This is a genomic window from Pseudoalteromonas sp. D15MCD-2, assembly GCF_038562745.1.
Taxonomy (GTDB): Bacteria; Pseudomonadota; Gammaproteobacteria; order Enterobacterales; family Alteromonadaceae; genus Pseudoalteromonas.
The window spans coordinates 346029-403699 of the sequence record NZ_JBCFQE010000002.1 but is presented as its reverse complement, the minus strand read 5'-3'; the positions used below and the strand labels follow the sequence as shown (position 1 = coordinate 403699).

Below are 57671 nucleotides of genomic sequence, written 5' to 3'. Positions count from 1 at the left end.
GCAGGGGGCTTCTCCAGGGCTTTGATCTAATTTTGTGTTAGGGCAATTTTTAGTAAAAAATAACGCTTCTTCTAGAGAGTTCATTTGGCTGCAATATTGACGGCCATCACATTCATACTCTGGCTTTTCATAATCAGATATTGTGATATCTCGATTATGGCTATAATTTGATTTTATGGGATCAATAATTTTTGTTTGAAGCGTTTGTGTTGGTGAGATACCCCCATAATTTACTGCATAATAATCCCATGCGAAGTAGCCAATTATGATGATTAGAAAAAACTTCCTCATGATGAATCCTTGTTATTATTGTTTAGACTAATGTGAATCGTGAGCGGTATTGAGGCCTAAGCCTTATGGCCCAACCCGAAAGTCTTACTATAATAAGGTGAAGAAATAATATTAAGTAAAATTAGTGGCTTATGAATGAAATACGAAATTTCTGATAGCGAAGATAAATCAAAAGTTTGAAATGAACAGAAGTTTTAAGTATTAAATTATTAGAGGTGTAGTGTAGATTAGAAAACTAGCTAATTTAATAGTCTATACTTAAAGATTAAAATATAACAACTACCCATAAATTACGTTATGTTAAATTAGTTAAAATAATTAAAAGTGGGAGTTAGGTTGCTAACTAGCCCACTTTTAGAAGGGTTTTAAATAGCTTAATTTAGCTCAGAATCTACCCAAAACTTAGTGCCTTTCAGTACCGCTTGTAACGCAAGGCCATTTTCGGTTAAAGAGTAAACAGTTACTTGGTCTGCAATTGCTTCGGCAACTAAAGCGCCACCTTTATCTTCATATTTTGCTGCTGCATCTGCATTTCCACCGAATGCCCAACCATGTTCAATAAAGCGATTTACTGCTGCTTGGTTATGAAAAACCATCACAACATTAAAGTCTTTAACACCTAAACCTAGACCTAAACCCGCTTCACCCATATTCATGTAAGTTGATTTACCGGTTAGGTTGTTTTTAACAACACCATAACCACCGCCAAAACTGGCTAAAACAACATTTACATTGGCATTATCAAAAACCGCATAACCAGCAGAGTTAGCAATTTGTTGTTTAACATCAGGTTTTTGAGTGTAAAGCTCACTTAATGTATTGTTTTTCATGCTTTGTACTAAAGCACGTTTTTCATCGGGAGATGCACTGCCTGTTGTAGCACAACCGGTTAAAATTGTAGTGATTAAAACTAAACTAATAGCGATAAACTTTTTCATACATATTCCTTGAATATTAGTATGGCAATCTAGTTAATGTTGCAAATACTAAAGATATATTAAGTCCAATACTAGACAGTATCGGACTTTATGGTAACCTTATAACTAGTTATTTTACAAGATATTACATCATTATGCTCGTTGCTCTCGTTGATACACTTAAACAACTGCGTTACCAAATTGCCCATCTTGAAGATGATACTCTCGCAACAGAATATCCAGAACTTGATAACTTTATACATCATGTTGGATTGACTGTTGCTGAATCAAAAAATGACTTAGGTTTTCTTTATCAGTTTTTATATGTGTATGGCCGAAAATCAGAATCTACATTTAATCGATTTCGAAATGAGCTTGAGCGGTTCTGTTTATGGTCATGGTTAGTTGCTGAAAAATCAGTTTTTGATCTAAAACGTGAAGATATTGAAGCCTATGTTGATTTTATGGTTGAACCAGATTCGGCCTGGTTATCAAGTTCAGTGCAATGGCGTTATAAAGATGAACAAGGCATAAGACGGCTTAATACAAATTGGCGCCCTTTCATCAATAAAGAAAATATAGCTAGCCAACAAACACTCGCCGCTATGTTTACGGCGCTCAATGTTTTTTATAAGTTTGCAATTTTAGAAGAAAAAACCTTTGCTAACTTTGTACCGGTTGTTAAAAAGAATAGCCCTTACTTAGTTGTGCAATCGCAAATTAAAATCCCCGATACACTCAGTGATATTCAATGGGAGTATGTATTTGGCGTTACTCGAGATTTATGTGAGCAACAACCTGATTTAGAAAGAAATTTATTCACTCTCGCTTGCTTAAAAGGATTGTATCTACGAATTTCTGAGTTATCCGAGCGCCCTCAGTGGTCGCCGGTTATGTCACACTTTTGGCAAGATAATGATGGTTTTTGGTTTTTAAGAATTATGGGTAAAGGTAACAAATTACGTGATGTTACCTTAAGTGAAGATTTTATATCTTATCTAAAACGTTATAGGCTTTACCGAGGTTTACCTGCCCTGCCCCGTGTTGATGAAGCTGAGCCGCTAGTTCACAAAATTCGTGGCAAAGGGGGAATGACTGTTCGTCAAATTCGTCGTTTGGTACAACAAAGTTTTGACTTAGCAAAACAATCTCTTTTACAAGACGGCTTTAAAGATGATGCAGAACAACTTGAAGCAGCTACTGCTCACTGGTTAAGGCATACTGGTGCAACACACGATGCTCAAACAAGACCGCTAAAACATTTATCTGAAGATTTAGGTCATGCAAAAATTGCTACGACAGATCAAATTTATATTCAAACAAATATCAAAGAACGTGCAAAGTCTGGAATAAAAAGGAAAGTTTAATGGAATATACAATACTGGCGTTAGTCGGTTTAGCTTTATTATTTTACTCACTGACGATTCGGCAATTAGAGCGAACAGAAATTACCGGGCCAATGTTTTTTGTGTTGGTCGGAATTGCAATGTCTTACTTTTTGCCGAGTGAGTTTAAGTTAGGCGAAGCCGGACTCAGTGACATTTTACCTTTGGTTGAATTAACCTTAAGTATTTTTTTATTTACCGATGCCGCCAAATCAAAACTTCCCGTATTAAAACATAGTTATCAGTACCCTAGCCTGTTACTTTTTGTGGCTTTGCCGATGACATTAGTGTTAGGTGTAGCTGGTGGGTTGTTTTTCTTTTCTGAGTTATCACTTTTTCAATCTGCCTTGATCGCGATTATTTTAACACCAACGGATGCTGCGCTTAGCAAAGGAATTTTAGAATGCACATCGGTTCCAGAGAAAGTTCGCGAAGGAATAAATACGGAAAGCGGGTTGAACGATGGCCTTTGCGTACCCATCTTTTTAATTTTACTTTTATTAGCTCAAAATCCAGAAAGTGCTGTAACGACAATTGATACTTTACTTGTTTTTGCAAGAGAGTTAGGTGTTGCACTTGTTATTGCAGGCGTGTCGATGGCCGTGTTTATTCCACTTTTAAAAATAGCATTAGCACGTCATTACTTTGCAAATAATAGCAGTCCATTTTTATTGATTGGATTAGTCATGGCTATTTTCTCTTTAACACAAAATTTTCATGGCAGTGGTTTTATTGCTGTTTTTGTTGCGGGACTTTTATTTGATTATTTAGCACCTAAAAAAATACGTTCAACATTAGTTAAAGACTCTGAGCATATCGCCGAATTTGTTGCGCTACTAATTTGGTGTTTATTTGGTTTTGTATGTGGTCACTTGATTGTGAATGATATCACTTGGCCAATTGTTTTTTATGCGTTATTAAGTGTGACGATTTTTAGAATTGTGCCAGTACTACTTTCACTTATGTTTACTAATCTAAATTTCAAAGACAAATTTACATTTGCCTGGTTTGGTCCAAGAGGTTTGGCGTCTATTGTTTTCACTTTAATGGTGATGGATACAGCAATTGCAAACAAAGAACAAATTGCCACGGTAACATTAACAACCATTTTATTTAGTGTTTTCATTCATGGCATGAGTACCAAACCCATCGCAAAAAGTTACCAAAAATAAAGGCGCGTTAAGCGCCTTTATAATTTTCAAAAAAATTAAAGTAACTCTGCAATTAATTGCAGTGGGTGCTTTGGTTTAAATTTTTCATAGCGTTTCACTTGGCTACGACAAGAAAAGCCAGTTGCTAAAACAGTTTCAGGTTCATTATCAGAAATAATTGGTTGCCAACTCATTTCATAAAGAGCCCGTGAATTTTCTTGGTTTTGCTTTTCGTGGCCGTACGTTCCTGCCATACCACAACAACCCGTACTGGTAGTTTCAAGCTGTAAATTTAGATCAGCAAAAATGGTTTGCCAAACTTTAGAAGCATTCGGCATGGCTGTTGTTTCAGTACAATGACTTAACAATTTAAATGGCGAACTCGTTTTAGTGGTAAGAGTAACTTGTTTAAAGTTTTGCGTTTGAAGCCATTCATGAGCTAATTCAACTTTAAAGTCACCACGCTCATCTTTTAATATTGAGACATACTCATCTCTGTAACACATAACCAAAGATGCATCGAGCCCAACTAAAGGAGCGTTAATTTCACTCAGTGAATTTAAAAACTCAGCTGCATTTTTTGCTGTTGTTTTAAATTCATTTAAAAAACCTTTTACATGCTGAGCTTTACCATTTGGTTTGAACGGTAATAGCATTGGTTTTTTGCCTAGCGCTTTAATCACTTTAATAAAGCTTTCTACTAATTCAGCTTCGTAAAAACTAGTGAATGGATCTTGAACTATTAGTACATACTCGGCTTGTTGTTCTTTTGAAAGCGAATTAAGTAATTCAAAATTAAATTGCTGATCTTTAGAAATACGTTTAGAAAGTTGGGGGACGCTTAAGCTTGGCGTATCCACATAACCAATGGTATTTTTAATTAGACCTGAAACAAGCTTTGTATTTACAATTGGATTTACCACTTTAGCAAACTTTGCCATCACCGGCGCAGTTTGTTCGATGCCTGCAACTAAGTAATCTTTAGCGGGACGAGCATAATAACTGTGGTAGAAATTTAAAAAGCGTGAACGGAATGTTGGTACATCAACTTTAATTGGGCATGCAGTTGTACATGCTTTACAAGCTAAACATTCATCCATTGATTCTTTCACTTCGTGAGAGAAGTCATAAACACCTTTTTTCTTATCGCGACTATGTTGATAGCGCTCCCACCAAGTGATTACTTCACCATTAACTAATTCTTTTTCGACATTAAGTAAATCAATATTTTCAGACTCTTGAAGTCGCAACCATTCACGCATTAAACTTGCGCGACCTTTAGGTGAATAACGGCGGTCACCTGTTACTTTATAAGATGGGCACATTGGTGATTTTTCATCGTAGTTAAAACACAGACCATTACCATTACAGGTCATCGCGTTATTAAATTCTGTTTTAACATCGATAGAAATTTGTTTGTCGAACCAGGCACGCTTTTGATCGTCCACAGAAACGAGAGAGTCTTTACTTTCAATTGGCGTACAGATTTTACCTGGGTTTACTCTGTTATTTGGATCAAATGCTGCTTTGATTTTTCGAAGTTGTGTAAATAAATGCTCGCCGAAAAACTCAGGGCCATATTCACTTCGATAACCTTTGCCATGCTCTCCCCACATCAATCCGCCATATTTTGCAGTCAGTTTAACGACTTCATCTGAAATATGGCGAAGCAATTTTTCTTGTTCAGGGTCACACATATCTAGTGCAGGTCGTACGTGTAAAACACCAGCATCAACATGGCCAAACATACCATATTGAAGGTTGTGGTTATCGAGAAGTTCACGAAACTCGACTATAAAATCTGCTAAGTTTTCTGGTGGCACTGCAGTATCTTCAGCAAAAGCTAAGGGTTTTTGACTGCCTTTTACATTACCTAAAAGGCCTACTGACTTTTTACGCATTGCATAAATTTTTAAAATATCTGCTTTGTCATTCGTTAACTGATAACCGATCACCCCATTAGTTTGTTTTTCAACACATTCATCGAGTAGCTTACAAAGAGTGTCTACTTTATCTTTAATGTCTTCAGGTGAAACCGCATTAAACTCAACCATGTTGAGCCCTTGCATATCTTTATTCTCAACATCGGTTATTAAGTCCGATACTGAATGCCAAATGATATCTTCTCGAGCAAGGTTAAGTACTTTGCTATCGACTGTTTCTACAGAAGTTGCATTTGCTGCAACTAGAAATGGTGAATGACGAAGTGCAGAATCAAAGCTATCGTATTTAATATTTATTAATGTTTTAAATTCAGCAATGGGCGTAATATTTAGTTTTGCTTCAGTTACAATACCTAATGAACCTTCAGAACCAGTAATTAATCGGCTCATATCAAAGGTTTGTAAATCATCAGAAAGAATATGTTCTAAATCGTAGCCGGTCAGAAAACGGTTTAAACGTGGGAATTTTTCTAAAATAGCGTCTCGATTCTCAAGGCCAATATCAAGAACTGTTTTATATAACTTTCCTACTGTTGTGTTTTGTTCAGCAATTACTTTTGCTTTTTCAACAGGCATAGGGGTTGTTGACATTTCAGTGCCATCAACAAGATAAGTTGTTAGGCCTAAAACGTGATCACTTGTTTTGCCATAAACCAAAGAGCCTTGACCTGATGCATCTGTATTTATCATTCCACCGATTGTTGCACGGTTACTTGTTGATAAATCTGGCGCAAAGAAAAAACCGTAAGGACGCAAAAAGTCGTTTAATTGGTCTTTTATTACACCCGTTTGTACGCGCACCCAGTTTTCTTCGACATTGATTTCTAAGATTTCACGCATGTAGCGAGATAAATCAACAACTATACCCGGGGTTAGCGATTGTCCATTAGTACCTGTACCGCCTCCGCGTGGACCAAAAGTCAGTGATAAAAACGGATCACGAGAAGCAATTTGCATAGCAAGTTGTATGTCTTTTGCTGACTTTGGAAAGATGACACCTTGAGGTACCTGTTGGTAAACGCTGTTATCGGTCGATAAACTTAAACGTGTAGAAAAGCTTGCATCGGTATCACCACTAAAACCTTGTTTTTGTATTGTATCTAAGTAATTAGAAACGAGTTCTGTGGTGGCTTGTTGTTGGCTTATTGTTGCTATCATGACGGTGATAAATTAAGGCATTTTGCAAATTATATCATGCTAATAGCTAAGATAAATTGAAGATTTTACAGTTTGTAACACTCTTTTTATCGATTTCGGGGGCAATACTTTTATACTGTGTATTAAAGCAGCAAATGAGATAGTCAGATGAAAAAAATTGCATTAATCAGTTTAGGTGCCTTGTGCATGTTATTGGGTTTAGTTTTTGTCATTATTCCCGGACCGTCGCTGATCTTCTTTATTGCAGGACTTTTCTGTTTATCTTTTTACTATCCTAAAGCGCGTGATTATTTAAGCTTGTGCCAAAAGGCTCTGACTAAGTCATGTGCTTATATCGATAAAAAACTTGCTCGCTGATTTCTAATTGAGTTACAAAAATGCCAGCTAAGTGCTGGCATTTTTTATATCAGAATCTTTATTTTAATTAAATAAAGTACTTAGTCGGCTAATTTCTTAGCAAGATATAACCAAGTTTCTAATACTGTATCAGGGTTTAGAGAAACAGAATCAATGCCCTGCTCAACTAACCAAGCTGCAAAGTCTTCATGATCTGAAGGACCTTGACCACAAATACCTACATATTTGCCTTTTGCTTTAGCAGTTTGAATAGCCATTGATAATAGTTTCTTGATTGCAGGGTTACGCTCATCAAATAGATGCGCAATTAAACCTGAGTCACGGTCAAGACCTAATGTTAACTGAGTTAAGTCGTTTGAACCGATAGAGAAACCATCAAAATATTCTAAGAACTCATCTGCAAGTAACGCGTTTGATGGTAATTCACACATCATGATTACTTTCAGACCATTTTCGCCACGTTTAAGGCCATGTTCTTCAAGTAATTCAATAACGCGCTTACCTTCTTCAAGCGTACGAACAAATGGGATCATGATTTCAATATTAGTCATACCCATTTCGTTGCGAACACGTTTAATCGCTTCACACTCTAACGCGAAACAGTCACGGAAATCTTCAGAGATATAACGTGCTGCACCACGGAAACCAATCATTGGGTTTTCTTCTTCCGGCTCATATTGCTGGCCGCCAACAAGGTTTGCATATTCGTTTGACTTAAAGTCAGACATACGAACAATTACACGCTCAGGTGCAAACGCACAACCTAGTGTTGCAATACCTTCAACAAGCTTAGAAATATAGAATTCTACAGGTGATTCATAACCTGCCATCATTTCAGAGATTTCAGCTTTTAGCTCGTCAGATTGAGCATCAAAGTTAAGAAGTGCTTTAGGGTGAACACCAATCATACGGTTGATTACGAATTCAACACGCGCGAGGCCAACACCAGCATGAGGTAAGCGTGCAAAGTCAAATGCACGATCAGGGTTACCTACGTTCATCATAACTTTCATTGGTAACTCTGGCATTTCATCAACACGTGAAGTAAGTACTTCGTAATCTAAAATACCTTCGTAGATATAACCTGTGTCACCTTCGGCACACGATACAGTTACATCTTGGCCTGCTTTAATTAAATCAGTTGCATTACCACAACCAACAACTGCAGGAATACCTAATTCACGAGCAATGATTGCCGCGTGACATGTACGACCACCACGGTTTGTAACAATCGCAGCGGCACGTTTCATGATTGGCTCCCAGTCAGGGTCAGTCATGTCAGTAACTAGAATGTCGCCTTGTTGTACTTTGTCCATTTCATCAATTGAATCTAGTACGCGTACAGTACCTGAACCAATCTTGTGACCAATTGCACGGCCTTCAGCAACAACTGTGCTTGTACCATTTAATTGGAAACGCTCCATAACGTTAGCATCTTCGTTTGAACGAACTGTTTCTGGACGTGCTTGAACGATGTAAAGTTTACCGTCGTTGCCGTCTTTTGCCCACTCGATGTCCATTGGACGACCGTAGTGCTTTTCAATAATAACAGCTTGCTTTGCAAGTTCTTGAACTTCAGCATCTGTGATTGAGAATTTGTTTGAAAGTGACGAATCTACGTCAACAATTTCAACTTGCTTACCATGTGATTCATCCGCTGAGTAAATCATTTGGATTGCTTTTGAACCAATGTTACGGCGAACTACCGCTGGTTTACCGTTAGCAAGAGTTGGTTTATGAACATAAAATTCATCTGGGTTTACAGCACCCTGTACAACCATTTCACCAAGACCATAGCTTGAAGTGACAAATACAACATCTTCAAAGCCAGATTCAGTATCAATACTGAACATAACACCTGAAGCTGCTTTATCTGAACGAACCATGCGTTGGATACCAGCTGAAAGTGCAACACCACGGTGGTCATAACCTTGGTGAACACGGTAAGAAATAGCGCGGTCATTAAATAGTGAGGCAAACACGTGTTTGATTGCAGTCATTACTGAATCAATACCACGTACGTTTAAAAACGTTTCTTGTTGTCCTGCGAATGAAGCGTCTGGCATGTCTTCTGCTGTAGCAGATGAGCGAACTGCAAATGAAACATCTTGTGATGCGTCGCCGTGTAGTTGGCTATATGCGTCGCGGATGGCTTGCTCTAGGTTTGGTTGGAATGGTGTATCGATAATCCATTGGCGGATTTCAGCACCGACTTTAGCGAGTGTATTTACATCATCCACATCCAATGTGTCTAAAATATCGTGGATTTTTGAGTTTAAACCAGATTGCTCTAGAAACTCATTGAATGCATCAGCGGTTGTAGCGAAACCACCTGGCACTTGAACACCAGCGTTAGCTAGGTTTGAGATCATTTCACCTAGTGAAGCGTTTTTACCGCCAACACGAGGAACATCTTGCATACCAAGCTCTTGATACCAGAGAACGTATTCTTGCACGGATCTTTCTCCATAAACAAATTGTAGTACTAACTGTGAGAGTTAAGAAAGAAAACCTTCTAAAAAGGTCATAGTCATTCTACACTGGCAACAGACCTCACGTAAACCGTGAAGCCCCTATTTTGCAGATAAAGGTAATAAAAAGGTTAAATATGAGAACTGCATTTTATATTTCTGATGGAACAGCAATCACCTCTGAAGTCTTTGGTCATGCGACCTTATCTATGTTTCCTGTTGATTTTAATCACAAAACAATTCCTTTTGTTGAAACAGAAAAAAAAGCAACTGAAGTTAAAAACTTGATTAATTCAACAGCTCAACGTGATGGTGAACAGCCACTCGTGTTCTTCACTTTTGTTAACCATGAGCTAAGTGAAATTATTAAATCGTCTTGCGCGGTGTGTTATGACTTTTTATCTCAATACAGTGATAAAATTTCTCAAGAGTTAAAAGTTGCGCCGGTACCTAAGGTTCATAGAACGCATTCAATGCACGAGAAAAGTTATGATTTTCGTATTGATGCGGTTAACTATGCGTTGACCAATGATGATGGCGCTAACATTAAAAACTACTCTGAAGCCGACATTATTTTAGTGGGTGTTAGCCGAAGCGGTAAAACACCGACTAGTTTATACCTAGCATTACAATATGGTATTAAAGCGGCGAATTACCCGCTAACAGAAGATGATTTAGAAAGAGGCTCCCTGCCTGAGTGTTTAAAAGCTTACAAACATAAACTATTTGGTCTAACGATCGACCCTGTTCGCCTTGCCGATATTCGTCAGCGTCGAATGGCAAATTCAAAATATGCGTCTTTAAAACAGTGTCGTATTGAAGTGCGTGAAGTAGAAATGCTTTATAAAAAGCAGAAGATTCAATTTTTAAATTCAACTCATCATTCAGTAGAAGAAATTTCTGCAAAGATTATATCTGATACTGGACTTGAAAGACGTAAGTACTAACTTATTTTAGTATCGGACATTAAAAAAGGCTGCAATGTGCAGCCTTTTTTTGGATAACTTACTGTTACTTACGAGCGTCTTTTAATAAGTCAGCAACTAAGAAACCTAGTTCTAATACTTGATCCGCATTTAAGCGTGGGTCGCACTGTGTGCGGTAGCGTTGTGCTAAATCTTCATCAGACAAGCCATACGCACCACCAGTACATTCAGTAACGTGCTGGCCAGTCATTTCAAGGTGAACACCACCTGGGTATGAACCTTCAGCTTTGTGTACTGCGAAGAACTGGCTAATTTCACGAAGAATATTATTAAAGCTACGTGTTTTATAACCTGAGCTCGCTTTCTCAGTATTACCATGCATTGGATCTGAGCTCCAAATAACTTTACGGCCTTCTTGTTGTACTTTACGTACAAGTGCCGGTAATTTCTCTGGAAGAACATCAGCGCCCATTCGTGTAATTAACGTTAAGCGTCCTGGAATGTTATCTGGGTTAACTGCATCAATAAGTTTGATTAGCTCATCTGGGTCCATACCTGGGCCAACTTTCACACCAATTGGATTTTTAATGCCTTTAAAGAATTCGATGTGTGCATGATCAAGTTGACGTGTACGTTCACCAATCCAGACAAAGTGTGCAGAACAATCGTACCAATCACCTGATAAGTGGTCACGGCGTGTTAGAGCTTCTTCATAGCCTAATAACAACGCTTCGTGTGATGTAAATAAGTCTGTTTCTTTTAAGCTCGGCGCAACGGTTGAGTCGATACCACACACTTCCATAAATTCAAGAGCATCTTGAATTCTGTCAGCTAGCTGTTGGTATTTCTCTTTAAGTGGATTTGCAGCAACGAAGCCCATGTTCCAGCGATTTACTTGATGTAAATCGGCTAAACCACCTTGCGCGAATGCGCGTAATAAATTTAGCGTTGCAGCACTATGATGATATGCAGTCATTAATCGCTGTGGATCAGGTACACGGCTTGCTCTGTGAATTCAAAATTATTGATGATATCGCCACGGTACGAAGGTAATGAAACACCATCGATTGTTTCGTAATCTGATGAGCGAGGCTTAGCGTACTGACCTGCCATACGCGCAATTTTAACTACAGGGCATTTACCACCATAAGTTAAAACAACGGCCATTTGTAAAAGTGTTTTAAATGTATCGCGGATATTTGCGGCATTAAAGTCACTAAATGACTCTGCACAATCACCACCCTGTAATAAGAAGGCTCTACCTTCACATACAGCTTCTAGTTGTTTGTATAAGCTACGCGTCTCTTCGGCAAATACCAAAGGTGGTGCGCTTTTTAATTGCCCTTCAACAGATTTAAGGGCTTCTTGATCTGGGTACTCTGGCTGCTGATGTATCGGCAGTTTTCTCCAGCTGTCTGGGTTCCACGATTGCATGTTCTTTCCTCATTCCTAACATAGACCGTTAACGAAAACTAACTTATTGCACGTACTAAGTTCAAGGGCAATATTCAGCTATTTACGATTATTTCGTTATTTGATAAATAGTTTCGATATTAACAATTAGGGTTTCAACATTTTATTGTTCAAAACCAGTCAGTTACACTTTTTGGTTACGTTATTCTTTACCGCACAACATAAGAACACATCTTACTTATCTGAAGTGTTACTGTAACCTCAGCTTTACATGCTTAAAATATACTTTTTAAGTCCTACATTGATCAAATTAAAAACTTATACTATTGGAATCTAAGGAACACATCATACTTTATATGATATAAATGTAAGGTCAACATAATAAAAAAATTGGACTATAAAAGCTCAAGAGATAAGGTTACAATTGAACTAACAGTAAGTAAGATGTGTTCCTATGAGTACAAAGTTAGAAATACGCAGTCAGTTTGATTTAGTAAGTGAGTTAACTCATTTGTTTTGTGAAGAATTAAAGGAAGTGGGTTTTCGTAAGGCATCATATTATCAATTGCCAGATATCGATATAAACGACGAAAAGAAAGTCCCTTCTTCAATTAGTGTACAAAAAATTGAAGGTGATGATGCTCATAAGTTAATTCTAAATTCATTTGGTGATTTTTATAAAAAGACAGGATTAAGTAGTCGAGTATTAAAAAGACATCCAGGTTTATTAGTTTTAAAAGATGTCGATAAGCAACATTTCATTGCAAGGATAAATCAGTTAAATAAAGCAAAAGCTGATTTTAAAAATAGTGTAATAGCTATCGATAATAATGATGCGCGATTTGAAGCGGTTCATAATGCTGTGCCTAATCTCATTACACTTGCTGCATATCGTAAGATCCATTTTGAAACTGAATCGCCCTACTCTGTTCGTTTTACTTGGATGCACAAACACGCAACTAAAACGCTAACTAAAAAAATGGCCTTAGCAATGCTCGATAAATCGGCTAGTTATTCTAATCCAAGAATGATAGACCAACACTCTTGGCAAGCACTAGTTGCACAAGAGCAAAGTCGTGTTGCAAGTTTAGGTGATAAAGAAAAATTACGAATTCGTAGACCAACAAGAGTTAGTCCACAAGTTAATGTAAGGTATACAGCTCAAAACCGATATCATGTTAGTGCTGCTTTACCTTTTATTTTGATAAACCCAGAACCAGATGTAAAACTTGGTACATTATCTGATTATCAAAAACCAGAAAGTCATCCTCGAAAAAGGGAATATGATTTTTTAGTTGATAGACTTTACTTAGAACAAGTAACAGATTGATTATGTTAAAAAGGCCACATATGTGGCCTTTTCTTTATAGTTAGCAGTATTTAAAAATTTAGTCTTCTACTATTTCTTCAATTTTATCTTCATCGATTAAAACAGCATTTTCAACAATGCGCTTACCACCTTGAATTTCGATTCGTTTGTTATGCTTATTAAGCGTAAGAATCTCATCACAAAATTGATCAGATGGATGCATCTCATATGTGTAATCAATAATATTACCCGTTTTGTCATCTTTGACATTGGTAATGTTATATTCAGAGATTGCACCTTTCTCAATTAAGTCTTTCATTGTCGTTGTCATATCACGACGCAAAGCTTTTAATTTATTCTCGGTAATTTCGTCTGTTGAATAAATAGAGCCATATTTTTCCATAATCGATAATAGTCGGAAATGGTAGGTCTTACCCGGTGCCGCATAACGCCATAAGTGATATAAACGAAGCATCATCCAACGAGATAAACCACGTTTTAATTCTTGAGCACTATTAAAGTAGTAACCTTTGTATTCAAGATTATCGATCATGTTATGAACGAAGGCATTTAAACAAGCTACACATTTTACGTTACCACCCTGACCTTTTTTGCCACTAAAATGAAGTGACGATAAAAAGTTCATGTTCGATTCGTAAAATGAGTCATCAATATCAGAGTTACGAGTATCTGTTGCTGAATATTTAAAAGAAAGCTTAGAACCTTGTAATGCTTCTAATGATTCTTTGATTTGCGGATAAGGCATCGACTGGCCAACAGCTTTCAGCTCTTGTGCTAATTCATTCATTGAAAAAACAACTGCGTATTGAATACCAGACTTAAAATTGATTTTTACAATTTTCCCTTTAGAGGCTAAACGAATTAAGGCACGTTCGACCTTTTCTTCACGATCTGATGGCCAAACAAGATATTCAACATCTTCACCATCTTTTCTTGTGCTTACTACCGCAGGTGTAATTTTGATTTCACCATCATATAGAATGCCGTCTACTTTTTCAGAGATTTTTCGTGTAACGATGGTTTTCTTTGGTGCTTCTTCAACCGGAAGCTTCTTATGACCAGAACGGACAAATCGTCCCCATAGATCATAATGATTAAATGTATTTGAGTAAGCTCTCAAACCATGTGCAGCATTTTCAATTGAAACACGCACATCTTTGTTGTCTGTAAATAGTGCAAGACTTTCATTATCTATTGCACTTTCCACCCCGTGGATCTGCCCGCGTAATGTATCGGGTAAGTTATCTACCGAGATGTTGACCTTTCGGCTCATTGTTCTTATTTCCAATTTTTCTTCGACAGTTAATAACAACACATAAAACTTCAAAAGTTAAATGTTTAAGTTAGTATAAACTTGATCCGATCATAATTTATTTCTTCGGATCAGTTTTATACTAACTGTTTCGTAATTGCTGATTTTCAGATCAGATTTTTACTAAGTTATAGTTGATAGGTCGCGATTTTACTAACTCAGTTCAAATTATGTCCTGTGAATCACCTTTTTAAAGCTAATTAACACGACATAAATCTCTTTTTTAAAACTCCATGTGGATAAACAGCTCTTAAGTTAGCATAGATCTGATCTGTACCAACTATAGATCAGATCCATACCAACTTATTGTGCATTTTAGTCATGCTCTCGGTGCATAACTTTATAATTTAGTTAGTAAAAAGTTGATCTACACCACTATTTTTGTGAGTAAATCAGTGGTTAAACTGTGCATAAGTCGAAAGCTCATTTTTTGCTTAGTAATTAGCTGATCTGCGAGTCATTAAAGATCTGATCTTTACCAAGTAAAAACACGATCTGGCTTTTTACTAAATATTCAACGAAATCAGACATATATTTCACTATTTTAGCATCTTAACCTTATATACCTATATACTTAACCGATATTAAACTTACTTATTTATACTTAGCATCAGTAAAGTTACAAATTTTTATTAAATGTCTTATAAATAAAAGGTATGTCGCCTTAAATACTTGTTTACAGCAATTTGAATGGACATTATACTTAAAGCATAACTTTGAGGAAGAAAGTATGTCTATCAATAATAATGCGCTAGCCACTTATAGGTTACTAAAAGCGACAGCAGAAGTTGCTGAAAAATCGCTAGAAGGACGTATTCAACATTATCGTGCCCATTTAAAGTCTGAAGAAAAAGAACTTCGTACTTATACGCAAAAAGCAGCCGCTGACTTATTAGGCTGTAATAATCGTACCTTAAAACGACGTCATGATAATGGTGACTTTGATGCACTTGATATCAAACGTGGTGCAAATGGCCACTACGCTTATACCTTGGTAAATATCTTTGCTATGGCTGATATCATGGATATTAAGCCTGATCACCGTACAGTTCATGATAAATTACAAGTTATCGTTATTAACTCGTTAAAAGGTGGTTGTGGTAAAACTACCAGCATGGTAAACATTGCCGCTGCACTTGCTACTACCAATATTAAACGATACAGAATTGGTATTATTGACCTTGATCCACAAGGTTCTTCATCAAGCTTTTTCCCACCTAGTGAGCCAGACCCAATTACTGTGGGTGACTTAATGCGTGACTGTATCGAACTCGATGAAAACGAAACCTGGGATGAGTTAGTATCGAACTCTTTCTTACCTACCCATATACCTAATATTCGTATTTTGCCTTCAGGTATGGATGATTTTTACTTCGAGCATGAAACTGCAACTTTATTAAAAGATAGCTCTAGTTATGATAAAACACGTCATTATCATAAATTGCTCGAAAAAGTTATTGAACCGGTAAAAGATCAATTTGATATTATTCTAATTGATACAGCTCCTTCTCTTAACTTTATGTTTTATAATGCATTAATGGCTTCTACGTCGATGCTTATTCCAGTTCATCCTGAAGCTGTAGACTTTGATGCAAACAATAAATACTTAAAGCGATTAGGCGAGATTTACCATACAGTTGCTGCCCTTGGCCACCAAGGTTGGGACTTCATGCAATTCTTAGTAACTAACTATGTTAAAGGGAATCATTCACAGCGCGACATCGTTAAAGACGTTCGTAGTGCATTTGGTCGTCAAGTAATGAGTTACCCAATCAATCATAGCTCGGCAATTACCGCCAGCTCATCTTCTTTTAATACCATTTTTGATCAAAAAACGTCAGATAGCTTAGCTAGTCGTGAGTCACTACTTCGTGCGCAAGAAAATATCAAAGATGTTGTTGATGAACTTGAAATGCTGATCCGTTCTAATTGGCAGTCAACTCAATCGTCTCTAAATACAGCTAAGTAAGGTAATTAATAAAAATGGCTAAAAAACGTAAAAATGATACCAGCTTAGACCCTTTTTCAACGTCTATCGAAAGTAGCAGTTTAGATGCTTTGCTAGAGCAAGCTTCAGCTGGTGATGTTATCAGTATGCCTGCTCCAAGCGATCCTACACGTCAAATTACTTTGGTGTGTAAGGTTATTCCAAGCTCAGAAATTGAAGCTAAAACAAAGGTCTATGGTAAAAACCGCCGTGTACAATCATTACTAAATGAAAAGTCAGTTGCCGATATCCTTCCTGCAATTGCCGAAGACGGCCGTAACCAGCACCCTGCCCTATGTTGGGATAAAGGTGATGAAATGCTTGTATTAGCAGGTTCTCGTCGTCGAAAAGCATGTATCTTAAGTAACTCTGATTACTTAGTTTTAAGCTCTGAAGATTTCACAGATCAAGATGCTAAAATTCTTGCTGTATCATCTGATCAATACATTGCCCCAAGTCTATGGGAGCTAGGTCAAGCATATCAACAGACCCGTGATGAGCTTATTGCTGATGGTAAAAAAGGCTCTTATCGTGAGATTGCGGCAATTGAAGGTGTATCACACACTGCGATTGCTGACGCTATCAAAGCTTATGAGAATCTACCTTCTGAGGTTTTAAGTCTTTACCCTACTGCGAATCATGTTGGCCGTGAAGTAGCTAAAAAGCTTATCAGTGCCAAAGAGCGTGACGAGCAGCTGTTTACCAAGCTTGTAAATGACGTAAGTAGTGATAGCGAAATAGCGCAAATCAGCAGCGATGATAAACGTGCTCTTGCAATTACCAAGCTATTAACTGCTGAGCCAGCAGCGCCAAGCCGTCGTGAAGCCCTTATTGATAGTGAATTTGTGAGCGTACAACGTAACATCAAAAGCGGTGATTTATCTGTGAAAATCGATAATAAAGTGATGACAGACAAACGCTTAGAGCAGCTAACTAAGCTATTAAATAGCTTTAATTAGTTAGTAAAAGAATGATCTCTCACGCTTTTACTGTTAGTAAAAGCGTGATCTCCCCTTCCCTTTCGTTAGTAAAATAGTGATCTATTACCAGTAAAATTGGTACTTATTACACTCTCAGATCAGTTTTTTACCAACTAATAACCCCTTTACAGGGTTTTTCGTTTCATAATTAGATTGCTTAGTAAAAAATTGATCTGTAAAGCCCCTACCTTGTTATTAACCTGTTTATATCTTGTGCGATTGTTGTTTGTTAAATGCTCAGTATGTCAGTTTTCAGCTTTGATTTTATTTTAAAGCAGATTTTTACCAAGTTATCAGCTCCAACCAGTCCAATATTGCTCAATAGTGCTTTAGCTCTGGGCCGATAGATCATATACTGGCAGAATTATTTTTTGTTTTTACTGCCAAAAGCGTTATGTCTGCTAACTTATCCAAAAATGACTTATTAGCTATCTTTGAAGAAATCAAACAAGAGCAAGAAACTCAGTTTCCTCTGTCTGAGCGCTTCATCAAACAGCTATTTAAGCCGCATGTGTTAAGTAAAGCAAAAGAGTATCACCAGAACGGCCAAATCAACTGGTTAGAACATAACAGTGATTTTAGCGTTATTGATGCATCTATGTTTGGTAACGAAGGAAATACCTTTACTCAGCATATTGAGATCAGTAAATTACCAAGTGGTTTTTCGGTCGATTCGCATTGTACTTGTGGTTCTAAAACTAAATGCCGCCATATTGCAGCTGTGCTCCTAAAACTCAAAATTGAACATTCAGGTGACTACGGCGAAGACTACATCATTAACGATTGGTTTAGTGAGCTAAAAACCCTTAAGCAAGTTACTAATGACAATGCCAAACAGGTTCTATTATTTGTTCTTGATGTAGAGAAATCTGTTGTAACCCTTACCCCTAAAATAGCTAATTATGACGCTGAGCATAACTATACTCTTGGTCGTAACCTTACCGAGCAGCAATTAAATAGTTTTGTAACCCCTACTGATTTATTAGAATCTGACTTTCGGTTATATAGCTGGATCCGTTCTCAGAATGCCCTTGGTAAACTAGAGCTTAAAGGTCAATGGGGCTTTGCAGCACTACAGCAATTAATTGCCACCCAGCGTTTGTTTTTAGGCCGTTCGCGCCAAGCAATTAAAGCTGACAGTATGCAAGCGTTAGAGTTTGATTGGAAACAAAACAAAGACTTAACGTCATTGAGCATGACGCTTGCTGGGCAAGATAATTGGTTATTGTTAAAAACAACACCCCCTACTTACCTTGACCCTGAGAAGCTAAAAGTAGGCCGAATTCGTACTCCGTTAACGGCTGATGAAATAGCGTTACTTACCAATATGCCTGCTATTCACACAGAGAACTTTGACCGCGTTTATCAACAGCTGAATGATAATTTTGGTGAAGGTGTGATCCCTCATGCATTTAAGGAAAGCAAAAAAAGCCTAGCTCGAACTGTATTCCCTGTCATCAGTATCAATAATGACGAGGGCACAATCCGCTTAGGATTGCAGTTTAATTATCAAAACTCTTTGTATGATTTAAGCCAGGCGCCAGCTGAAATACTAAACCAATCATTAGAAAATACCGTTGTAAATGAATTAACTAACCTTGGCTTTGAATTATGTAAAGGGGCTTTACAAACAGAGTTTATCTTTAATAAACAATCAGTTATTCATGAACATTGGTTAAAGTTTGAAATAATTCCAAACTTATTAAAACGTGGTTGGAAAATTAATGATGAGTTAGCTGTCGGCAAAGTCCTTAAACAACTTTCACTGCAAATTGAGCGTGGTAAAGGTCATCAGATAGTTAGTAAAATCGTGATCTCTGGTGTTAAAACTCAACAATTGTTTGTTACTGATAACAATACTTATCAATCGCTTAATCGACAAAGTGAGCGCTTTTATTACTTTACTGTAGGAAAACGCTTTGCTGTGGTTGAAAAGGCCGCGATGATGCAGCTTAATGATTATCGTGAACGTTTTGAGCATATTAAAACCCGTGACGAAATCTTAATGCCTTTGTCGTTTTTGCCTAAGCTCATCGAGCAAAAAGCAATTAAGGTTAATATTGTTGACGATGCTCTAGATGCTTATCTATCGGAATTAAATAGCTCACAACAGCTTATTAAAAAGTCCGATATTCAAGGCTTAAACCAGGGTGTGCAATTGCGTGAGTATCAACAACACGGTGTTGATTGGCTTAACTTTTTAAAACGTCACCAGCTTGGTGGTATTTTGGCTGATGACATGGGGCTAGGTAAAACCCTACAAGTTATTGCCTTTTTAGCTAATGCCAAGCAATCACCACAAGCAGGCCCAACGTTAATTGTTTGCCCAACCAGCTTGGTTGGTAACTGGCAAAGTGAAATTAATAAATTTGCGAGTAACTTAAAAATTACCACCGTCTTCGGTGCTGCGCGCAGCGACCAATTACAACAGTTGTCGCAAGCAGATTGTATTTTAACAACTTATCCTCTATTGAAGCGTGATATTGCCTTTTATTCGCCGCTGTATTTTGAAAACATCATTCTTGATGAAGCGCAATATATTAAAAACGACGCTGCGCAGGTTTCACGCTTGGTTAAGCGCCTTAATGCAGACTTTAAGCTCTGCTTAAGCGGCACGCCTATAGAAAATAACTTATTTGAGCTTAAATCTTTGCTCGACTTTGCAATGCCTTCTTTACTTGGTTCGCAAGCACATTTTAAGAGCTATTTTCAAACGCCTATTGAGCGTGATAACGACGTTGCCCGAGCTGATGAACTTAAGTCGTTGATCATGCCATTTATCTTGCGTCGTACTAAAGCACAGGTAACGCAAGAGCTCCCAGAGAAGACTGAGCTAGTTAAAGAGTTTGAATTTGAGAGCAAACAAAAGGAAATTTACACCGGTATAACTGAATCTTTAGAACAGAAATTAGTCGACCTATTTGCACAGCAAGGTGTACAAAAAAGTAAGCTAGCCTTTTTAGATGCATTATTAAAGCTCAGACAAATCTGTTGTCATCCAAAATTGATCGACCCTAGTTCACAGGCTGGCAGCGCCAAACTTGAATGGTTATCTAAGCATTTGCCTATCATGCTTAGCGAAGGTCGTAAGGTGATTATATTCAGTCAATTCACCATGGCACTTGATGTCATAGCAGAGCGATTAAATGAATTAGGTATCAGTTTTAGTATGCTTACCGGGCAAACAAGACACCGCGACCGTGTTATCGAAGAGTTTACTCAAGGTGATACATCCGTATTCTTAATTAGCCTTAAAGCCGGTGGTACAGGGCTAAACCTAACTCAAGCCGATACTGTGATTCATTTTGATCCTTGGTGGAACCCTGCTGTTGAGAAACAAGCGACAGATCGTGCCTACCGTATTGGCCAAACTAACCCTGTGTTTGTTTATAAATTGATTATGGCTAACTCAATTGAACAAAAAGTATTTAAAATGCAGCAGCATAAGCAAGCTCTTGTTGATGCATTATTTACAGAAAAATCAATGAGTTTTACTCAATTTGATGAAGAGCAAATGCTTGCTCTGATAAAAAATTAAATTTTTTTAAAGTTTTTTTGAACTAATCAAATTTTGGGGCGTCTATTATTATGCTTGTTGTTAAATTGCAGTTTACATAAGCATTATGTTGATTTCCCATTTGGTTACTAAATTTTAGTAATGTTAGAGCCAGCTCACTTTGAGCTGGCTTTTTTTATGCCTAAACCCCCTACTCTGCTGAGCACTAATTCGTTATGATGATGTGTCTTTAAGTTATTGAGTTTTCGTTATGATTACAGAGCTGATTGCACAGATTAATTGGCAAAGTGGCGTGCTTGGTGCTGCTGTAGGTGCTGTTGCAAGTGGTGTTATTTTTGCCTTACAAAAAAGTCGCTTAAAAAATCAGTTAACCGAACTGCAAAATAGTCAGCAAATCCAGCAAAATCATTTAGAACAAAAGCAGCTGCAACTTGAACAAAGCCAACTTACGCTTGCGCAGTTACAGCAAGATTACGCTGAGCAACGTGATGAGTCTCAACACTTTAAAACCCGCTTTGTAGAACAAGAAAAGCAAGCACAACAATACAACCAGTTTTGGCGTCAAGTTGAAGCTGAGCTTGCTGATACTAAAGCTGCACTTAATCAGCGCGATGTTGATTTAAGTACCTTACGAAGCACTATAGAGCAAAAAGAACTGCATTTTAAAGAGCAGCTTAGTCATATCAAAGAAAGCAAAGAGCAACTCAAAAAAGAGTTTGAAAACCTCGCTAATCAAATCCTTGAAGAAAAATCACAACGTTTCAAAACCTTAAACCAAGAGAGTATTGAGCAACTTTTAAAACCGGTTCAGGGTGAGCTAAAAGGCTTTCGCGATAAGATGGAATTGATCCACGTGGAAGATCTAAAGCAGCGTGCAGCACTAAAAACTGAGTTATTGCATTTACAGGCTAAAAGCCAAGCCATCACCGAACAAGCTGATAGGCTGAGCACCGCATTACAAGGGCAAAAGAAAACCCAAGGTAATTGGGGGGAGTTAATGCTTGAAAATGTACTAGACAGCGCAGGGCTGCGTGCTGGAGTGGATTATCAACGTGAAGTGTCGTTTAACACCGAAGATGGCCGTTTACGCCCAGATGTTATGGTGTATTTACCTCAGCAACGTCATTTAGTTATCGATGCTAAAACTTCTTTAAACGCGTATACGCGCTATGTAAATGCCGATACAGAGCTTGAGGCGGAGCAAGCGCTTAAAGAGCATGTCACTGCGGTGCAATCACGTATAAACGAGTTAGCAAGCAAAGCCTACGACAGACTACCAGGTATTAACTCACCTGAAGTGGTGATCATGTTTGTACCAATAGAGTCAGCATTTGTTGAAGCGCTTAAGTACCAGAGTGATATCTATCAGCAAGCAATCGAAAAAAATATCTTAGTTGCAACTCCAACGACCTTATTGACTAGCTTGAACATCGTAAAACAATTGTGGCGTTTTGAAGAGCAAACTAAATACTCAAAAGAGCTTGCCGCCCGTGCTGAGCGTTTTTACAACAAGCTCAATGGTTTCCTAACCAGTATGGAAGGGGTTGGTAAGCAATTAGACCGCGCCAAAGAAAGCTATGATAAAGCGTTTTCTCAGCTGTACCGCGGTAAAGGAAACTTGATTAAGCAGGCCTCTGAGTTCAAAGAGTTGGGGGTTTCTGTTCAAAAAGAGTTACCCGCGGAAACTGTTGAAAAGGCCCAATTAGAGTTAGATTAATATGCAGGTTTTAAAGCGCATCGGGTTTGTTGTCCTTGCATATGTATGTTTTGCAAGTACTGTCAAAGCTGCAAATTATGATTACGGCAGCCAACTTAATAAAGCGTTACACGCTAATAAACTCGTTGCAATTGGTGATGTTCATGGCAGCGAGCATGTTGTTACTAGGCTTATTAAATACTTAGATGAGCCTAGTAACTGGCAGCAGCTTGATGATCTTGTCGTTGAGTTTGGTAATGCGCGGTATCAAGATTTAGCTGATCAATATTTGTTGAGCAAACAGAATATAAGCATTGATGACGTAAGGCACATTTGGCGCGACACCTTGTATTTTATGGCATGGCAATATGATGTTTATGAGCAATTAGTTTTAAAGTTAAAACAGCTTAATAGTACCCGTGAACATAAAGTTCGTCTTGTCCTTGCTGAGCCTGCAATGAACTGGCAAACCCTCTCTAAAGAGGATTGGCAAAAGCTAGAAAGTAGCCGTGAAACTGGCTATTTAGAGGCAATAAATCAGCATGTTGTCGCTAAGCATCGCCGTGCAATCTTACTCTTTGGTGCATTTCACACGTTTAAAAAGCCGGTAGTTATAAACAATCAAACTTCGCCTTTTAGTTCTGTAATTGCATTACTTGAGCAGCAAAAACCGGGCTCCACATACACTGTTTGGCCAGCGATGAAAAACGATGGTATTGCATCATCATACCCTGCGGACAGCTTGATCCCTTTATCGGCTAATAGTTCGTTGAATATGCCCTTAGCGTCAATGTCTAAGCGCTTTGCGGTAAATAACAATGTAAGCCTTGCGGATGTTGCAGATGCTTATTATGTGCTAAAAAACACAGATAGAAATGCACCATTAAGTGATGCGGCTTTAAATGATCTGACGTGGCATAAAGAATTAAAACGTCGTGCTGAAATAGTGTCACCAAGAAGTGCTAAACAAATCCACTCTTGGCTTAGCCAACATAACTAATAAAAAGCCAACGTCATGTGGGCTTTTTATTAGTTAATAAGTTCTGCTGAAACAATATCGTTGAGCATCAAAAAGTGGTTAAGTACAGACTCTTCAAGTTCGAAAACCTGCGCTAGTTTTTCGCCACTTGCTGACATCCCTGTTTGCGCACCAGCAAACTCAATATGCAACCCTAAACGCTTCAGGGTTTGAGCGTCGTAACTATAAATAGCAGAATCACGTTTCTCTGTAATACCAGGCATCATACCTATGATAGTAACCGCCTGTTCAACATTAATGATATCGAAGAATTGTCGCTCTGCTGCTTGCCATTTTGCTATATAGCTAGCGACCTCAGGCGGTTGCTCCATGGGCACGTATAATGGCTGTAATGAGCCCCCATGCCAGCCGATAACGGCTTGCTCTTCAACGAGGACATGTGGGCTTGCGGTAAGTACATAGTTGGCACAAGACGATGCACAAAGCTCGTGTACCACAACATCGAGTTGATATTCATGAACTAAGCCACCTAAATGTAAACCCGCCATCACATCACCACCTTGGCTATTAATAACTAAGGTGTTGATTTGTTGATCGCTACTTACTAATAACTGTTCGAACTTTTCAACATTTTGCTTTGATGTTTCGCCCTGAAAATAAATAGTGCCCGGCGATACTTCACTAATTTCAGCAACGCTTTGCTGTGTTGTTTTACAACCAACCAGCAGCACGCTCAATAAGAATAAAAAACGCATTAACAATGCCTTGAAGTTTTGTTTGTATACAGTGCGCAATTTAATAATATGTCATTAACGAACTGCAAAAATGGCATAGTACGTTTTTTTACTTGAGAAATAAATCCACATAATAGGAACAATTGTATGAATATTGGAATTTACATCTATGATGATGCCGAAGTACTCGATTTCTCAGGTCCGTTTGAGGTGTTTAGTACTGCTAAGCGCCTAGCGAATAATGATTGGCAAGTGAGTTTAATTGCCGAAAGTGATAGTCCTGTACTTGCCCGCGGCGGTTATAGTGTAAACCCCCATTACAGCTTTGCTGACTGCCCTTCGCTTGATCTCCTTGTTGTGGTTGGTGGCGACCATACACGAGAGCTGGAAAAAGCAGAGGTTATTACTTGGTTAAAACACACAGCCACTAACACCAAGCGTGTTGCCTCTGTTTGTACGGGGGCATTTTTGATTGCTAAAACAGGGCTTTTGAACGGTAAAAATGTCACGACTCATTGGCAAGATCAACCAGAGTTGGCTGCTTTGTTTTCTGAGCTCAATGTGATTTCAGATACTCGTTGGATCACCGATGGTAAGTTTACCAGCTCTGGGGGAATTTCTGCTGGCATTGATATGAGCCTAGCGTTAGTCGCTGAGTTTATTAGTTACGAACACGCCCTACTGACTGCCAAACAGATGGAATATCAATGGCAGACTTTATAATTGTTCAGCAATATAGTCGGTTATAAACTGTTTTAAACAGGCAGCCTTTTTACTCAGTAAACGTGCGCTTGGCCAGATTGCATAAATGTCGCGGTTTTCTCCTCGCCAGTGTGGCAGTACTTGAACTAGCTGCTGAGATTTTAATTCATCTATAACCTCAAACCGAGGTAACAAGGCGATACCTTGCTCATCACAAACTAAGTATTTTACAAATCCAGTATCGTTAAAAGTACTAGCAAATCGGCACATGTGAGTATAAGTTGCATTCGTTTGTGTATTGGTTAGCTGCCACTTATTTCGCAACGTGGTACCAATTAACCTATGTTGTTTTAAATCAGCAGGCTCTTCTATGGCAGATGCCGAATTAAGGTATGCTTTAGTGCTAACAAATAAGGTATCAACACTGCCTAACTTTTTCTGATGGAGCATAGAATCAGCCTGCGGCCCTACTCTTATTGCTATATCAGCTTGGCTTTTACTCAGATCTTCAAGTTTATTATTAAGCAATAGCTCAAGTTGAATATCAGGGTATTGTTTAGTAAATGCGAGCCACATCGGCTTTAAGAAACCATGACTAATATTCAGAGGTGCTAAAACTTTAAGCTTTCCTGATAATTGTGCTTTTTGATCATTAAGCTGGCGGTGAGTTTGTTCAAATTGCTCAATTAATTCAACATAACTTTGAAAATATACCTCTCCTGCTTGTGTTAACGTACATTGCCTTGCTGAGCGATTCAAAAGCTGTTCGCCTAGGCGTTGCTCAAGTCGTTGCAAGCGTCTCGATACAGTTGCGGTAGGCAACGACAAGCTCTCAGCCGCATTACGTAGGCCGCCTTGTTTAACAATCTGTATGAATAGGGCAATATCGTCAATCATGTTCTCATTTATGCAATCATAGTTTGTTTATCTTGCTATTTTTAGCATTTTTGCAATTAGATATCATGTCTTTTATTAAATCATTTAAGAGCATCTAATTATGAGTGTTAATGATATTTATGTGATAACTTTTGTAGGCATAGCGGCGACTTTGTTCATTGATCTTTATGCTTTTGTGCTGGCTAAAGTGTTTAAGATACCGTCATTAAACTTTTGTTTAGTTGGCCGTTGGGGCTTGGGTTTATTAGATGGAAAGTTTAAGCACCTGAATATAGCAACTAGTCCAGTTAAGCAGTTTGAGTGCGTGTTTGGGTGGTGTTTACACTACTTTATTGGTGTTTTATTTTCGTTTCTATTTATATTACTGGTCGGTATTGCTTGGCTTGAACAGCCCACCTTAATCGCTGCATGTATATTTGGATTAGCTAGCGTATGTATGCCATTTTTTGCTATGCAGCCCGCTTTAGGGATGGGGATAATGGCTACGAAAACCGCAAACCCACTCCAAGCCCGTTTAAAAAGTGCTGTAACTCACCTACTTTTTGGTGTCGGAATATATTTATCAGCTCAATTCATTCAATTTATTTAGGAGTATGTAATGGACGCAAAGCATTGGCATCAACGTTGGGAAAATAACGAAATTGGTTTTCATGAAGGAGACGTTAACCGTTATCTAGATCAGTATTTTACTAACTTGAATTTACAGCAAGGCGATACTGTTTTTGTACCACTGTGCGGAAAAACTCACGACATTCATTATTTGCTAGCGCAAGGTATGCGTGTTGTTGGGGCAGAACTTAGTGAGATTGCCATTAAGCAGTTATTTGATGAGTTAAAGCTAGAACCCGAAGTTAGCCAACACGGTGAACTATTACGTTACCAAGGCGCAAATCTAACCGTTTGGGTGGGTGATATTTTTGCACTTACCGCGAATGAACTTGGCACTATCAACGCGGTTTATGACCGTGCCGCCTTAGTTGCGTTACCAAAGCCAGTGCGCATTCGCTATACCCAGCATTTACTTGAATTAACCAATAGAGCAACGCAGTTAGTGGTGGTATTTGAATATCAGCAAAGTGAGTTTTCGGGTCCGCCGTTTAGTGTGGTCTCCGATGAACTACATCAGCACTACGATGCTTTTTATCAACTAACATTACTGTGCAAAGAACCTCTCGAAGGTGGCTTAAAAGGGCAAGTCCCTGCCATGAACGTAGCTTGGAATTTAAGTTAGTACTTACAAACTAGTGGTGTGTAAATTCACACCCTAGCTGTGCGTTTTTGTGGCTAGTTATTGTACCTCTGTGCGTGCACTATAGTGATTTGCGTATTTAAGGAGTACATTTATGCAAAAGCCACGCGTTTTCTTTGTTTCACATGGCGGCGGTCCTATGCCTTTACTGGGCGATCCAAGTCATGCCGATATGGTCACTTGTTTACAGTCTATTGCCGCAAAAATTAAAAAGCCATCTGCTATTTTGATGGTGAGTGCACACTGGGAAGCGAACCCAATTAGTATCACTTCGAGCTCTGCTCCTGGGCTAATTTATGATTACTATGGTTTTCCTGAGCCTGCTTACAGCATTGAGTACCCAAGCCCAGGTGAACCTGCCCTTGCCGAAAAAGTACATCATGCATTGGCAAAAGCTAATATCGATAGCGCATTAAACCCATCTCGTGGCTTTGATCACGGTATGTATGTGCCTTTGAAGATTATGTATCCAAAAGCAGATATACCTTGTGTGCAATTGTCGTTACATCCAAGCCTTGAGCCAAGCTTACACCTAGCGATAGGTGAGGCTTTACAACAGCTTGATTACGATAATTTATTGATCATTGGCTCTGGCTTTACTTTTCATAATATGCGCGCATTTTTCACGCCAGAAACCGCTGAAATTAAAGCGCAAAATATGGCTTTTGAGCAATGGCTAGTTGATGTATGTGGCAATACTGAGCTGAGTGAACAGCAGCGACAAGCTAAACTATTAGAATGGCAAATGGCCCCTGCGGCGCGTTTTAGCCATCCTCGAGAGGAGCACTTATTGCCGTTACATGTTTGCTATGGTGCGGCGATGCGCCCTTGTAGTGATATCTACGAACTACGTATTGCCAACAAGCAAGCCAGTATGTTCTTGTGGGACGATTAAGTTTAAGTTCAACCCCCCAGATAACACGACAAAGACTCAGATTTTATTCATCTAATTTGGTACGCTAGGTAAGTTAAAACCTAGGAACAACAAAATGAACTTAATAAAAACATCAACCCTTGCGTTTGCTGTGGTTGCGGGTTTAGGTTTGCAGGCATGCTCAACTACAGAGCAAGCTAGCACCCCATCAGCAACAGTGAACGCAACGGCTAACCCGCTCTCGCTTGAACAAATTTATAAAGAAAAAGACTTTAAAGCTGAGCGTAGCACCTATTTTACGTGGCTCGATGATGGTACTGGCTACACAGTACTTGAAGAGCGCGAAAGCGATAAAAACAGCCAAGACGACAAAGCTAAAGACGATGAGCACGGCGTAAAAGGCAATGATATTGTGTTTTATAACGCCGATGGGACGGGTCGTAAGGTACTTGTTAGTTACGAAAAATTAATTCCCAAAGGTGATAAAGAGCCACTCACCGTTGAAAGCTATCAATGGTCTAAAGATGGTAAATGGCTGATGGTTTTTACCAATGGCGAGCAAGTGTGGCGCTCACGTAGCCGTGGTGATTTTTGGCTTTTAAACCTCGAAACTGATTCGCTATATCAGTTAGGTGGCGAAAACATCGAAGCGAAAAAGCTAATGTTTGCTAAGTTCTCACCAGATAGCTCAAAAGTAGCTTACGTGCGTGATAACAACATCTACATGGAAAAAGTGGGCAGCAAGGCAGTGACTGCTTTAACCACTGATGGTAACGACACCATTGTTAATGGTAATTTTGACTGGGTATACGAAGAAGAATTTACTATTCGTGATGGTTTCCGCTGGAGTCCAGACAACAAATCAATTGCCTATTGGCAGCTTGATACCAGTGGCGTGAAATACTTCACCATGATCAATAACACCGATGAGCTCTACCCTACCCTTAAAGAATTCCCGTATCCAAAAGCCGGCGAGATGAACTCAGCGGTTAAAGTGGGAGTGGTTAGTCTTAATGACAAGAAAACCCGTTGGGCTGAACTAGGTGGTGATAATCGCGATCGTTATATTCCACGTATTAGCTGGGCAGGCACTGGTGAATCTTTGATGATCCAAGATCTTAACCGTCCGCAAAGCCACAACAAGGTTTGGTTATTCGACTGGCAAAAACAGCAACTGACTAAAATTCTTGAAGATAAAGACGATGCCTTTATTGAGTGGTTTTATAAAGCAAACTGGTCAAAAGACGGTAAGTTCTTTATTTGGCACAGTGAGCGTGATGGCTGGCGTCATTTGTACCGTGTATCTCGCGATGGCAAAACGGTTGTTGATTTAACACCGGGCGAGTACGACATCATTGATATGTTAGCGCTCAACGAAGATAAAAACGTTATGTACTTTACTGCATCACCGGATGATCCTGGTCAGCGTTATTTATTCCGTACCTCGCTTGATGGCAGCTCTAAACCGATGCGCGTAACGCCTGAGTCATTCGATGGTTCAAACAGCTACTACATGTCTAAAGATACCTCTTGGGCAATGCATACTTTCTCTAAATTTGGCACCCCACCAATGAAAGAGATCATTAAAGTAAGCGATCACAGTAATTTGAAAACCATAGTTGAGAACAAAGCATTAAAAGAGAAATTAGCGACTGAGCAATTACCGACTCACGAGTTCTTTACGGTTAATGCGCGCGATGGTGTTGAGCTTGATGGCTACATCATGTTCCCAGCGAATATAGACAAAAGTAAAAAATACCCAATCGTTTTCTATGTTTACGGTGAGCCGTGGGGCTCAACAGTACAAGATCGCTGGGAAGGTAACAGTTACTTATACAAGTCGTATCTAACTCAGCAAGGCTTTATTGTTGCTTCAGTAGATAACCGCGGCACGCGCGCACCAAAAGGCAGAGATTGGCGTAAATCTATCTATAAAAGAATAGGCTCTATTACCGTGCGTGACCAAGTTGACGCCCTTGATGCGATGGCAAAACGTTGGGATGTCATTGATACCGACCGTGTCGGTGTATGGGGTCACTCAGGTGGTGGTAGTTCAACGCTTAATTTGTTATTCCGCCATGGTGATAAATATAAAGTTGGGATTGCCTCTGCCCCTGTGCCAGATATTCGCTTGTACGATACTATCTACCAAGAGCGCTATGCAGGTAACCCAAATACCGATCCTGAAAGTTACGACAACACGTCTCCGATCACCTTTGCAAAAGACCTGCAAGGTAAGTTGCTACTGATCCACGGTACCGGAGATGATAACGTACACTACCAAGGTTCAGAGCGTTTAATTAACGAATTAGTTAAGCACAATAAACAGTTCGAGTTTTTCTCTTACCCGAACCGTTCTCACAGCCTACGAGAAGGTAAAGGCACTACCCTGCACTATCACACTATGATGGCTAACTTCTTCGAAAAGCATTTACTTAACAAGTAAATATGCTTTATTAAAAAATACCGCAGCTTAGACATTAAGCTGCGGTTTTTTTATGCAAACTGTAAACCCCCGTTACAGATAAAAAGCGATACGTTTTGGGCTATTCACATTGAGCAACACAAAATAACTCGCACCAATTTAAAAGTATGAAACTAGACCTTAGGCCTCATTAGATGGGCTTATTTCGTGAATAAAACCCCATAATCTGCTTGTTGATCTACACATTTTCTACACTTTTCAACCTTGGCTCTATGGTAATTTTTTAATCAATAATTCATGTAGGGAATTTGGTTATGAAATTAGGAAAAAGCTTTTTGCAATCATTGGTAGTGCTTGCGTTATTAGCAAGCTTAGCTGCCTGTGGTGACAGTGACTCATCATCGTCATCAGATACAGATACAGATACATCGACCAGCGATAGTAGCAGTGATAGCAGTGGTTCTGATAACAGCGGAAGTGACGATAGTGGCGATGATAGCAGCGGTAGTGATAGCAGTTCAGGCTCACTTAGTGTCAGTGATTTCAGCGATATCAGTTTAGGCGACTGTGAGCTTGATACCAGCCTTGAATCACTGGTATGTGCTGCAAATGCATTAATCGACACATTAGATGAAGATGAACTTGCTGATTTACAGCTTGATTACTCAGACTCTGAAGCAAGAACTGTGTGGTCAAACTTACCGACGGGCAATGTAAGTCGTAATGGTATTGAGCTTGGCGCATTAGACGATGAATCACTTGAAGCGGCCATGATGGTTGCGAAAGCGGCACTGAGTGATGATGGCTACCAAGATTTCTTAGGTACTATTGCTGCGGATGATTACTTAAATGAGCTAGGTGGCGGTTCTGCTTACTCATCTGGTAAATATTATCTAGCGTTTTTTGGCGACCCAGATGTGAGCGGTGACTGGATGTTGCAGTTAGGTGGTCACCACTTAGCTTATAACATTACTTATTTAAATGGTGACGGTTACCCTGTGCCAAACCATATTGGTACTGAACCTAAAGTCAGCTTTGAAATAGACTCAGCAAGCTATGCTCCACTTGCGGATGAAGGTGACGCCCTCGTTGCTATGTTTGATTCATTAAGTGAATCAGAACTTGAAGAAGCCTACTTAAGCGGTGAAAGCTATTCTGATGTATTAGTAGGCCCAGATAACGGGAGTGGTACGTTACCAACTGATTACCCTACAGGTGATAATCGCAAAGGGTTGCTTGTTTCAAGTTTAACGCAGGATCAACAAGCATTGGTTACAGCGGCAATTGAGCAGTGGATCAACGACTACCCAGAAGAAGTGGTTGAAAACTTAACGCTTAGCTATGTAACGAGTTCTGCTTATGCAGATACCTATATTGCTTGGGCTGGCACTGAATCGGCAGGTGTTGATGTGGATGTTGCCGGGACTTATATGCGTATTGATGGCCCTAACCTTTGGATTGAGGTGGCGTGTCAAAATGGGGTGATTATCAGTGATGAAACTCATTACCATACAATGTTCAGGGATAAGAGCTGGGATTATGGTAATAATTTATAAGCCATGAAAACAGTAATTAATCTCCTATTTGGGCTGACCTTTTTGGTCAGCCTCTTTTGTACAAAAGCCTTTGCTCATTCTGCTTCAACGAGTGCTGTGTTTATTGATACACATAAACCACAGATTGAACTCGAAATTTATTTACCCCTCGATCAATTACGTTTAGCTGATGAAAGCCTATTTCCTTCACAAAATGATGATCTAAAGCAGGTTAATTTCTCGGCTTTACAAGACTACCTGCAAACACATGTGAGTATCACAGCACAAAATTCTCAGCCGTTAACAGCGCAAAAGGTTGATGATTTTGCTATTCATGAATTTGATAACGTACTGTTTATGGTGATGAAAATGCACTTTATCAAACCAGATAATTTTGATAACAGCGGTTTTTCTTTGCATTACAATGCCATTTTACACCGAGTTGTTACTCACAAAATTTATGTTTCGTATCGCAACGATATGCATGAAGTACTTAAAGCAAGCCAAGACATAGCAACCATAGGCCTGATCCGCTATCAGCGCGAAACCTTATTTATAGAGCCTGAAAAAATCACTGCATGGTCTCAGTTTAAGCTGATGTTTTTAAATGGTATGAGCCATATTGCAGCCGGTATAGATCACTTGCTGTTTTTACTGTGCTTAATTTTGCCAGCCCCTCTTGTTAGTGCCAATAAGCGCTGGCAATCAGTGGCACCTGTGCGCCAATGTGTTATATCTGTAGCTAAAATTGTCACCTTTTTTACACTCGGACACTCATTAACGTTAGCCCTGACGACGCTCGGGTATATTTCATTTCCTGCAAAGCCAATTGAGATTTTGGTAGCGACCTCTATTTTAGTTTCGGCGTTGAATGCAATCAGGCCGATTTTTTCGCAGTCAGCTATGTGGATAGCATTTATTTTTGGGCTTATCCATGGGCAAGCATTCGCAATTGAAATGAGCCATATGGGGTTTGATACGCAGGCTATTATCGTTGCATTGGTTGCATTTAACCTGGGTATTGAAACTGTGCAGTTACTGATCGTTATTTGCGTTGTACCCGTGCTAGCAATGCTTGCCAGAACTTATTTTTATAGTGCTATTCGAATTGCATTATCAGTGCTGGCTATGGCGGCTGCGAGTTATTGGATTATCGAGCGAAGCGTGTAATGAAAAGGGCCTTATTTGGCCCTTTTTACTTTTAAAACAAAGTTATAAATAGGTGTTAAACCAATTAACTAGCTCTGATTCAAGTTGTTCTTTATGGTTCATTAAAAAGTGGTTATCACCTTCATACACCACAAGTTTATGGGGGATATGATACTTATCTAGCGCTTTGGCAAATTGAACAGAGTTTTCGACCGATACTCGTTTATCGTCACTGCCATGAATAAGTAGAATGGGCACTTTAGGCGATAGCTTATCAACCCAGTTCATCACAGAGCGTGCTTCAAGCTCTGCTTGTTTGTTCTCTTTATAATTGGGGATACGACGCACATACACGTGTTTTTCCATGTTAGGTCTAAACGTAAGCTCTTTGACTAAATCAGTCGCCCCCGCAATGGTTGCAATGGCTTTAACCTTGTTTGTGTGTTGCATGGCAAGGTGGGTTTGCATGCCGCCTCTACTTACTCCTAACATACCAATACGGTTTTCATCTGCACTTGCTATGTGCGGAATAAAATCAATAAGCGCAAGTACGTCGTTAACATCTCTGCCACCAAATTCATCTAAGTCATCATTTTTAGCTGATGTACCGCGGTATTGGCTGCCGATAACCACAAAACCTTGCTCTGCTAAAGGAAAGAAATTGCGCATCATTGCAGCAAAATAAACACTGCCAAAATTACCGTTACCGCCGCGGTTATAAATTAACACAGGTAGCTTATTCTTGATGACTTTAGGTTTGATGATATAACCAAGCACCTCAACATCATCGACCTGATATTTAAAATTATGGCAGGTTAAATTTGTTTTAAAGTTATCGAACATATCTTGTGGAAAGGTTTCTTCAAAGGCTTTAATGCGCTTTAAGTATGCTTCTTCGTTTTTAGCTTTGCGTTTATTCTTTTGCGCAATAAATTGATGCCACGAATCATAGTCAGCAAAGATACCTGTAAAGCAGTCTGTTTCTTTTGTGACGTGTTCATCATCGATAATTTTCGCTGCGCTGGTAGAAAAAACAGCGAGAAATAGGCTGGCAAAGAGTAGTAATTTATACACAACAACATCCTTATTGGTGACTAAAAGTTACTAAACCACAGTAACTTAAATGATGGTTATTTGTATATAACTACTTTTTTACGTATCAAAACTTTTATATTATGAAAGTTAACTTATTGAATTGGAAGTCATAATGAGCAATAAACCGCCGCATATATTAGAGTTTCTGCCTAAGCGTTACACCTTGTGGGGGTTATTATGCTTATCCTTGGTATTCGCTATATTTGTAATTATATGGTCTCGAGCTCCTGAATACCGGCCTTTGGTACAAGATATGCGCTTAGTCAATGCCGTCAAGATAGTTGATGTACTGGACGTTGAAGAGATCCCTTACAAGGCTGATATTAAAAATCATATTTTGTACGTTGATGTTCTTCATTCAGACCAAGCAAGGCTAGCACTTGCTAAAGTAGGTTTCGTCTTTGATTATCCAAATAAAGATACATTTAGTTCAATACCGCAAGCATGTGCCTTACTTGAATCACAAGAAGCAAAGGAAAATAGGCCTATTCATCAAACTGAATGGTTTCTCCGATTAGTTCGCATAATAACGGCCGCGATAGTACTCATTACTTTAATCTTGGTCGTTGTACGACCCATTTTAAAGAATCTTATTCTTGAAGATAACAACAAAGATTAATATACCTTTTAGCAAAGAAAAAGCCGCAATAAGCGGCTTTATCTGTAATGGGGCTTTACACTAAAAATAGGGTTTGGCGTTATTCAACTGAAATGAATACTTCAACTTCTTCACTGCTTTTATAAAACTCATAGTCAGTTTTATATGCTCGAATATGCGGGCACTGTTCATTACTAAAGTACTGCCAAACTTGGCCCCAAACATCGATAACGGTTTGTGGCATTGCACCTTTGCCGCTAAAGCGAAGATAGTTACCTGTAGCGAGTGTAGTTTGTTCTACCTCTGATGACGTGACTTGCATGTCAGTACATGCAAATACATCAAACTCTCCTGTGACATCAGATTCATAATGAGTATACACGCCATAAACTTGGCTAGATGGCGTTAAATTTGGCGCTATGTCTGTGTAAAATTGCTGCCATAAGCCAGCGATTTTGGCACCTTCCCCACTCATTTCTTTCATATTGCTGGTGCGAACTTTGAGGCCAAATAAAGTTGTTGGGTTGTCGATATTGATCTTCGTTACTTGCTGATCCATTGCATTTTTCCTTGCTTATTTTGTTCCCAGTAAAATACCAGAGCATGCGTACTTTAACCTAGCCTTTTTAATTATTTATTTTAAAAAAACTATATTTTGTCAACGGCCTTTACAGCTTAAAAAACAGTCATGGCATCCTTATCTGCATCAGGTTAAGATGGGTAAAATAACAACAAAATCAGCGGGTGTTTAATGAATAAAATCAATGCGCTTATCTACTTTTTAGCCTTTAGTAGCGGCTTTTGCATTATGGGAATTGAGCTTTTAGGCGGGCGAATTTTAGCGCCGTACTTTGGTAGCAGTGTGCATATATGGGGCAGTATTATCACTGTATTTATGTTGAGCTTATCTTTCGGCTATTTACTTGGCGGTAAGCTCTCAACCCGCAATCCTTCGTTAACTAAATATGGTCTCATTTTCTTTGTAGCAAGCATTATGGTAGTGCCAATAGTAGTGTTTGCTGAGCCAATTATGACCTTTATTTTCACCCATATTGAAGACAGTCGTTACGGCTCGTTGCTGGCATCAACGGCGTTGTTTTTTATCCCTACAACAATACTCGGCATGATCTCACCTTACTCAGTGCGATTATTGGTTACCGATCATGAAAAAAGTGGTCAGGTTGCCGGTGGTTTGTATTTTGTGAGCACCCTAGGTAGTGCGCTTGGTACGATTATTACCTCTTTTTATATGGTGTTAGCGTTTGATGTCAACGACATCATTAAAACCTTTGCAGCGGTATTAGGCGCGCTTGGTTTGCTTGCAATTGCGGTTAGTCAAATAAAAACGAAGGAGCGTACCGTATGTTTAGAGTCTTAACGCTTTGTTTGGTCATGACATTGCCTTTTAGCAGCTTGGCAGAAGTAATACATAAAGAGCGCTCGCTTTATCGCAATATTTTAGTTGAGAAGTCTGGCGATTTACTGTGCTTAAAATTTAACGAAAAAACCCGTAAAAGTACGCAAAGTTGTATGTATAAGAGTGAGCCTAAAAAGCTGGTGTTTAATTACACCAAAATGACGTTTGCAAGCTTACTATTTATTGATAACCCTCAAAATGTACTGATCATAGGTTTAGGGGGAGGTTCACTCTCTAATACCATTCATGAGCTTTACCCTAGCGCTCATATCGAAAATGTCGAAATTGATCCCGCGGTAATAAAAGTTGCCCGTGATTATTTTAGCTTTGTAGAAACTGATAACGTAACGTCTAAGGTGCAAGATGGCCGTATTTTTATTAAACGTGCCGCACTTAAAAAACAAAAGTACGATTGGATTATTCTTGATGCCTTTAACGGCGATTATATCCCTGAGCACCTTCTCACTAAGGAATTTTTTGCGGAAGTAAAAAGTGTTTTAGCTGATGGCGGAATTGTCGCTGCAAATACTTTTTCATCGAGTAAACTGTACCAGCATGAGTCGGCAACTTACTTCGATGTGTTTGGTGACTTTGTTAATGTTGTGACCGATGAAAACTCTAATCGCATTATTTTAGCTGGCTTCGAGACTATGCCTAGCCAGCAACAGTTAGCCGAACGCGTCAACAAACTCGCAAATAAGTTAACCCCTTACGATGTTGATTTGCAGTTACTCAGCGAGCATTTGTTTTATACTAAGGGTAATCAAGATTGGCCAGCGGATACCAAGGTGCTCACTGACCAATATTCACCAGCGAATTTATTAAATTACCAATGATCAAATACGCCTTAATTGCATTTCTTTTAATTACGAGCTCTGCTGCTATGGCAGAGCACCCTTCCCCCCCACCTTTAGCTGCAAGTCAGCAGCAGTTGTCTAAACTATTGAATCAATACAAAGGGCAAGTCGTGTTACTCGATTTCTGGGCGTCTTGGTGCAGCCCGTGTCGACGCTCGTTTCCTTGGTTTATAGCCATGCAGAGTAAGTATCAACAGCAAGGGCTTAAAGTAATTGCTGTAAACATTGATGTTGAGCGCAGTGATGCCGATGCTTTTTTAACTGAGTTTGCAGTGAACTTTAATATTATTTACGACCCAGACGCTGTTATTGGCAAGCAATATCAACTCAAAGGGATGCCGAGCAGCTTTTTAATCGATAAAGAAGGCGTAGTAAGGTTCCAACACACAGGCTTTGTAGCTGATAAATTAGACCTCTATGAAAGCCATATCAAAGAGTTAATTGCTAAATAATGTGATTAGGAAGATAACTTTTGCAGTTGTTCGCTTTTATCGAACACAGCTATCTATTTTATTAATTGCACTAACATTTACTTAGCATGCTAACTACATTAAAATAGTTAGCATGCTAAGTAAATGGAGCGCATCATGTCTTCCACTCCCCCTTTTCACGAAACTCTTGATTTAACATTATGCGGCAGTATGGGCCGTGTGCATCGTTTATGTCGCGATGCTGTCACTTTGGCGGTTGAGCCTTTGGGTCTTACCCAATCTCGCTGGACCGCGATGATGCACCTGTTTCATCTAAACCAAGGTTGTACGCAACAAGAGTTAGCAAATAGCTTAGGCATTGAAATGCCTTCACTAACTCGCACTATTAAACATCTTGAGCAGCAAGAGATTATTGCTCGTAAAGCTGATGCTGAAGATAAGCGCAGTAAACGTCTGTACTTCACTGAGCAAGGTCTACAATTGTTAGACACATTGCAGGTGATTATTGCCGATGTGAAACAGCATCTTTATGCTGATTTAACCACTGAGCAACTCGATACCATGGCGCATGGTTTAATTCAGATGGAGCAAAACGCCCGTCAGTGTATCCGTCATTATTCAGGAGATAAGTAACGTTATGACACCAGATCAAAAGTTTGCCCGTTACGTAAAAATCTCTTTAGCGGGTTTTATTGTTTTATTTTTATATTTTGTGATTGCCGATTTGTATATGCCTGTTACACCGCAGGCCCGAGTGTATCACCCTGTCGTGCAAGTGACCCCGCAGGTAAGTGGTCGCGTAACCGACGTATTAGTGACCAATAATCAAGCTGTCGAAAAACAGCAAGCCTTGTTTAAGATTAACGATGAGCCTTTTGAGCTTGCCGTGCAACAAGCTGAACTTGCATATGATGATGCAAAACTACAAAACCAACGTTTAGATAGTAGTGTGAAAGCAATAGAAGCACAGCTAGCGGCTGCTCAAGCTAAGCTACATGAGCAAACGTTGCTGTTTGAACGCGGTGAGTCGCTATTGAAAAAGCGTTCTATTTCAGATCAAGAGTACGAAACAATCAATGCGAACTATCAATCAAGCAAAGCCAATGTGGCTGCAATTGAAGCCCAGCTTAGCGAGGCTAAATTAGCTCGCGGTAAAATAGGTGATGACAATTTAGCGCTTCGCCATGCTCAAAACCAGCTTGAACAAGCGAAACTAAATCTGTCGTACACCACTGTGACAGCCGATACCGACGGTAAAACAGCAAACTTACAAGTAACACCGGGTACTTATGCTAATAAGGGCCAGCCGTTAATGGCGATTGTTGCTAATAAAGCTGATTTAGTGGCTGATTTTCGTGAAAAGTCTTTAGTTCATGTACAAATTGGTAGTACTGCAAAAGTCAGCTTTGATGCGCTACCGGGCAAAGTGTTTACTGGCAAAATTATTAGTTTTGAAGCGGGTGTGAGTGATGGTCAGCTTAATGCTAACGGTTTACTCAGTGCTACTGAAAGCAGCAACCGTTGGGTACGAGATGCACAGCGTCAACGTATCCATATTCAGCTAGATGAACACCAGATGCTGGCAAAATTTCCAAGTGGTGCGCGTGCAACTGTGCAACTACTGCCTGACTCTAGCATCGGTAGCTGGTTTGCGAGCATGCAAATCCGTTTAATCAGTGTTCTGCACTTCATATATTAAGACAGGGTGAGTTATGTCAGTATTGCAACTCGATGGTAATGGCTTACGTCAAGCGCTGCGCATTGCTACGGGCTCAGCATTAGGGTTTTCACTGGCAAAATTGATGAACTGGCCGAATGGCATCTTTTTCACTGTTTACCCTATGCTACTGCTCGGTTTAGTGCCTGTGCTTAACATGCATATTATTCGTCAGTTTTACGCAGGCGCTGTGTTCAGTGCGCTATTCGTATTGGTTGTACAAGGATTGTTTGCACACTTGCCTGTTGTAATGACAATGATGAGCTTTATAGCCTTTGCCTTTTTGTTTTATCAAATGAGCCGTGGTGCTAACTTTCTATTTGGCGCCACAACCGTGGTGAGCTTGTCGATTCAATTGCATTTTTCGACCTACACCGGCGGTGGTGTCAGTATTTATCCGCTGATCATTAGTAACGCTGTTGCCGTTGTGGTTACTGTGCTGTTTTCGATGCTAATGCATGGTTTATTCCCTGATGTTGCACCACGCCAAGGTCGGGTAATGCCAGAGAAAGCAAAAGAAAGTGTGCGCCATGAAGTCTTACTTTGTTCAACCGTAGCGACTTTATCATTTGTTGTATTTCAGGTATTTGATTTACAAGATTCTATCTCTGCTCAAGCGGCCTCGGTACTGATATTGTTTTCATTGTGCTGGAAAGCGGCAGGTATGGCTGCATGGCAGCGCGCGATAGGCACCTTAATTGGTTGTAACTTAGCGTTAGTGGCACAGTTATTTTTGTATAACCATACAGATATTTTGATATTTCCTGCGTTAATTCTGTGGATTTTGACCTTTATCTTTAGTCGTTATCACATAATTGGTGGCGGTATTCCGGGTGTTGGCTTTGGTATTATCACCACATTTGGTATTTTGTTTGGCCAGTCATTAGGGCCGGGGCAAGATCTGGTTTACAGTGCGCTCTATCGTTTTTCGTCGGTGTCTGTGGCCATACTATTGAGCTTATGTGCGGTGTATATAATGCATCACATCTTAAATCGCTTTGCAATGACTAGGCATCACACGTTTGATTAAAGATTAAAAAAGGGAGTTAATCAGAACTCCCTTTTTTATTGTTATTTGGTTCGAAAATCGTGGGTAAAGACTTAAGTAAATCGTCTTGTTTTTTTACGACACTCTGTACACACGTTTTTGAGGCGACATCTGCAACCCAAGCGCCCCATTGTGAACTGCCCGGCTCTTCTCCTGGGGTTGCCCACCATCTGGCTTTATAAAGAATTTCGTTATAACAGGTTTCACTACCTTGCGGATACGCGCTTCCGGCTTGCCATGAATCTACAGCAAAACTCGACATAGGCAAAGCTGACAGCGTTATCATTGCAGCGGCAACAATGCGTGATTTCTGGCCCATACCCGGCTCCTTAATTAGCAGTGAAATTGTATTACTATTATAGACGCAGCAGGATTAACCATCAATTAACTTTGTTAACAAGTTACACTTCTTTACAGTTCTGCTTATTTTTGACACGTTCTTCTGATGTGAAAGTTAGAATTTTACATTTTTTCTTAATGCTTTTGTTTGTCCTCTTTTTGTTTTAGAGTCCATGCGCTTTCTCTGAGAACTTTTACTTGGTTTTGTTGCTCTTCGTTTCTTTTGTATTTGTGTTGCATTAATGATTAATTCTTTCAAACGATTAAGCGCATCTTCTTTGTTCATTTCTTGCGTGCGATGACTTTGCGACTTTATGACAATAACGCCCTCTTTTGTAATTCGAGAATCATTTAAATTAAGTAAACGTTGTTTGTAAAAGTCAGGTAACTTTGAGCGATTAATATCAAAACGAAGATGAATAGCTGTAGCTACTTTATTGACGTTCTGCCCGCCTGCGCCTTGCGAGCGGATCGCACTAAAGTCGAGTTCCCATTCATCAATTGTGACGGTATTAGAAATAATTAACATCAGGTTCAGTTAGCTATGGTAAAAAAGGTATTGTAACATTTGTAATTGGCTAAACATAATAGCTCGACTATTTGCGCCGGTTGCTAACCATTTTGAAAGAAAGGAGATCACGATGAAAGCACTATTTATTTCTATGAGCCTACTTGCGATGAGTTTTTCTAGCTTCGCAGAAGATATTTCTGAAAATCAGCTACAGCGTTACATTAAAGCCCTTCCTGCAGTCGTTAATTGGTCACAAAGCCAATCTGAGTTAGATACTGTAAACCTTGGTGGTATGCTAGGTAGTTCTGATGGTGTTGACAGTTCGTCAGTTATGGATGCGCTGGGTCACATCAAAAAGCATGAGCTTTATACTGAGTTCGAAGCCCTTACCAAACAATATGGTTTCACGCCAGAGCAGTTAGTTACTGTTGGCTCAGAGGTATCAATGGCGTATTTAGAAAACCTTAAAGCGGGTATGTCAGAAGAGAACAAGCAACGTGTAAACCAAGCAATGAGTGGTTTACAAAGCCTTACGGCATCATCATCTGATGCGGGTACTCGCTCAATGGCAGGTGCTTTAGAAGGTGTTAAAGCAAGTACTGCAACAGCAGATGTTAGCGAAAGTAACGTTAACTTAGTTAAGCAGTATATGCCGCAGTTAAAAGAACTGTTCGCAATGTTGCAGTAACAGCACTATCAAATAAAGAAAGCGGCGAGTGAGCCGCTTTTTTTATGCTTACTTGAATACCATAGCGTTTTTTAGATGCTGCTTTTGTTGTGCAGTTGGTAAAAATCCAGTTTGTACAAATTCATTAAGGCTTGGGTGACGTTCAAAGTACAAAATATCTAGGGCAAAACGATTCATACCGTACACGCCCCGATGGATCATATTTGCCGAAAATATGAGTAAGTCACCTTTTTTGAGTGCTACACTTTTACCACGAGTTAGTGAGTCACTATTTCGAGCGCCCTGCTGTTCTAATCTAACTGTTAACTCTTCATCAGAATCCCAGTTTTTATGACTGCCTGGTATTAGTTCTATTCCCGGTTCATCTTCAAAAGCAACGCGGCAATGTAACACTTCAGGGCCGCTAAGAGCGGCCTTTTGCGCATCAAGCTCTAAGTGATACTGCATATCGCGATGCCAATAATTTGCCTGTTTAGGGTTGTAAGGGTTAAAGAATAGTTGAGTATTCATAAACTGGGGCTCAGCAACAATGCCCTTAACCTGTTTCAATAGTGTGTTGGCGCTGACAAACTCAAAAAGAGTAAACTTTTCCTCAATACTTAAACATGCAGCACCAGTCAAACCTGAGCTATTAATCCCTCTGGATTGGTAAAAAGATTGGTTTTCTTGCAACCAGTGATGATGAAATTTATTGAGAATTGCCCTTACCTTGCTAAGCTCACTCTCTGTGTAAAGGCCCTTTACATGGTAGTAGCCGTTTTCAGCAAAAAAGTTATTTTCCATTTTTTACCTTGCTAAAATTGCACGTATTTTACTACTAAGCTCAGGCAATACTTGTTGCTCAAACCACGGATTTTTCTTTAGCCAGATATTATTGCGAGGGCTTGGGTGAGGAAGTGGCAAGTAATTTGGCCAATATTCACGCCACGATTTTACTAACTCAGTTAAGGGTAGCTGCTTAGTGTGGGGTAAATGATATGCCTGCGCGTACTTACCTAAGATAATGGTGAGCTCAATATTATTTAGTTGCGCTAAGAGCTTTTCACGCCATGCAATCGCGCACTCTTTTCTTGGCGGTAAATCACCTGATTTTCCTTTGCCCGGGTAACAAAAGCCCATCGGCAAGATAGCAAAATTGCGCTCATCGTAAAACTCATCGCTTGTTACACCAAGCCAAGAACGAAGCCTTTGCCCGCTTGCATCATTAAAAGGTTTGCCACTTTCATGTACTTTAATTCCCGGTGCTTGACCAGCAATTAAAATGCGAGCCTGTGGATTAAACTGAATAACGGGCCGCGCTCCGAGTGGTAAATGAGGTTCGCAGATCACGCATTTACTAACTTGTTCTAATAATGATTGAGTACTCATAAGTTAGTAAAAAGATGATCTATGCTTGCTTTGACCAAACTGCTAACTCATTACCACTTGGCTCTGTGAAGTGAAAACGACAGCCTCCAGGAAAATCAAACAAGGACTTAATAATTGTGCCGCCGTGTTTTTCTACCTGTGCTTGAGTCTCTTTAATATTATTTGAATAAAGCACCAGTAGCGCGCCGCCATTATTGGTTAAGCTAGTTAATGGGGCTTGATAAAAACCGCCATCAAGGCCCGCTGATTCAGCGCTAAAGGCCGTGTATTCAGGGCCATAGTCGGTAAATTGCCACTTAAAAACCTGATGAAAAAATGCCTTTGTTGCGGCTAAATCTTTAGCAGCAAATTCAACATAATTTAAGCTATGGTGGTTCGACATGGTGTGCTCCTAATTTAAACTATTCTCAAGCGCCATAGCGCAATGAAGTGTTGTACTATCAAGTAATGGAACAGATGTATCTGATTGTTGAACTAACAGCGCTATTTCGGTGCAACCAAGAATAATGGCTTCAGCACCTTGCTGAGTTAGATCATCAATAATGGTTAAATACTCAGCTTTAGATTCTGGGCTGATGATGCCTTTACATAGTTCATCATAAATCACACGATGCACTGTTTCACGCCCCTGTGTATCAGGAATTAACACATCTATGGCGAATTTATCAGCTAGGCGTTGCTTGTAAAAGTCTTGTTCCATAGTGAACTGGGTGCCCAACAAAGCCACTTTTTTAAAGTTATGTTGGATCAGGTTTTCACCAACTGCATCTGCAATGTGTAACAAAGGAATTGTAACAGTTGCTTGTACTTGCTCAGCGAGTTTATGCATTGTGTTGGTACAAATTAATAAATAATCAGCGCCAGCGGCTTCAACTTGCTTAGCGGCTTTAATCAGTATCTCGGCCATCTGTGGCCAATCTTGTTGCTGTTGAAGCACAGCTATTTCGGCAAAATCGAGGCTAACGAGTACTATCTTGGCACTATGCAGCCCCCCAAGTTTGTTTTTAACACCTTGATTTAAAAGCTGGTAGTAACTTTGTGTAGACTCCCAACTCATGCCACCGATTAAGCCTATTGTTTTCATTGCAGCTCCCTTTTTATTTACTTAACACCATATGATATTGCACAGAACAAAGCTAGCAGATCATTATTTTACTAACAGATCGATTTAGTTGGTTATGTTTCATTATTTAATACGTGCATGCAAATGATAACTACTATCTTTTCTGTTTGTCGACGATATAATACGGGGTTTTCTTCTCGTGTTATTTTTTAAGGGATTATCATGCATTCTCAATCATTAGATGCAGTGACAACCAATCGCCCTAAAAATACAGCTAAAAAGCGCTCTGTAAGCCTATCTTATCGTGTTGCTGTGTTTTTGCGTTTCGTTGCAGCCATCATTGGTGGTTACGCCTTTACCAGTGTGCTTATTTCATTATTAGCTGTGTTATTACCACTTAATAAACTCGACAGCGTGCTGTTAACCACGACTCTATCGGTATTTTTTTACTGTTGTGTGTTTATTTGGGTGTTTGCAGTTAAGTCTTTAAAGACGGTTTGGATCACTATTTTACTAACAACTGGTGGGCAATTGCTGGCCCTTTCATTGATTAAGGATTGGTTATGAAAGAGAGCTTTTTCCGCTCAATGACTTGGCTTCATACCTGGGTTGGCTTGCTGGTATGCTGGTTACTGTTCTTAATCTTTTTTGCTGGCACCATCAGTTTTTTTAAAGATGAAATCACTATTTGGGCCAAGCCTGAAACGCACCATGTGCAGCATCAAGCACAACGGGTTCAGTCTCAAGCCGAGCAAATTAATTATGTGTTTGCGCAATTACAGCAACAGGCACCTAATTCATTATCTTGGCGGATAAACTTACCTGAGCCACGTAACCCTGTTTTAAGCTATGGGTATGCAGAGCCTAAACAGCCAGGCCAGCGCCGAGCACCTTTCAACTATACACATCTAGACCCTAATACCTTAGAGCAATTACCCGAACCTCGGGAAACTAAGGGGGGTAACTTTTTCTATCGCTTACACTTTGATTTACATTACATAGATGTATTTACTGCACGGATAATTGTTTGTTTAGCCTCATTATTTATGTTGGTAGCGCTTATAACAGGCATCGTGATCCACAAACGTATTTTTAAAGATATGTTTAGCTTTAGAGCAAACAAAGGCAGCCGAAGCTGGCTCGATGTACACAATGTTTCGTCAGTGCTGGCACTGCCATTTCATATCATGATCACCTACACGGGGATTATCACGCTGATATTTATGCTGTTCCCCTACCCTGCCGAGACTGTATATGAAAATGGCTTAAGGCAAATGTTTGAAGAGGCATTGCCGATTAACAAACGTGCCAAGCCCAGTGAAGAACAACGCCCTATGGTGGCAATCAAAGATGTATTAGATCAGATTTATACTAAGTCACCGAATGCCGACATTAGCTACGTGTTTGTTAGAAATGCCAATACAGCGACCTCACAAATAGTGGTTTATTTGGCAACTGGCAAAGAGGTTGTAGATAACGGACCACGCTACTTATTTAGTGGTGTAACAGGTGAGCTTGAAGCGAGTTCTGGGGAAGATTGGAGCGCTTCGGCGCAGTTTTATGACTCAATGACGGCATTGCATAGCGGTCGTTTAGCCGAGCCGTTGCTGCGTTGGTTGTATTTTTTCTGTGGCGTAGCTGGCTGTGCAATGATAGCTACAGGCTGCATCATGTGGGCAAGGCGTTTACACGAGAGGCTCAAAGCAGAGCAAAAACCAAGCTTTGGGCTTAAGCTCGTTGAGACACTAAATTTAGCCACCCTGATGGGTTTACCAATTGCAACCGCAGCGTTCTTCATTGCTAATCGACTGTTACCTTTAGAGTTAGCTGGGCGTGCCGATAAAGAAATACTCGTGTTTTTCTTAGCTTGGCTGGCGATGTTAGTTGTTGCTGTGTTCGGCCGAGAAAAACATCATTGGCGCTATTGCGCATGGCTTAACGCTGCTGCTTGCTTATTAGTACCTGTGGTAAATGCGCTGACAACAGATGGTAATTGGATCACGTATTTACTAACTCAGCAGTGGGCCTTATTCGGTATTGATAGTGCGTTTATTTGTGCTGGGCTGCTGTTTTTACTACAAAGCAAAAAAAAACCTAGCTATAAAACCGCTACAAATAAGACTAAATTAAATAAAAACAGGCTGTTAAAGGAGCAACAAGGATGATGGAGTTACTGCAATTTAGTCTCTGCTTTTTTGGGTTTAATTGTTTTGCTCTTGCAAAATTCAATCACTTTCGTGATGTATTTAAAAAGAAATTAACCGAAAAACAGCGAAGTAGCTTTTTATTCAGCGGCTGGATCAGTATTTTACTAAGTTTAGTGCTTTGCGTGCTGTCAGATGCTGGGTACGGCGCATTGCTATTTTGCGGTTATATGGCTTTAAGTGTACTTATGCTCATGATTTTATACAGTTTTACTGTTTCATGGGTGAAGCATGTTAGTGTATTAACTATGTCTGTTTTGCTGTTAAGTGGCTTTTCGGTGATGATTTTCTAGTTTAGTTAGTAAAAAGCTGATCTGATACCAACTTGCAATAATGCTTAATTAAGTAAAAAAAATGGGTAGGCAATGCCTACCCAAGCAGGGGATTAAATTGGGGGATCACATGTTGTTTCAAATTAACGACGCTAAGTTTGCCTAGTATCCATTACAGTTGTGTTGCACATTCGTGATAGTTTAAAGACAGTTGTAAAGCCCCTTTACAAGCTCTCATGGTCAACATAAATAAGCTCGTCTGTTTTAAAACCATATTGTTTTGCTGTGTTTATAAAGTCCTGCATTTGCTGTTCTGTAACGTTAGGAGTGCGCGACAAAAACCATAAATACTCTTTGTTATAGCCAGTAATATAAGCGTATTGATAGTCTTGCTTATCTAATTCAAACACTACATATGAGCTATAGAATGGCCCAAAGAATGATACCTCTAGGTGACCTATGTCTTGTTGCTCTGCAAACTTCGCTTTACCTTCAGCTTGCTGCCATTCTTTATCTTCAGCGCTGTAACCTTTATTGATAACTTTTACACTGCCATCAGGATTAATTGAGTATTCGGCGGTAATGCCCTCAAGGCCGCGTTCAAATGAATGATCTAAACGTGCAATTTCGTACCAGGTCCCTGTGTATTTGTTTAACTCAAAATTATCGACGGGTTTGATGTTGTCTGGCACGCCTGTACACGCAGATAAAATGGCTGTGATACATAAAACCCCGATTAACTTTAATGATGTTTGCACGTTTTTACTCCCTTTAAAAATTAAACAAATTAATACGTTAATAGCACTAATTTAGTTCAATTACGGTAAACTATTAATGTCTAAAATTAAAGATTGAGAACAGCATGAAGATTTGGGTTGATGCAGACGCCTGCCCCGTCGTTATTAAAGAAATATTATTTCGTGCCGCAGAGCGCACGCAAACCTTTACCACATTAGTGGCGAACCATGCGATGCGAGTACCCCCTTCAAAGTATATTAGCCGTTTACAGGTATCTTCTGGTTTTGATATTGCCGACAACGAAATCGTTAAACGTATTGAGCCGAATGATTTGGTGATCACCGGTGATATTCCTTTGGCTGCAGAAGTTATCGAAAAAGGCGCACAAGCGCTTAATCCGCGCGGTGAGTTATATACGACCGAAAATATTCGCTCACGTTTAAACGTTCGTGATTTTATGGAAACAATGCGCTCAAGTGGCGTTGAAATGGCCGGTGGCCCTCCGCCGTTAAGCCAAGCTGATCGCCAAAACTTTGCAAATAACTTAGACAGAATCCTCGCTAAAAAGTCATGAGTATCGATAATAGTGGGCCACTGCAAGGTTTTGGTGATGAGGCGTTTAAAGTCGCTGTTTATTTAGAAAAGCGCCCGCCGATGCCTGCTTGGCAACAACTTGACCATTTACATGCAATGCAACCCGGCCAAATAAACGAAATAAACCAAGCATGTGGCAATGGTTGGCGCAAAGTTTTTAATGTGTATGGCAAAGTACTTTTTGCACTACCAAGTGAATATTATGATTTTGCTAAAAGAGCGGCTGATTGGCAGAGCTTTCGCGATGGACAACTACTGCAAGTACATAGCCAAACTGCATTACTGTTTAGCCCACCGATATTAGGCAAACCAGAGCAATTACATATAATTGCAGGGCGAACCCATGCTAAGCAGCTTATAAATGACGGGTTTTTGGATTGCCAATTAATATGGCTTGATGATGAATTTGCTATTAGTAAATCAGGTAAAGTGATTGTTTGCCCATATTTTGATTACCGCCAGTTGAGCAACATTAAAATTGCACGACTTAGCCAGCTAGTTGCAGATATTTTTTCTTAGTTTCTGGTTTATTGCGTTATTGAGTTAGCAAACTAAGCTTTAAATACTGTAAAACTTAATAGTAATCTAGATGAAAATACTGGTCGTTGACGATATGCCACTTATGCGCCATGTGTTGATAAACATGTTGCGTAGGCTTGAATATAAGGATATAACGGAGGCGACTGATGGTGCTCAAGCGTTTGATTTACTCGAAAAACACAGCTTTGATCTGGTGATTACTGATTTGCATATGCCGAAAATGGATGGCAAATGTTTGCTTAATCATATTCGCGAAAACCCAGTCCTAAGTGATTTACCTGTATTGATGGTAACCTGCGAAGACAGTAAACAAACAGTAAGCGAGATGATCACAGCAAAAGTGAACGGTTTTATTATTAAGCCTTTTTGTTTAAATACACTGCAAAAGCAGTTAAGTCGAATTGTTAAATCAGAATAACCTGCAACAACTGGAGTTAAGAGCGATGTTTAAGCATTTAACAATAGTGAGTTTATTCACTGCCAGCATTGCCATGGCGAGTGCTGAACAATTGACTTTATATACCGAAGTATTCCCTCCCTATAACTTTGTACAGCACAATCAACTCACCGGCATTAACACCAAAATCATGGAATCTTTGTGTGAAAGAGCCAAGTTGAGCTGTACGTTTAGTGTATTGCCTTGGAAGCGTGCAATGTCACTAACACTCGCCCAACCCAATGCTGGAATTTATTCTACTTCACGCACCGCAAAGCGAGAAACTCAATTTTACTGGGTTGGACCTTTGGTATCTGGGCATTCATGTTTATACCGTTTAAATAACCGTAACGACATTAAAGTAACGAGTACACAGTCGTTGCAAAACTACACCATTGGCGTATCTCGTGGTGATGTTTATCAAACAGTTCTTGCTGATTTTAACCTTGCTGAAGGCCAGCAATTTTTAACTTACTCAAAAAAGTTCGAAGAGCTTAAAATGTTTAAGCAAGGCAAGCATGACTTGCTGATTGGCTCCTCTCTCACTCTTTCATCACAGTTGATGAATGTAGGTATGAGCCCAGACCAAGTCACGCCGGTATTTGAGTTAAAGCATCCTGCCTTAGTGGGTAATTACTTAGCACTTAACAAAAACACATCGCCAGAGGTGGTAACTAAGCTGCAACACGCCCTCGATACCATGAAGGAAGAAAACCTGATTGACTCTCTTGTTGATCAGTTTGTAGCAGAGGATATGCACTCTCACGGCGAAACATTGACAGTTGCACAGCAGTGCTTAAATGGTTCTGCTATTTACTAAATTGGAGTGGTTTTAGGTAAGTTAGCCGCTGTTTTTCTTATATTTGAAGTCAATCGTGATTTTTCGCGCTAGAACGCAAAGCCATTGCCTCATCTTTAATTGCTTTTTATAGTGATAAAAATAACAAAAAGGGCAAAAAATTATGAAACCAACTCCACTATTTAAAAGCTTAGTGCTAGCAGTATGCTTAGGCGCAACAGGCGCCTCTCAAGCTTACGATCGAATCACAGGCCATAACTTTGCTAGTCGTTCTGAAGTCATCGCACAATCAGGTATGGTTGCAACATCACAGCCGTTGGCTACGCAAGTGGGCTTACAAGTATTAAAAGACGGTGGTAATGCCATTGATGCAGCTATTGCGGCAAATGCAGTGCTTGGTCTGGTTGAACCGACTGGGTGTGGAATTGGTGGCGATTTATTTGCCATTGTTTGGGATAACAAAAGCAAGCAACTTTACGGTTTAAATGCCTCTGGTCGTTCACCACAAAGCTTGTCTTTTGATACTTTAAAAGCACAAGGTGACTACATTCCTGCTTATGGGCCATTGCCTGTGTCGGTACCTGGTGCAGTAGATGGTTGGTTTGAGTTACATAAAAAGTTTGGCAAAACACCAATGAAAGCCTTACTCCAACCTGCTATCGACTACGCTGAAAATGGCTTCCCTGTGTCTGAACTGATTGCTTATTACATGCAAAAAAGTGTGGCTGCACGAGGTAAATATCCAGGCTTTAAAGATGTTTATATGCCTGATGGGGCAATGCCAGAAAAAGGGGAAATCTTTAAGAACACTGCCCTTGCAAACACCTATCGTAAAATTGCCAAAGGCGGCCGCGATGCCTTTTACAAAGGCGATATTGCTAAAGAAATTGGTCGCTATATGAAAGAAAACGGCGGCTACTTATCGTATGAAGATTTAGCTGCCCACCATAGTGAATGGGTTAAGCCTGTGAGCGCCGATTATAGAGGATATACGCTTTGGGAATTGCCACCAAATGGCCAAGGTATTGCTGCACAGCAAATTCTGAATATTCTTGAAGGTTACGATATCAAAGCAATGGGTTTTGATAGCCCTGAATACGTACACACCTTTGTTGAAGCGAAAAAACTCGCGTTTGCAGATCGTGCAAAGTATTACGCCGATCCAGCATTTAACACCATTCCCGTACAAACACTTATTTCGCAGCAATATGCTGACCAAAGACGCAAACTGATAGACCCTAACAAAGCTGCAAAACGTGACCACGCAGGCCCAGTAGAAGGCGATACTATTTATATGACGTCCGCCGACAAAGACGGCAACATGGTTTCGCTTATTCAAAGTAATTACCGTGGCATGGGCTCAGGTATGACACCTGCAAAATTAGGTTTTGTATTGCAAAACCGTGGCGAAATGTTCGCCCTTAAAAAAGGCCACATGAACCAATATGAGCCAGGCAAACGACCATTCCATACAATCATTCCTGCGTTTGTTACCAAAGATGGTAAGCCATATATGAGTTATGGCGTAATGGGCGGCGCAACACAGCCACAAATGCACGCTCAAATACTTATCAACATGATTGATTTTGGCATGAACCTACAAGAAGCCGGTGATGCACCACGTATTCTGCACACAGGTTCATCGCAGCCGACAGGTGAGATCATGGAAGACGGTGGTTTTGTTAGCTTAGAATCAGGTTTTTCAATGGAAACCCGCCGTGAGTTAATGAAAAAAGGTCACACCTTACAAGATGCCGTTGGCCCATACGGTGGTTATCAAGCAATATTGAAAGACCCGAAAACCGGCGTTTATTACGGCGCATCAGAAACCCGTAAAGACGGACAGGCCGCTGGGTATTAGGTTCTCGGAAGTTAGCGAGTTTCAAGAGTAAAGTTAGCGAGTTAAAAGAGCTGTCAGCTATCAGCCGTCAGCTCTCAGACTCAAAACCATCAGCTAGCGAGTTTCAAGAGTAAAGAGTAAAGTTACATCGCGTAGGCGTGAAATTTATTTCGCGCGATGGTTTATGGCCCGTATGTTGGGTAGAGCGGAGCGAAACCCAACAAACTTAGGTAAAGTTAGCGAGTTACAAGGGGAAAGAGTAAAGGCGCTTTAAGCTGTAAGTCATAAGCTTTAAGTCGTTGATGCCTACTCGCTGCTGACATGGATTAGTTACCGTAGGCGTGAAATTTATTTCACGCGATGGTTAATAGCTCATAGGTTGGATAGAGCGAAGCGAAACCCAACAAGCTAGCGAGTTTCAAGAGTAAAGTTAGCGAGTTAAAAGAGCTGTCAGCTATCAGCCGTCAGCTCTCAGACTCAAAAACATCAGCTAGCGAGTTTTGAGGTAGCAGCGATTTTACATCGCGTAGGCGTGAAATTTATTTCGCGCGATGCTTCATAGCTCGCTAACTTCCAACCACATACCCTGCAAATATGATAAAAATCAGCGCTGAGCCATTTTTCTTTCTGAACATCTTTAGTATCAATAAAAACTTACAGTTAGCAATGCATTACCTTCTTTGGTAATAATAGATTTATTAAGTATATGAGCGTGATATCAGCTGAAATACGCGCGAAGCGCACAATAAAATTGTTAGGTGGCTAAGAGTGTCATATGAACAACCTAGACTATTGGATTCCAAACTGTTCTCCTTACATATCGAGAATGCTCTATGACATCGATAACCGAACTTTTACGATTGAATTTGTAAATAACGTGAATGACTTCAAGCCATTGTTGAAATTTGTCTGTAAATCCGTTCTTTCATATTCTGAAAATACAGTGGATGAAGACTACGATGACGACCTAATAAATGGTGTTATAGACATTGCTTGGAATGAAATTGATAAAACTCTAGTAGTGTTAACTGATAAAAAGGAAATGATACTCAAGCTTGGACAAGCACCCATTTGTGAAAACGTCACGTAACAAACTTATAAACACTCGTTGCCTGTTATGCGGGGATATAAGTTTCTAGAGTAGGAGTGAATTAAGTGCCTGAAGAAGCAATTATGCTTGCGGAAAAATTACTGAAAAGCGATGAAAATTACTTAGATAACGTAATTGCACTTTGGCGCATTGGAAATCAAAAATATGGTCAGTGCTGGGACTCTGAATTTCACATCTTTGGTGAAATTGAATCTGAAACAGACCATCTGCCTATAAATCATGTTAGATCGAAGTGTTCAGATGAGTTTTTGGCCAAAGCTGACAAAGAATTAGAAGAAACTATCGAATATTATCGGGCTAATGTTGTTAAAGCTTGCAACATCATTATCGGTAGTAAAAACCTATAACAAGCGCATGAAAGGATGTCTTAAGCTTGGCTTGAGCTCCTTCGTCGCAAATTTTAGCCAAGGGTTTTGTGATGCTTAACACGGCGTTATGTCATGAAGAATAGTATCCTAATTTTACTTTTGCTGTTGAGTGTAAGCTGGGCTTGCAATGCGACAATTGATATAGAATATCGAATAACAGAAGTAGCAAATAGCAAGTCAAGTTACGGTCTTAGCGTAAGAGCTACGGCTAGTGATCCTAAACAATTAGTTCCATATTGGCATCGGAAAGCTAAAGAGATATGTGGCTCAAAAAACTATAAAAATTCGCAGTTATTAAAAAAGGAAACTCAATGTGGAGATGCACTAAGAGTTAATAGAAACGGACAAAAATGCGAAGTTATTCCAGCCTCAGTATTTGGCACACTCCGATGTGAAAGCATATAACTAACTGTTTAATAGTGAACAAAATTCAGTTGGCTGATTTGGCTCCGCTCCAGTTCATAACCAAAAAATTTGCATATTAACAGGGGTTAGGTGCGGATGGCTAAACGTTTGAGTTTTTTATTATTTTTGTTTCTTCCTCGATTGGTTTGCGCTTGTATGTTACCGAATCAAGGTGAAGAGTATGATTCGTTAATTAAACTTGAAAAGTTAGAGAGTGAAAACAGTTATCGTATCTCGATTCCTCGAGTTATTGAAAACTCTAGTGGTTGGCCAACTGTAACGTTGATCTATACTTCTCATGATTTAGACAAAGATTGTAAAGAAAAAATTCTTAGTGATGGAACTCAACTGTTATGTCTTCCTCAAGAAGAAAATCGTGAAGAATTAACTCTAAATAGCACTTGGAAAAAGGCAATTGACTGGCTATCAAATAATAATTTGTACGAAGGAGAGATTCAAATCATGGAGCAAGAAAACTATTCCGTCGAAATTTCTGTAATGTGGGAAACCGAATTGTGTTTAACATTTGGGCGCAAAGCAATTGCCGAATAGTAAGCATGCCTAATAAACGCATTAATTAATGAACGTCTTAAGCTTGGTTGGCGCTCATTCTTAACTAATTATAGCCAAGCTTAATATGGCCCATATTGCGACGTTATATTTTTTGGAGGTAGGGTATGAAAGTTATCTCTGCAAAATTAAATATTGAACCTTTTCACTCTCTTAATAAAAAAGATATAAAACGTATTTTTTCTTTGGTTCCTGAAGAGTGGAAAATGGCTATCGATCAGGTTGTTTTGAGCTCCGAGTTGTTCGAAAACTCTCGCTTTGATCGACCAGTAATTCATAGTTCAATAAGTCGCAGGTTAAACGTACTTTCTCGTGGTCTAACCAAACGACGCATGGTAAAAGAAGTATTACGTGAGCTGGCATTAAATGGAGGTGTAGCACAATCAGGCTTCGCAAACCATGTATGTAAAGCTGAATTAGCCAAACTGGATGAAACAGTTGAGCCATTTGTTTTAGCTTTTTTTGAAGACGAAATATAACAAACAAATGTGCCGTTCACTGTGTTCCCAAGAACATAAACACCTGGGCTCAGTCTTTTAGCTCCGTATTTTAGCCAGGCTTTAAAGTGGCCCCTCTTGAGGCTTTGGTAGCGAATTACTAGAGTAAAGTTAGCAATGTATTACGTTATTTGTTTATAGTAGATTTACTAAATACATTAGCGTGACGTCGCTAGAAATATGCGAGATGCATACATTGTAAAATTTTTGTCTGCTATGAGGAAGTCTCTATCAGTTACTCCGAAAAAGCACTTATTGAATGTTGCAATTTGATTGCGGAAGACTTAGGTGTTCCAAAGCCAAAACCAAACGACGTAGTAGATAAATTAACGGAAATTCTGATTAACCGGGAAAGCTATATTTGCATGGAAAAAGGCATTATAACTCAAGACGAATTAGCTATTCTTGTGTTTCAACACTTCTATAGCTTGGTAAATAGGGAGTTAGCTTCTGCCTATTCAATAACCGGCTCAAAAGGTGTTGAAATACATGCCAAAATTAAACGAGCACTTTTACAAAATGCATATAACAAACGTATGAATTCGTTACCTTCGACCACTCGGACAAAAACACGGCGCTGCTTCGCAATTATAGCGCAGCACCTTCTCCCTTTATGGGGGAGTAGGCATACTCTATGATGCAGATTAATAAAAATAGAATCGAGATAAATGGAAATATTGTTGAATTGCCATACTCAATTTTGGAAGCCAAGGAATTAGACCAGAGCATTTTAGTTATTTTCGACTACATGGAGTTTTCCCAAGATTCCGTAGCACAAAATTTCCAATGTATAAATCTAGATGGCTCTGTTTTATGGGTAGCAGAAAACCCCACAACTCAGAGTTCAGATGCTTATGTTAATTTTACAAGTATAGACTTAAACGATAATCAGGTTGTCGTAAATAATTTTGCAGGCTATACATGCACAATAGACCTAGCTGATGGTAAGTTACTAAAAGGTGTGTTTTCAAAGTAGCGCCTAACAAGAAGCTTGAAATAGATACGAACGCTTGGCTTGCGCTCGTTGATCACTAATTTTAGCCCATATTTTCACCCGCAAATCGGGTGTTACATGCAAAGGATATTCATGCTCAGATTCTTAGTTTTAAGTTCTCTTTTAGTAACCTCAATTTATTCCACAGAGGTTCAAGCTGACTGCGATATCTCTGGTATTTGGAAACATTCAACTAAGCCAGCAAAATTGCTAGTCGACTTAAGTAAAGGCGAAATCTCTGTTCATTCTCATGATAACAATGTTAAAGCAGTCGGGTTAGTAGTTTTAAAAGGCCTTAAGTCTGGTTTAAATTCAGCAAATTGGGATGCAAAAATGTATAGTGCAGCTCAAGATTCATTTGTCGATGTTCAAATAATATCTGAAGGTTGTAATCAATTAAGTGTTAACTTTAACGGTGAGGAGGTTTTAGCGCTTGCCAGATAAAAGTATGTTCAAAAAGTTAATGCAACGTGTTGAGACTAAACTAGCTATTAAAAACTCAATTAGCGTAAAAGTTAAAATTACGTATAAGATCATAGCTTCATTACTTTTTTGCGTTGCTTGCCTAACTTACGAAGATAATTCTATCGTATTCATTGCTTCAATAGTTGGGTTAATTGGAGTATGGATTTATCTCCAAATACTTTATTACTTATCCACAGATAAAGATTAAAGTACATATTAAAGCTCATTAATTAATGGATGTCTAAAGCCTGGCTAACGCTCCTTCACCGCTAATTTTAGCCAAGGATTTTGTGCTGCTTAACACGGCGTTATATGTCAGGAAGAACAGTTTCCAAATTTTACTTATGCTGTTTATGTGTCAGGAGTTGTTGATTGCTAGAGTTTATTTCTGAAATTGGGAGCAGTTTTAAGTGGGTCTTTTCTATCGTCGTCATATCAGCAAAGAGTTCTCATTGAGTATTCAAAGTGTGGCGCAGTATGGAAGGTTTTTGACATTATTATGAGTGTCGTGTTTATGGGCTTAGAAATACTTCTAGTTTTTTATTTAACTAGGCAACTTTAGGCATTGTCATATAACAAACTACTTAAACCGCTTGCGGGTTCGTTGGGGCAGTAACACATGTTTAGCCAAGCTTAAAAGTAGCCCCTACTGGAGCTTGGTAGCTAAGGAAAGTAAGGCATTGAAATGACCTACAAAGAATTTTATTACAGTATTGATTGCAAGTTTCCTTACCATCAAGAATGGGAGTGGAAGCAAATTATTGATCAATCAATTGAAATAGGTGAAGACGCGCCTTTTCTAGTGCTTCACGAAATATGCAGAGTTCCTGCCTCGGAGAAACTAGATCAAGCAAAGCATATGGAAATATATAAATATTGGAAGCAATCGTTTGCCAGCCCAGTGCAGGACATCGTTGAAGCTGCTTCTCTTTCATACATCAACAAAACTGAGGTCTCAGACTCAGAAGCACTGGGTATAATGGAAGAACTTTCAGCGTTTCCAAAATCCTATAATGCGCTTCAAGTTGTCTTGTTTTCTTGTCCAGATGATAATGAGTTGGTCGAAAAAAAATATGAAAGCATTGTAGCTCAGTGGAAATCGGCTACTTAACAAGTAACTCAAAAGGACACAAAACCGCTGGCTTGTGTCTCTTCATCGCCAATTATAGCCAGCTATTTTTTGCTTCTTAGTTGAGCGTTAGGTAACAGGAAATGGGAACTGAAATACTTGTATTGACTTACTTAACGACTCCATTGATATTTGTGATCAATATAGCCTTGTTGTTTAAAGGCAAATTCCCCAATTCAAAAGCTCTAGTGCTATTGCT

The 57671-nt window shown here is 39.4% G+C and carries 57 protein-coding genes and 1 pseudogene (1 of these 58 only partly in view); 41 read left to right on the top strand and 17 right to left on the bottom strand.

Annotation, left to right across the window (positions count from 1 at the left end; all coding sequences use genetic code 11):
• Both AADY36_RS20885 and AADY36_RS18490 read right to left on the bottom strand, forming a co-directional pair.
• Positions 1-291: the 5' portion of a hypothetical protein gene (locus AADY36_RS20885; RefSeq protein WP_446728746.1), read on the bottom strand. 27 nt of this gene lie to the left of the window's left edge; only the first 291 of its 318 coding nucleotides appear in the window; the start codon lies at positions 289-291; its stop codon lies beyond the left edge, outside the window.
• Positions 292-665: 374 nt separating this feature from the next.
• On the bottom strand, positions 666-1229 hold the full coding sequence (locus tag AADY36_RS18490) for a lipid-binding SYLF domain-containing protein (RefSeq protein WP_054563096.1): 564 nt from the start codon (positions 1227-1229) through the stop codon (positions 666-668).
• Between the two features lie 134 nt (positions 1230-1363).
• Between AADY36_RS18490 and AADY36_RS18485 the strand changes: the two genes are divergently transcribed.
• Both AADY36_RS18485 and AADY36_RS18480 read left to right on the top strand, forming a co-directional pair.
• Positions 1364-2575: a tyrosine-type recombinase/integrase gene (locus AADY36_RS18485; RefSeq protein WP_054563097.1), complete on the top strand. Its 1212-nt coding sequence runs from the start codon at positions 1364-1366 to the stop codon at positions 2573-2575.
• Positions 2575-3765, top strand: a complete 1191-nt coding sequence (locus AADY36_RS18480; RefSeq protein WP_054563098.1) for a cation:proton antiporter — start codon at positions 2575-2577, stop codon at positions 3763-3765. Before AADY36_RS18485 ends, AADY36_RS18480 begins: the two co-directional genes overlap by 1 nt.
• Positions 3766-3800: 35 nt before the next feature.
• Here the strand turns inward: AADY36_RS18480 and ydiJ are convergent, their stop codons facing one another.
• The gene (ydiJ, locus tag AADY36_RS18475; RefSeq protein WP_342409441.1) at positions 3801-6845 is read right to left on the bottom strand and encodes a D-2-hydroxyglutarate dehydrogenase YdiJ; all 3045 of its coding nucleotides are present in this window, start codon (positions 6843-6845) and stop codon (positions 3801-3803) included.
• Between the two features lie 147 nt (positions 6846-6992).
• Here ydiJ and AADY36_RS18470 point away from each other — a divergent pair, with 147 nt between their 5' ends.
• Complete coding sequence (locus AADY36_RS18470) at positions 6993-7202, top strand: PGPGW domain-containing protein (RefSeq protein WP_054563100.1); 210 nt, start codon at positions 6993-6995, stop codon at positions 7200-7202.
• 80 nt (positions 7203-7282) lie between these two features.
• Here the strand turns inward: AADY36_RS18470 and ppsA are convergent, their stop codons facing one another.
• A complete protein-coding gene (gene ppsA, locus AADY36_RS18465; RefSeq protein WP_342409440.1) occupies positions 7283-9658 on the bottom strand; it encodes a phosphoenolpyruvate synthase in 2376 nt (791 codons plus the stop codon).
• Positions 9659-9810: 152 nt separating this feature from the next.
• Here ppsA and ppsR point away from each other — a divergent pair, with 152 nt between their 5' ends.
• Positions 9811-10620, top strand: coding sequence for a posphoenolpyruvate synthetase regulatory kinase/phosphorylase PpsR (gene ppsR / locus AADY36_RS18460; protein WP_054563101.1), 810 nt, complete (start codon positions 9811-9813; stop codon positions 10618-10620).
• 64 nt (positions 10621-10684) lie between these two features.
• Here ppsR and AADY36_RS18455 read toward each other — a convergent pair.
• A pseudogene (locus AADY36_RS18455) lies at positions 10685-12033 on the bottom strand (class II 3-deoxy-7-phosphoheptulonate synthase).
• 433 nt (positions 12034-12466) lie between these two features.
• Between AADY36_RS18455 and AADY36_RS18450 the strand changes: the two are divergent.
• Positions 12467-13342 carry a DNA replication terminus site-binding protein gene (locus tag AADY36_RS18450; protein ID WP_055198889.1) on the top strand — a complete coding sequence of 292 codons (876 nt, stop codon included), beginning with the start codon at positions 12467-12469 and terminating at the stop codon, positions 13340-13342.
• Between the two features lie 58 nt (positions 13343-13400).
• On the opposite strand, the gene AADY36_RS18445 is transcribed toward AADY36_RS18450, so the two are convergent.
• Entirely contained in the window at positions 13401-14615 is a 1215-nt protein-coding gene (locus AADY36_RS18445; protein ID WP_054563104.1) for a hypothetical protein, read from the bottom strand.
• 769 nt (positions 14616-15384) lie between these two features.
• On the opposite strand from AADY36_RS18445, the gene AADY36_RS18440 reads away from it, so the two are divergent.
• The 5 genes from AADY36_RS18440 to AADY36_RS18420 all read left to right on the top strand — a co-directional run bounded on the left by AADY36_RS18440 (position 15385) and on the right by AADY36_RS18420 (position 23834).
• Positions 15385-16623 (top strand): AAA family ATPase, encoded by a 1239-nt coding sequence (locus AADY36_RS18440; RefSeq protein WP_054563105.1) that lies wholly within the window; start codon positions 15385-15387, stop codon positions 16621-16623.
• A gap of 14 nt (positions 16624-16637) precedes the next feature.
• Positions 16638-17600 (top strand): hypothetical protein, encoded by a 963-nt coding sequence (locus AADY36_RS18435; RefSeq protein WP_054563106.1) that lies wholly within the window; start codon positions 16638-16640, stop codon positions 17598-17600.
• A gap of 415 nt (positions 17601-18015) precedes the next feature.
• Complete coding sequence (locus tag AADY36_RS18430) at positions 18016-21159, top strand: DEAD/DEAH box helicase (protein ID WP_054563107.1); 3144 nt, start codon at positions 18016-18018, stop codon at positions 21157-21159.
• A gap of 229 nt (positions 21160-21388) precedes the next feature.
• Positions 21389-22855, top strand: a complete 1467-nt coding sequence (rmuC, locus tag AADY36_RS18425; RefSeq protein ID WP_055198890.1) for a DNA recombination protein RmuC — start codon at positions 21389-21391, stop codon at positions 22853-22855.
• Between the two features lies 1 nt (position 22856).
• Positions 22857-23834, top strand: coding sequence for a hypothetical protein (locus AADY36_RS18420; protein ID WP_342409439.1), 978 nt, complete (start codon positions 22857-22859; stop codon positions 23832-23834).
• A 29-nt stretch (positions 23835-23863) separates the two neighbouring features.
• On the opposite strand, the gene AADY36_RS18415 is transcribed toward AADY36_RS18420, so the two are convergent.
• On the bottom strand, positions 23864-24568 hold the full coding sequence (locus AADY36_RS18415; RefSeq protein WP_054563110.1) for a hypothetical protein: 705 nt from the start codon (positions 24566-24568) through the stop codon (positions 23864-23866).
• 126 nt (positions 24569-24694) lie between these two features.
• On the opposite strand from AADY36_RS18415, the gene AADY36_RS18410 reads away from it, so the two are divergent.
• Complete coding sequence (locus AADY36_RS18410) at positions 24695-25270, top strand: DJ-1/PfpI family protein (RefSeq protein ID WP_055021228.1); 576 nt, start codon at positions 24695-24697, stop codon at positions 25268-25270.
• Here AADY36_RS18410 and AADY36_RS18405 read toward each other — a convergent pair.
• Positions 25265-26146 carry a LysR family transcriptional regulator gene (locus tag AADY36_RS18405; protein WP_055021229.1) on the bottom strand — a complete coding sequence of 294 codons (882 nt, stop codon included), beginning with the start codon at positions 26144-26146 and terminating at the stop codon, positions 25265-25267. The two genes, AADY36_RS18410 and AADY36_RS18405, sit on opposite strands and share 6 nt — an antisense overlap.
• A 100-nt stretch (positions 26147-26246) precedes the next feature.
• Between AADY36_RS18405 and AADY36_RS18400 the strand changes: the two genes are divergently transcribed.
• The 6 genes from AADY36_RS18400 (at position 26247) to AADY36_RS18375 (ending at position 33399) form a co-directional block, all read left to right on the top strand.
• The gene (locus AADY36_RS18400) at positions 26247-26735 is read left to right on the top strand and encodes a DUF2938 domain-containing protein (RefSeq protein ID WP_342409438.1); all 489 of its coding nucleotides are present in this window, start codon (positions 26247-26249) and stop codon (positions 26733-26735) included.
• A gap of 9 nt (positions 26736-26744) precedes the next feature.
• Complete coding sequence (tmpT, locus tag AADY36_RS18395) at positions 26745-27377, top strand: thiopurine S-methyltransferase (protein ID WP_342409437.1); 633 nt, start codon at positions 26745-26747, stop codon at positions 27375-27377.
• A 112-nt stretch (positions 27378-27489) separates the two neighbouring features.
• A complete protein-coding gene (locus AADY36_RS18390) occupies positions 27490-28290 on the top strand; it encodes a DODA-type extradiol aromatic ring-opening family dioxygenase (RefSeq protein WP_342409436.1) in 801 nt (266 codons plus the stop codon).
• A gap of 94 nt (positions 28291-28384) precedes the next feature.
• Positions 28385-30715, top strand: a complete 2331-nt coding sequence (locus AADY36_RS18385; protein ID WP_342409435.1) for a S9 family peptidase — start codon at positions 28385-28387, stop codon at positions 30713-30715.
• Between the two features lie 293 nt (positions 30716-31008).
• The gene (locus tag AADY36_RS18380) at positions 31009-32250 is read left to right on the top strand and encodes a DUF3500 domain-containing protein (RefSeq protein WP_342409434.1); all 1242 of its coding nucleotides are present in this window, start codon (positions 31009-31011) and stop codon (positions 32248-32250) included.
• A gap of 3 nt (positions 32251-32253) precedes the next feature.
• Positions 32254-33399 carry a HupE/UreJ family protein gene (locus tag AADY36_RS18375; protein WP_342409433.1) on the top strand — a complete coding sequence of 382 codons (1146 nt, stop codon included), beginning with the start codon at positions 32254-32256 and terminating at the stop codon, positions 33397-33399.
• A 42-nt stretch (positions 33400-33441) separates the two neighbouring features.
• On the opposite strand, the gene AADY36_RS18370 is transcribed toward AADY36_RS18375, so the two are convergent.
• Complete coding sequence (locus tag AADY36_RS18370) at positions 33442-34452, bottom strand: alpha/beta hydrolase family protein (RefSeq protein WP_342409432.1); 1011 nt, start codon at positions 34450-34452, stop codon at positions 33442-33444.
• 133 nt (positions 34453-34585) lie between these two features.
• Between AADY36_RS18370 and AADY36_RS18365 the strand changes: the two genes are divergently transcribed.
• Positions 34586-35092: a hypothetical protein gene (locus tag AADY36_RS18365; protein ID WP_054563120.1), complete on the top strand. Its 507-nt coding sequence runs from the start codon at positions 34586-34588 to the stop codon at positions 35090-35092.
• Positions 35093-35171: 79 nt separating this feature from the next.
• On the opposite strand, the gene AADY36_RS18360 is transcribed toward AADY36_RS18365, so the two are convergent.
• Positions 35172-35630 (bottom strand): GyrI-like domain-containing protein, encoded by a 459-nt coding sequence (locus AADY36_RS18360; RefSeq protein ID WP_054563121.1) that lies wholly within the window; start codon positions 35628-35630, stop codon positions 35172-35174.
• 192 nt (positions 35631-35822) lie between these two features.
• Here AADY36_RS18360 and AADY36_RS18355 point away from each other — a divergent pair, with 192 nt between their 5' ends.
• The 6 genes from AADY36_RS18355 to AADY36_RS18330 all read left to right on the top strand — a co-directional run bounded on the left by AADY36_RS18355 (position 35823) and on the right by AADY36_RS18330 (position 40523).
• A complete protein-coding gene (locus tag AADY36_RS18355; RefSeq protein ID WP_239963517.1) occupies positions 35823-36449 on the top strand; it encodes a fused MFS/spermidine synthase in 627 nt (208 codons plus the stop codon).
• Positions 36434-37324, top strand: a complete 891-nt coding sequence (locus tag AADY36_RS18350; protein WP_239963516.1) for a spermidine synthase — start codon at positions 36434-36436, stop codon at positions 37322-37324. The genes AADY36_RS18355 and AADY36_RS18350 overlap by 16 nt, the downstream gene beginning before the upstream one ends.
• The gene (locus AADY36_RS18345) at positions 37321-37797 is read left to right on the top strand and encodes a TlpA disulfide reductase family protein (protein ID WP_342409431.1); all 477 of its coding nucleotides are present in this window, start codon (positions 37321-37323) and stop codon (positions 37795-37797) included. Before AADY36_RS18350 ends, AADY36_RS18345 begins: the two co-directional genes overlap by 4 nt.
• Positions 37798-37932: 135 nt before the next feature.
• The gene (locus tag AADY36_RS18340; protein WP_239963515.1) at positions 37933-38409 is read left to right on the top strand and encodes a MarR family winged helix-turn-helix transcriptional regulator; all 477 of its coding nucleotides are present in this window, start codon (positions 37933-37935) and stop codon (positions 38407-38409) included.
• 4 nt (positions 38410-38413) lie between these two features.
• Entirely contained in the window at positions 38414-39475 is a 1062-nt protein-coding gene (locus AADY36_RS18335) for an HlyD family secretion protein (RefSeq protein WP_055198901.1), read from the top strand.
• Between the two features lie 13 nt (positions 39476-39488).
• Positions 39489-40523, top strand: coding sequence for a DUF2955 domain-containing protein (locus tag AADY36_RS18330; protein WP_054563125.1), 1035 nt, complete (start codon positions 39489-39491; stop codon positions 40521-40523).
• A gap of 16 nt (positions 40524-40539) precedes the next feature.
• Here AADY36_RS18330 and AADY36_RS18325 read toward each other — a convergent pair whose 3' ends face one another.
• Together AADY36_RS18325 and arfB are read right to left on the bottom strand one after the other, a co-directional pair.
• The gene (locus AADY36_RS18325; protein WP_054563126.1) at positions 40540-40860 is read right to left on the bottom strand and encodes a hypothetical protein; all 321 of its coding nucleotides are present in this window, start codon (positions 40858-40860) and stop codon (positions 40540-40542) included.
• A 135-nt stretch (positions 40861-40995) separates the two neighbouring features.
• Entirely contained in the window at positions 40996-41409 is a 414-nt protein-coding gene (arfB, locus tag AADY36_RS18320) for an alternative ribosome rescue aminoacyl-tRNA hydrolase ArfB (RefSeq protein WP_054563127.1), read from the bottom strand.
• Between the two features lie 112 nt (positions 41410-41521).
• On the opposite strand from arfB, the gene AADY36_RS18315 reads away from it, so the two are divergent.
• Positions 41522-42079 carry a hypothetical protein gene (locus AADY36_RS18315; RefSeq protein ID WP_054563128.1) on the top strand — a complete coding sequence of 186 codons (558 nt, stop codon included), beginning with the start codon at positions 41522-41524 and terminating at the stop codon, positions 42077-42079.
• Positions 42080-42127: 48 nt separating this feature from the next.
• Here AADY36_RS18315 and AADY36_RS18310 read toward each other — a convergent pair whose 3' ends face one another.
• Genes AADY36_RS18310 through AADY36_RS18295 form a run of 4 tightly spaced genes read right to left on the bottom strand, consistent with a single transcriptional unit; the run spans position 42128 to position 44531 of the window.
• Entirely contained in the window at positions 42128-42862 is a 735-nt protein-coding gene (locus AADY36_RS18310; protein ID WP_342409430.1) for a phytanoyl-CoA dioxygenase family protein, read from the bottom strand.
• 3 nt (positions 42863-42865) lie between these two features.
• On the bottom strand, positions 42866-43447 hold the full coding sequence (locus AADY36_RS18305; RefSeq protein WP_054563130.1) for a uracil-DNA glycosylase family protein: 582 nt from the start codon (positions 43445-43447) through the stop codon (positions 42866-42868).
• A gap of 19 nt (positions 43448-43466) precedes the next feature.
• The gene (locus AADY36_RS18300) at positions 43467-43829 is read right to left on the bottom strand and encodes a VOC family protein (protein WP_054563131.1); all 363 of its coding nucleotides are present in this window, start codon (positions 43827-43829) and stop codon (positions 43467-43469) included.
• Positions 43830-43838: 9 nt separating this feature from the next.
• Positions 43839-44531, bottom strand: coding sequence for an aspartate/glutamate racemase family protein (locus AADY36_RS18295; RefSeq protein WP_054563132.1), 693 nt, complete (start codon positions 44529-44531; stop codon positions 43839-43841).
• Between the two features lie 201 nt (positions 44532-44732).
• On the opposite strand from AADY36_RS18295, the gene AADY36_RS18290 reads away from it, so the two are divergent.
• Genes AADY36_RS18290 through AADY36_RS18280 form a run of 3 tightly spaced genes read left to right on the top strand, consistent with a single transcriptional unit; the run spans position 44733 to position 47007 of the window.
• Complete coding sequence (locus AADY36_RS18290; protein WP_206004023.1) at positions 44733-45077, top strand: hypothetical protein; 345 nt, start codon at positions 44733-44735, stop codon at positions 45075-45077.
• Entirely contained in the window at positions 45074-46675 is a 1602-nt protein-coding gene (locus AADY36_RS18285) for a PepSY-associated TM helix domain-containing protein (protein ID WP_342409429.1), read from the top strand. The genes AADY36_RS18290 and AADY36_RS18285 overlap by 4 nt, the downstream gene beginning before the upstream one ends.
• Positions 46672-47007, top strand: coding sequence for a DUF3325 domain-containing protein (locus tag AADY36_RS18280; protein ID WP_287245942.1), 336 nt, complete (start codon positions 46672-46674; stop codon positions 47005-47007). The genes AADY36_RS18285 and AADY36_RS18280 overlap by 4 nt, the downstream gene beginning before the upstream one ends.
• Positions 47008-47210: 203 nt before the next feature.
• Here the strand turns inward: AADY36_RS18280 and AADY36_RS18275 are convergent, their stop codons facing one another.
• On the bottom strand, positions 47211-47744 hold the full coding sequence (locus tag AADY36_RS18275; RefSeq protein WP_054563135.1) for a lipocalin family protein: 534 nt from the start codon (positions 47742-47744) through the stop codon (positions 47211-47213).
• Positions 47745-47848: 104 nt separating this feature from the next.
• Here AADY36_RS18275 and AADY36_RS18270 point away from each other — a divergent pair, with 104 nt between their 5' ends.
• The 13 genes from AADY36_RS18270 to AADY36_RS18210 all read left to right on the top strand — a co-directional run bounded on the left by AADY36_RS18270 (position 47849) and on the right by AADY36_RS18210 (position 57454).
• Entirely contained in the window at positions 47849-48298 is a 450-nt protein-coding gene (locus AADY36_RS18270; protein ID WP_054563136.1) for a YaiI/YqxD family protein, read from the top strand.
• Entirely contained in the window at positions 48295-48837 is a 543-nt protein-coding gene (locus tag AADY36_RS18265; protein WP_342409428.1) for a DUF6942 family protein, read from the top strand. The genes AADY36_RS18270 and AADY36_RS18265 overlap by 4 nt, the downstream gene beginning before the upstream one ends.
• A 70-nt stretch (positions 48838-48907) precedes the next feature.
• Complete coding sequence (locus AADY36_RS18260; RefSeq protein WP_342409427.1) at positions 48908-49276, top strand: response regulator; 369 nt, start codon at positions 48908-48910, stop codon at positions 49274-49276.
• A 25-nt stretch (positions 49277-49301) separates the two neighbouring features.
• Entirely contained in the window at positions 49302-50114 is an 813-nt protein-coding gene (locus AADY36_RS18255; protein WP_342409426.1) for a substrate-binding periplasmic protein, read from the top strand.
• A 142-nt stretch (positions 50115-50256) separates the two neighbouring features.
• Positions 50257-51954, top strand: coding sequence for a gamma-glutamyltransferase (gene ggt / locus AADY36_RS18250; RefSeq protein ID WP_342409425.1), 1698 nt, complete (start codon positions 50257-50259; stop codon positions 51952-51954).
• A 754-nt stretch (positions 51955-52708) separates the two neighbouring features.
• A complete protein-coding gene (locus AADY36_RS18245) occupies positions 52709-53023 on the top strand; it encodes a hypothetical protein (RefSeq protein WP_054563140.1) in 315 nt (104 codons plus the stop codon).
• 65 nt (positions 53024-53088) lie between these two features.
• Positions 53089-53391: a hypothetical protein gene (locus AADY36_RS18240; RefSeq protein ID WP_200907869.1), complete on the top strand. Its 303-nt coding sequence runs from the start codon at positions 53089-53091 to the stop codon at positions 53389-53391.
• Positions 53392-53484: 93 nt separating this feature from the next.
• Complete coding sequence (locus AADY36_RS18235) at positions 53485-53817, top strand: hypothetical protein (protein ID WP_054563141.1); 333 nt, start codon at positions 53485-53487, stop codon at positions 53815-53817.
• 96 nt (positions 53818-53913) lie between these two features.
• Positions 53914-54369, top strand: a complete 456-nt coding sequence (locus tag AADY36_RS18230) for a hypothetical protein (protein WP_152966972.1) — start codon at positions 53914-53916, stop codon at positions 54367-54369.
• Between the two features lie 125 nt (positions 54370-54494).
• The gene (locus tag AADY36_RS18225; protein WP_054563143.1) at positions 54495-54866 is read left to right on the top strand and encodes a hypothetical protein; all 372 of its coding nucleotides are present in this window, start codon (positions 54495-54497) and stop codon (positions 54864-54866) included.
• Positions 54867-55518: 652 nt separating this feature from the next.
• On the top strand, positions 55519-55860 hold the full coding sequence (locus tag AADY36_RS18220; protein WP_342409424.1) for a hypothetical protein: 342 nt from the start codon (positions 55519-55521) through the stop codon (positions 55858-55860).
• A gap of 111 nt (positions 55861-55971) precedes the next feature.
• A complete protein-coding gene (locus tag AADY36_RS18215; RefSeq protein ID WP_342409423.1) occupies positions 55972-56322 on the top strand; it encodes a hypothetical protein in 351 nt (116 codons plus the stop codon).
• 706 nt (positions 56323-57028) lie between these two features.
• Complete coding sequence (locus AADY36_RS18210) at positions 57029-57454, top strand: hypothetical protein (RefSeq protein ID WP_055021246.1); 426 nt, start codon at positions 57029-57031, stop codon at positions 57452-57454.
• Positions 57455-57671 lie beyond the last annotated feature (217 nt).

What these genes read in the sequence shown, in the direction of transcription:
- AADY36_RS18480 (WP_054563098.1), top strand. Translation starts at nt 2,575, where the DNA reads ATGGAATATACAATACTGGCGTTAGTCGGTTTAGCTTTATTATTTTAC.
- AADY36_RS18345 (WP_342409431.1), top strand. Translation starts at nt 37,321, where the DNA reads ATGATCAAATACGCCTTAATTGCATTTCTTTTAATTACGAGCTCTGCT.
- ppsR (WP_054563101.1), top strand. Translation starts at nt 9,811, where the DNA reads ATGAGAACTGCATTTTATATTTCTGATGGAACAGCAATCACCTCTGAA.
- AADY36_RS18280 (WP_287245942.1), top strand. Translation starts at nt 46,672, where the DNA reads ATGATGGAGTTACTGCAATTTAGTCTCTGCTTTTTTGGGTTTAATTGT.
- tmpT (WP_342409437.1), top strand. Translation starts at nt 26,745, where the DNA reads ATGGACGCAAAGCATTGGCATCAACGTTGGGAAAATAACGAAATTGGT.
- AADY36_RS18350 (WP_239963516.1), top strand. Translation starts at nt 36,434, where the DNA reads ATGTTTAGAGTCTTAACGCTTTGTTTGGTCATGACATTGCCTTTTAGC.
- AADY36_RS18390 (WP_342409436.1), top strand. Translation starts at nt 27,490, where the DNA reads ATGCAAAAGCCACGCGTTTTCTTTGTTTCACATGGCGGCGGTCCTATG.
- AADY36_RS18245 (WP_054563140.1), top strand. Translation starts at nt 52,709, where the DNA reads ATGAACAACCTAGACTATTGGATTCCAAACTGTTCTCCTTACATATCG.
- AADY36_RS18420 (WP_342409439.1), top strand. Translation starts at nt 22,857, where the DNA reads ATGCAGGTTTTAAAGCGCATCGGGTTTGTTGTCCTTGCATATGTATGT.
- AADY36_RS18380 (WP_342409434.1), top strand. Translation starts at nt 31,009, where the DNA reads ATGAAATTAGGAAAAAGCTTTTTGCAATCATTGGTAGTGCTTGCGTTA.
- AADY36_RS18485 (WP_054563097.1), top strand. Translation starts at nt 1,364, where the DNA reads ATGCTCGTTGCTCTCGTTGATACACTTAAACAACTGCGTTACCAAATT.
- AADY36_RS18225 (WP_054563143.1), top strand. Translation starts at nt 54,495, where the DNA reads ATGAAAGTTATCTCTGCAAAATTAAATATTGAACCTTTTCACTCTCTT.
- AADY36_RS18255 (WP_342409426.1), top strand. Translation starts at nt 49,302, where the DNA reads ATGTTTAAGCATTTAACAATAGTGAGTTTATTCACTGCCAGCATTGCC.
- AADY36_RS18450 (WP_055198889.1), top strand. Translation starts at nt 12,467, where the DNA reads ATGAGTACAAAGTTAGAAATACGCAGTCAGTTTGATTTAGTAAGTGAG.
- AADY36_RS18295 (WP_054563132.1), bottom strand. Translation starts at nt 44,531, where the DNA reads ATGAAAACAATAGGCTTAATCGGTGGCATGAGTTGGGAGTCTACACAA.
- AADY36_RS18400 (WP_342409438.1), top strand. Translation starts at nt 26,247, where the DNA reads ATGAGTGTTAATGATATTTATGTGATAACTTTTGTAGGCATAGCGGCG.
- AADY36_RS18435 (WP_054563106.1), top strand. Translation starts at nt 16,638, where the DNA reads ATGGCTAAAAAACGTAAAAATGATACCAGCTTAGACCCTTTTTCAACG.
- AADY36_RS18300 (WP_054563131.1), bottom strand. Translation starts at nt 43,829, where the DNA reads ATGTCGAACCACCATAGCTTAAATTATGTTGAATTTGCTGCTAAAGAT.
- AADY36_RS18335 (WP_055198901.1), top strand. Translation starts at nt 38,414, where the DNA reads ATGACACCAGATCAAAAGTTTGCCCGTTACGTAAAAATCTCTTTAGCG.
- AADY36_RS18215 (WP_342409423.1), top strand. Translation starts at nt 55,972, where the DNA reads ATGCTCAGATTCTTAGTTTTAAGTTCTCTTTTAGTAACCTCAATTTAT.
- AADY36_RS18385 (WP_342409435.1), top strand. Translation starts at nt 28,385, where the DNA reads ATGAACTTAATAAAAACATCAACCCTTGCGTTTGCTGTGGTTGCGGGT.
- arfB (WP_054563127.1), bottom strand. Translation starts at nt 41,409, where the DNA reads ATGTTAATTATTTCTAATACCGTCACAATTGATGAATGGGAACTCGAC.
- AADY36_RS18220 (WP_342409424.1), top strand. Translation starts at nt 55,519, where the DNA reads ATGATGCAGATTAATAAAAATAGAATCGAGATAAATGGAAATATTGTT.
- AADY36_RS18290 (WP_206004023.1), top strand. Translation starts at nt 44,733, where the DNA reads ATGCATTCTCAATCATTAGATGCAGTGACAACCAATCGCCCTAAAAAT.
- AADY36_RS18410 (WP_055021228.1), top strand. Translation starts at nt 24,695, where the DNA reads ATGAATATTGGAATTTACATCTATGATGATGCCGAAGTACTCGATTTC.
- AADY36_RS18430 (WP_054563107.1), top strand. Translation starts at nt 18,016, where the DNA reads ATGTCTGCTAACTTATCCAAAAATGACTTATTAGCTATCTTTGAAGAA.
- AADY36_RS18310 (WP_342409430.1), bottom strand. Translation starts at nt 42,862, where the DNA reads ATGGAAAATAACTTTTTTGCTGAAAACGGCTACTACCATGTAAAGGGC.
- AADY36_RS18285 (WP_342409429.1), top strand. Translation starts at nt 45,074, where the DNA reads ATGAAAGAGAGCTTTTTCCGCTCAATGACTTGGCTTCATACCTGGGTT.
- ggt (WP_342409425.1), top strand. Translation starts at nt 50,257, where the DNA reads ATGAAACCAACTCCACTATTTAAAAGCTTAGTGCTAGCAGTATGCTTA.
- AADY36_RS18355 (WP_239963517.1), top strand. Translation starts at nt 35,823, where the DNA reads ATGAATAAAATCAATGCGCTTATCTACTTTTTAGCCTTTAGTAGCGGC.
- ydiJ (WP_342409441.1), bottom strand. Translation starts at nt 6,845, where the DNA reads ATGATAGCAACAATAAGCCAACAACAAGCCACCACAGAACTCGTTTCT.
- AADY36_RS18260 (WP_342409427.1), top strand. Translation starts at nt 48,908, where the DNA reads ATGAAAATACTGGTCGTTGACGATATGCCACTTATGCGCCATGTGTTG.
- AADY36_RS18445 (WP_054563104.1), bottom strand. Translation starts at nt 14,615, where the DNA reads ATGAGCCGAAAGGTCAACATCTCGGTAGATAACTTACCCGATACATTA.
- AADY36_RS18210 (WP_055021246.1), top strand. Translation starts at nt 57,029, where the DNA reads ATGACCTACAAAGAATTTTATTACAGTATTGATTGCAAGTTTCCTTAC.
- AADY36_RS18490 (WP_054563096.1), bottom strand. Translation starts at nt 1,229, where the DNA reads ATGAAAAAGTTTATCGCTATTAGTTTAGTTTTAATCACTACAATTTTA.
- AADY36_RS18470 (WP_054563100.1), top strand. Translation starts at nt 6,993, where the DNA reads ATGAAAAAAATTGCATTAATCAGTTTAGGTGCCTTGTGCATGTTATTG.
- AADY36_RS18325 (WP_054563126.1), bottom strand. Translation starts at nt 40,860, where the DNA reads ATGGGCCAGAAATCACGCATTGTTGCCGCTGCAATGATAACGCTGTCA.
- rmuC (WP_055198890.1), top strand. Translation starts at nt 21,389, where the DNA reads ATGATTACAGAGCTGATTGCACAGATTAATTGGCAAAGTGGCGTGCTT.
- AADY36_RS18315 (WP_054563128.1), top strand. Translation starts at nt 41,522, where the DNA reads ATGAAAGCACTATTTATTTCTATGAGCCTACTTGCGATGAGTTTTTCT.
- AADY36_RS18265 (WP_342409428.1), top strand. Translation starts at nt 48,295, where the DNA reads ATGAGTATCGATAATAGTGGGCCACTGCAAGGTTTTGGTGATGAGGCG.
- AADY36_RS18375 (WP_342409433.1), top strand. Translation starts at nt 32,254, where the DNA reads ATGAAAACAGTAATTAATCTCCTATTTGGGCTGACCTTTTTGGTCAGC.
- AADY36_RS18340 (WP_239963515.1), top strand. Translation starts at nt 37,933, where the DNA reads ATGTCTTCCACTCCCCCTTTTCACGAAACTCTTGATTTAACATTATGC.
- AADY36_RS18305 (WP_054563130.1), bottom strand. Translation starts at nt 43,447, where the DNA reads ATGAGTACTCAATCATTATTAGAACAAGTTAGTAAATGCGTGATCTGC.
- AADY36_RS18365 (WP_054563120.1), top strand. Translation starts at nt 34,586, where the DNA reads ATGAGCAATAAACCGCCGCATATATTAGAGTTTCTGCCTAAGCGTTAC.
- AADY36_RS18330 (WP_054563125.1), top strand. Translation starts at nt 39,489, where the DNA reads ATGTCAGTATTGCAACTCGATGGTAATGGCTTACGTCAAGCGCTGCGC.
- AADY36_RS18415 (WP_054563110.1), bottom strand. Translation starts at nt 24,568, where the DNA reads ATGCGTTTTTTATTCTTATTGAGCGTGCTGCTGGTTGGTTGTAAAACA.
- AADY36_RS18440 (WP_054563105.1), top strand. Translation starts at nt 15,385, where the DNA reads ATGTCTATCAATAATAATGCGCTAGCCACTTATAGGTTACTAAAAGCG.
- AADY36_RS18230 (WP_152966972.1), top strand. Translation starts at nt 53,914, where the DNA reads ATGGCTAAACGTTTGAGTTTTTTATTATTTTTGTTTCTTCCTCGATTG.
- AADY36_RS18360 (WP_054563121.1), bottom strand. Translation starts at nt 35,630, where the DNA reads ATGGATCAGCAAGTAACGAAGATCAATATCGACAACCCAACAACTTTA.
- AADY36_RS18405 (WP_055021229.1), bottom strand. Translation starts at nt 26,146, where the DNA reads ATGATTGACGATATTGCCCTATTCATACAGATTGTTAAACAAGGCGGC.
- AADY36_RS18235 (WP_054563141.1), top strand. Translation starts at nt 53,485, where the DNA reads ATGAAGAATAGTATCCTAATTTTACTTTTGCTGTTGAGTGTAAGCTGG.
- AADY36_RS18270 (WP_054563136.1), top strand. Translation starts at nt 47,849, where the DNA reads ATGAAGATTTGGGTTGATGCAGACGCCTGCCCCGTCGTTATTAAAGAA.